Here is a 47,000-nt window from a genome sequence, read left to right as displayed (position 1 = left end):
GTAGTTTCCTTCAACCCGAGTTACACCGCTCGTTTGACACACCCCATAGTGTGTCAGCGGTCGTATCAGGTGCTTGTAGTCAGCGAGAAAGCTGTTCGAGCCTTGGTCGATCAGTTCGTCTGGGAGACGAAGCAGGCCCTTAGACGATTGGAGCGACGTACCACACTCGATCTCAACGTCCGCGACGACGAGGTGGCCTTCGCAGCCAACCATCTGATCTGGGAGATGAGGATCGAGGTCGGAGTGACGACCAGGGATGACCTCGACGAGTTCGAGGCACGCGAGCGGTACTAGAAGCTCCGACTGTCTGCCGTGTCCTCTGTATCCTGCTCAACGCGATACAGAAGACACCTTGTCAGTCTGATATGGACTCTTCAAAACTGAAGTGCACCAGCCACTTCAGCGAAAGAAGGTCCTTCGATGAACGCGAACACGGCGCGGGCGTTCACCGCGGCAGGCATGCTCCTCGCCGCCACGGCAGTCGGCATGATCGAGACCAACAGCCCCACTGCATCCGCGATCACTCCGCAGCGCTGCGGCTTCTATGCGCTCAACCCCGCGCAGGGCGAGAAGACTGGCGGCTACATCCACTGTGGCGGCAGTTTCATCCTCATCAAGTACCACTGGAGCACAGGCAGCACCGGCACGTCATGTATCGAGCCCTGGGGCAGCCGCCCCTTCTTCAGGGACGGCCCGCACAGGATCGTCAACGCCTACTACGTCACCACACCACCGAACCTCACCGGTCCGCCCGGAGACCAGAGGTGCTCAGTCAGCCAGCCAAGGGCATAAGCCCGTGCCAGCGCCGCAGGCTTAGCCCTGGCTTAAGCCTGCGGCGCTGGCACCTCTGCTGGTGATTGCGCCGACGCAACACACCTGCTCCTCGCTGATACGGCATCGACGGGCAGCAAGACGTTCAAACCTGTCGGTTCGGCGGCCCCTTTCGTGGTTGCTGTTGTGTGTGCTAGGGACGGATTCTCGTGCTCCTCACCGCTGATCCCTCCGCTCCAACCTGTCGGAGAAGATCTTCGAGCGTGATCAGCCCGCCTGCTGCCCTCACGCAGGGAATCGAGAGGGCTGACAACCTTGCCCATAGCAGGCGGTCGTGGTTCTCCGGCTCGTGCTCGCCTTCGACACAACGACGGTGATCTGACACCGCCCGCGCGAGGATGATCACGGTGTCGAGCAACGCCTTACGTTCCAGCGCCAACGCCGTGTCCCGCTCCTGGGAGCGCAGTTTCTTCAACGCCGGCTCCAGCTGGACCCGCCGCCGGTTGCACCGCTGACGGATCATGTTGGCTTGCGCGGTCAGAGTCGTCTGCCCCTCCTCCAGCAGTAGCGCCTGTCTCTTACTGATCTCCTTACTTCGCAACTTGCCCCGGACGCTCAGGGCCGCGGACTTGCCGAGCGCCAGTTGCTCCAATGCCTCGCAGTCGACCTGGCGCAGGATCCGATCCGTCTGCAGGACGTAGGGCTCTGCGGTCAGCAGGCTCCAGACTGTTTCGTTGTCGTCCTCTGCGAACAGCTGATCAACGATCAGGACGCGGGCTGCGCCGTCGTCATCGGGATCGTGCGCGACCGGAAGCTTCATGCCGATGTTCCTTGTTCTTCGGCTCGCTTCTGTGCGCTCCTGTACAGCCTCAACGCCTCCCGCGCTCCAGCCACACCGTCGGCGTTGAGCTGGTACCGACAACCCGCGTGAAAGTCCAGAGCGGCAGTATCGCCTTCGTCAGCCCAGCTGAGGTCCAGCCAGTTGCAAGATCGGATCGCGCGCAGCCGCGACGACGCAGAAGCAATACTGATCCCCATCGCCTCGGCCAGCTCCCGGACCGTGTGCGGTTCCTTCCACCGCAACAGCTCCCGCATCAAGTCGGCGCGCCGCCCATCCATCGTGATGGGAGTCGGTGCTTCTCCCCATTCCGCAGCCGTGCCCAAGGCGGTCAGGCGAAGGCACTTCACCGGCCTGCGCGCCTTACGTGCCGCGCCCGTTCTCCACGACACCGACAACCAACCGGCAACCGTGAACACATCGGTCACGTTATGCACCGTGGATCCCGGCAGACCCGTCGCCGCCATCACCTCCGACACCGACAGTCCGGTCTTCGGGTTCTCCTGGAACACCTTCAGCACCTGTGCCCGGACGTCCGTCCGCTGCGGCGGCCCACTCAGCCTGATCAACATGTCGAGTCCCTTCCATCCGGGGTTTCCAAGGCCGCACAGACAGCGTTTCCGTTTCACAGCAAATCCAGCAGCGAGTACGCCCTCGAGTGACTCCGCAGCAGCGGCGGCCCCTGTCGACCTCGCGACCACCTCGCCAGAAACAGCAGCAGCATGAGCACCTCCAGGCGCAGAAGCGACCGACGAGCCACACCTTCGCTCCCGGAGCGATCGCACGGCCCTGCCGCCCACGTACCCTCTGAAATCCGCTCGGTGCGCTGTGGTGGTGCTGACAGGCACCGTGTCTGCCCCCAGGGCGATGGCTGGCGGTCCCCACCGGCGCGCGCAGCGTTGGAAGTGACCAGGGACCGAGGCGAACGCCCTGCGCATCCGCCAGACCCCCATGGCCGTGTGAATCCGCTCGGCGTCAGCATCAGTGACGCGACCCGGCCTCACTCGCACGCCTCCGCTCCGAGACGCGCGGCTCTGCGGCACAGATAGTCGAGAAACTCTCGACCAGTGACAGCTGCACGTCGCATCGCCCGGAAGTGACAGTTGAAGAAGTCGATCGACACCTGATCACGCAGAACGACGTGTCCCTTCTGCGGAACTTCGGCTACCGCACGAGCCATGTCGATGACGCGGTACGAGATCGGTTCGGCCGGAACGTCCGCGCTGAGCGGAATCATCCCGATGGAAGTCTTCACCTTGACCAGATCAGCCAGGTGCTGGAGCTGCTCCCACTCCATCTGCGCCGGCAGGCCCGCGAGTCGCAAGATCGTCGATTCGCACAGCAGGAACACGTACTCGTGCTGCGGATGCCCGAGCCGGACCTGCCGTTCAACGAGCTCGTCCAGGCTGGCGCGTTGCTGCGCAACCGACAGCGCTCGCACCACGTGCCGATGAACAGCGTGCGTACGCAGGAGATCCGGCAGGCTCTGTGACGCCATCACGAAGACCTGGGCCGCCCTCGCCTCCATGTTCAGGGTCCGCTGCCAGCTTCTGCTGTGAGCTGGCGCGACGACGACCGTGGCCGTCGAACCGACTCTGTGCAGGTCATCGGCGAGCCGGAGGATCTCACCGCGGATGTCCGGATCGACGTATCCGATCGCGTTCAGGAAGGTCTCGATCTGCTCCCGTTTCGGAAGCACCGTCCCGTTCATCACCTTCGACCAGTAGGACTGGCCACGTCCAGCAGCCTCGCCCGCAGCTGTCACACTCAACTGCTTCTCGGCTTGCAGACGTTTCAGAAGGACCGTCAGTCTGCGCCGCGTCACCTCAGCATTCGACCCAGCACCAACCATCAGACAATACTCCAATTACTCAATTTCCCTGCAACACCACAGAAACAGTCGACCAGACTGGGACTGCTAGCCGATCTCTCGTTCTCCGACGGGCCGGAGGCCATCGCTCCGCGCGCACAGATCGTCCAGTGTGGGAAGGCTCTGTCAGGTCTTGTCCGTCCACTGTGGCCTTTCCGGCCGGTGAATCAATGCCGGTGGCAGTGATGGAAACGCCGCAGGGTGCGCGTGGCGCAGGCCGGCCACCAACCTGAGACTCATGTGATGTTCTCCCCTGGCATGAGCAGGTTAGTTGCAGTTGACCGCTCGGCGGCGCGCATCGCTTCCCCGAACCAGGACGCATGGCGGTCGAGCTTGCGTGCCGCCGCCGTCACGAGAACGGCCATCACCTCGAACGCGCCAGCTCCGCACATGACCGCAGCGGCTCGCCCGATGGCGCTCGCATCCCTTGCTGCGTAAGCGGATACCACGGCGGAGGCGACTTTCACGTTCTCGTGCCACGCAGTGCGATCGTCGTCGTCTACGTCCTCAGGGACCGTGAACGTGACCGGGAACTCGATCGGGCACACCAGCTGATCACGGGGAACACCATCAAGCAGTATCGCGGCCAGGACGCTCGCTGCGGCCACGACAGCTTGCTCTCCATGTGTGGCAATGATGTGGAGTGAGTCCTCGACCAGTTCAGGCTCGGCCCGCAGCTGATGACCCACGGCGCACACGGCCCAGCGGCGGCCGACGTCGGCTCCGGCATCGCGGCGCAGCCGAAGCTCATCGTGAACAATCTGCTCCGCACCGCACGGCACGTACGCACTGCCAGCAGCGTCATCAGAGGTCATCGGTTTCTCTTCGTTCGTTTTTGAGGGGTCACCGCGGGTCGCGGTTTCGCATGCGACGCGGGTTCACGATCGGTGACGCAGCCACGCCGGGTTGCCCCGACGGCGACTTCCAGGACCGGGCTTGTCGCAATGTGAAGCAGCGCGGCTCGCGTAGGTAACAGGACGGCGGGGTCTGCTGCTTGCAGCTCGCGCATTGTCCAGGCGAACACGGAACGGTAGGAGTGGCCCATGATCACTCTCTTCGGCCGCGTGCCGCTGATGTCGGATGGACACGTTGAGTTTCATAGGCCGGCCGTGCCCGCCGTCACGGTGTCGACGGCCAGGGCATCGAGGTCGAGGGTGAGCTCGGAGAGCTTGGCGCGCAGGCCGGGCGAGTCCGCTTCGCTCAGGGCCGCCCGTGCCGCAGGCATGACGTGGAGGTCCAACCAGTAGCTGTTCCGCTCACGCGTCTCCGGATCGCTGGATTCCGACGTGCCGGTCTCCTTGCACATTACTTCCGCGTGGTGCAGGCGGTTCAGGCCGGTGCGGGCGACCGCTGTCGAACACCGCGCGGCCTGCGCCATCTGGCGGACGCGCCACCGCCGGGTAGGCCGCGACAGCGCGACCCCCAGCACAACGTAGTCGCTGGTCATCAACCGTGCGTCAGTCTTCATCGGTAGAAATCCTTTCCGCCGCAACGGCATCCGCGTCGAGTGACGAGTCACTGGGGCGCGGGTGACTCGGCGGCAACGTTGCGTTCACCGCCGCCAGCTCGGCGGCCAGCGAGCGGCAACTCGGGCAGCCATCGAGGTGTTGCTCGACTCTTCTGCGGCTGTGGCACACCGCTTTACGTGTCCAGCGGCTCAGCCTGTCCACGATGCTCGTGCACCTAGGCGCACACCGAGTCCTGTCCACATGGGCCGCCAGGTACGCGATCCGGAGCTCATCCCAGGCCCGGTGCGCGCGGGCCGAGACCGCGTTCGCACGGATCCTCAGCAGTGGCGCAGCGCGTGCCGGGGACATGGCCAGAACCTCCGTGTACCACAGGACTTGTTGTGCCGTAGGCGATAGGCGCTCGTAGGCCCGCACCGCCAGCGCCTGATCCAGCCTTGCCTGCAGTGCTGAGTCCTGAAGGGACATCTGTCCGGTGAGGTCGTCGATGTCGGCTGGCGGATCCTCCATCGGCTGCTCCCGTTGCTCCTGTCGTGACCGGGTGTATGCGAGGCGCGTGATGGTCGTCAGCAAGTACGCGCGGACCGACTGGGTCGGACCACCGCCCGCGAGCAGGATCTCCAGCAACCGGGTGAAGCCGTCGGAGACCAGCGCGTCAGCTTCTGCACGGCCGCGCGCGAGCGTACGGGCGCGACGAGTCGCCGCCCCGATGTGCCGTTCGTAGAGCGGACCGAACGCGGCCACGGTCCCAGCGCGCACCCGTGCGGCCAACTCGGCGTCGTCGTGGTGCGTGTAGTCCGCAGTGACAGTCAGCATCGTCGCCCCCATCCCGACACACCCATCGTCTGAGGTACTGCCCCCTGATCAGCCACGGGTAGACGGTCCCGATGTGGGTAGCCGGCAGGCCGAGCGACACGGCGATCTCGGAGAGCCTCGCACCGGCCGCGTGCTGATCGGCTACAAACAACGCCCGCTCGTCTCGATAAACGCGATAGGTCAGCCACCACGAGATCAACACCCGCCCACGCCCACCACAGCCGAGGCAGGCATCGGCTTCTGCCGACTGCCGCCACGAGGGCGCATCTGAACCCCGGCCTCGGCTAGCCACCGGTGGACCGTGCCGTACGGACGACCAACGCTCTCAGCGATGACGCGGATGCTCTCGCCCGACCGGTAGCGCTTGGCGAACTCCTCGACGAGCTTTTCCCGCTCAGGCAGCGTCAACGTGCGCGGCTTGTGGCTGACCGGTGTGGGAACGGTCATCGTGATGTCCTCTCTGGACAGATGGGTTCGATATGAAGAGGGAGGGAATCGGTACTTGGTCCCGAAAGACGTGACCTCCACCAGCAGCGTCATGGCGCGAGTCCGATGATCAGCTTCCACACGAAGGAGAACCGGCTGTCGATCTTGATTCGGGCGATCAGCTCCTGCGCCGTGCTCGGCACCAGCACTTCGCGCAACAGGCCACGCACGTCCCAGTAGATGCGTGGCGACAACCGCCCTGCGGCAAGACCTTGCAAAAGGGCGGCATAGCGCCATATCTCGCGTTGTGCCTGCCGGTCATGCCGAGCCGATAGCCGGAGCGTGATCTCCCGGGCGGTGCGGTCGTCGCCAGCATCGTGGGCCAGCGTCATCCGCAAACACTCGCCGACACCGTGCAGAAACAAGCTGGCCATGCCATCGTCCAGGCCGGCAGCGAGCACGAGTTCGTCGTACACCTCGGTGTGCAGCGGATGCAGAGCATTCCTCAGCCGGTCCGACTGCACGATCAGGCCGCTGTCCGGGGAGAGCAGCCTCACCCACCAGTACTGCGGGACCAGCCGGTCCGCCTTGAAACACAACGTTCTGCACTCGTCAGGCTCATTGAGCTCCCGCCAAGCGAACAGCCCGCACTTGCCGCACCTGGTGATCCTCACTGTGCGCCCCCTACCTCGGGCATCACGGCACTAGCGCACGTCGAGCTCGGATTCGTCTCGGCAGCCGGGGCGTACTTGGCTTGTAGTGCCAGCACGTCCCAGCATTTCGGGCACCACCGCTGCAGCGGCACGTCGCGCGGGTCACGCGCCCGGCCACGGGTCACAAGCCGGTCGCAGTGCGCCCACCACAGGCCTCCTCGCAGCGGCGCCTGCTCGCGCTGGACTCGGTGGATCTGCTGATCGACTTCGCTCCATCCCTGCAAGGCAGGTCGTCCGCCGTCCGGCAGTTCTGGAAGCACGGTCGTCACTTCCGCGGAAGCCATGATCAGCGCTGAGGGTTCGCGCATCGGCTCGATGGGAGTAGTAGGCACGCCGTCCGCATCTACGCTGGACGGCCTCCCGGCGCGCTCAACAACTGCGGAAGCCGTCGTGAAAGACCGGATGAACGCCCGCCCCACTCCTTGCGGTGCCACGCCGGGCGCCACCGCAAGCAGGTAGGGCGTGAACAGCGGGTGATCTCCACGTTCACGGTCATCCCAGGCCCGCGCCGTCCACCTCACGTCGACCTCGATCCGCGGCGGGGCCGTCACGACTCGCGCTCCACAAGCCGCAACCGCCGCGCTCGCAAGGTGATCATTTCGATGTCGAAGCGACCCGAGGCCTGAGTACCAGTGAGATCGAATCCGTCAGGAAGCGCGCAACCAACCAGGTCATAGGTCGCGATGAGCAGTGCGTCGCCGCTGCGCGCGGGAACTGTCGAGAGCATCCACGACACAGAGGTGGGCTCGTAGCCTGGCCGCATCAGCCGCACAGGGAACGACGACGAGACCCATCGCCCGTCGTACGGCAGGACCCTGCCGCAGGTCACCCCTATAGGGACGCCAAAGCCGGAGATCGACACGGTCAGCAGGGTGCCGGGCATCGGACGGCCACCTCGACCGAAGGCATGCTCACGCCAATAGGCATCCGGCGTCTTCAACCACTCCGGCCCGGCCGACGCTTGAAGATCCGCCTTGAGGTTTGAGGCGGGTCGCACCTTCCGCTGAGGGGCGAACGAAGCCCCGAGGTCGCCGATTTCCTCCTGCAGCGTCGAGGTCTTGAGCAGCGCGCTCATAGCGCACCGCCAGCAGGCAGCCGGCACCGGAGGTCATTCGCGCGGACCTTCGCATGCGCCTTGACAAGCTCCCCATATGTCATCGTGAGCGCGCCACCTGCCGGATGTGTACCCGCTGCGCCACATCGGAGACGTCGGCGGAGGCAGATTCGGCACAACAAGTTCGTCGATCCACGGTGTCTCGCCGTGGCCCCCAGAGCACCGCATGCCCCGCACCATTGGCCGAGACCCATCGGAACGGCTCAAGAAGCGCGAGCCCGGTCAGCATGACGACCACCGCTCTGAGGGGTGCATGTTGCTCAACATCCACATGTCCACAGCCCGTGCGTAAAAGTTGTTCGCACGCCTTCTTTCGATACGCCGCAACCACTTCCGTGTGCGGCACTTGCGCCTCCAACCGACGGCTATCGCGCCTGCTGCCAGCACAACGACGACACCCATCGCGGCCAGCACAGTCAGCACACCTGCGTCCACTGCGCACCTCCAACGGCTGAGACCTGACCCGCCTCACCGCTTGACCTGTGGGGCGGTAAGGCGAGCCGGTCACCGGCGAACCGGCCACATGAATATAACACAGTCATATGACTAGCACCACGTGTCGATCGGGTGAACCGCTTGCCGCCCCTGCTCCAACGACGTGCACACTTGATCGGCCAAGCCAGATACAAGGGAGCACGATGGCCGACGAGCTCACACCCCTTCAGCGCCAAAGCCTTGAAGGCATAGCGGCTGTACTGCGCAAATGGCGTGACGAAGCCGGCCTGAACCAGAAGGTCGCGGCGGACAAGGCTGGGCACGGCTACAGCCAGAGCATGCTCAGCAGGCTTGAACATGCTGACCGCGAGATCACGCCGCGCCACATCCGCGACCTCGGACAGGTATATGGAGTCGACGAGCACGAGATCGACGTGTTGGTCCGGCAGCTCGAAAGGCCTGACGGTGACAGCATCCTCGTCACCCACGGTGACACAGTGCCCGGCTTCGCCAGCGACTATTTCGCCGACGAACAACGCGCCTCAGAGCTGGACGTCTACCACGGCAAGTACGTCTTCGGCCTGCACCAGGTGGCGAGCTACGTCCGCAGTTCGCGCGCCGAAGTCGACCCTGACTTGACCGAGGCTGATCTCGACCGATCAGAGGCACTTCGCTTGGACCGGCAGAAGTCCCTCTCGCGGGACAAACCGCTCAGGCTGAACGTGATCTACGACGAGGACGTCCTGCGGCGCAATATCGGTGGTGCCGCAGTCATGAGGGAGCAGATTGATCGGCTCATCGAAGAGTCGCATAGGCACCGCATCGAGATCGTTCCGCTCTCTGCCGGCGCCTACCCCTCAATGGGACAAGACTTTACGATCGTGCGGTTCGATGCGCTGCCTGGCAAGACCTACGCGTACACCGAGCACGGTCAGTCAGCGACCTACCACATTCGTGCACGACGAGCGTTCTACGAGAAGCGCTTCCTGCAGATCCGCCAGCGGGCGCTCTCGCCGGAGAAGTCGCGCGACCTGCTCGTTACGCTGAGAACTGACCTGTGGAGCAGTAACGAGAGGGGTTGAGGCATGCATGACCTCACCCGCGCCAGATGGCGCAAGTCCAGCTACAGCAGTGGTGATACCAACGGCCAGTGCATCGAACTCACGTCTCACGGCGCAGCCCGCGACAGCAAGAACCCAACAGTTGTGATCAAGCTTGACCTGCCGCAGTTCATCGCGGCCGTGAAGGCAGGCACGTTCGGCGCCTAAACTAGCGGCAGCTGTCCCAGGCGATTGGCCGCAAGGGACCGCTGCCGTTCTACCGCCGTTCGAGGTTACCGACAGTGACGCTGAGCTCCTGGATCATGGTGTGTCGACGCTTCGTGAAAACTGACCCCCAGCGGCCCTAGAACCCGAGGCCCCATGCGGGGTCAGGGTTCAAGAAGCGTTGACATGGTGTCCAGCACAAGACGGCTGTCGCGCCGACCACGCGGACCTTTGCTGCGTGATCCGTTTGTCGCTCGACCCATTCCGGAACCGGGCGAGCAGTGCGCCTAGCACCAGCTGACCACCAGTGGATGATGCGGGCATGGCAGGAGGAACCGTTCGCCCTCCAGAGCGGTGTCAATGATGCAGGTCGGTCGAAACTCGAGCGGGGCGATGCGATCTCGCCGCTAAACCGCTCGTGACCAGCGATTGTGTGATGAGACGGCCGCTGCTGCCAGCAAGCCTCGTGACCGGCATAGCAGTTGGCAGCGGCGTACTCGAGCACCAAACCGTCCCTGCCCCCGGCCTCGTCGCAGCCAAGAGCCGCACAGATCAGGGTTGGCCGGCAATTCGTGGTCACATACCCGCGGAACATGACCGCTTTGATGGCGCTAGCCAATTAACGCCGTCACCATTGCACAAGGATGGCTTCCTGTTACGTGCCGAGCAGGTGTCGGCGATCTCGCCACGCCAGACGCAGCAGCGTCAAGGAGCTGGCCGATAGCCGGGGCTCGAGTCGGTCGATCGCTTCGCCGGTGAACGGCATATCGGTTCGACCACCCTCGCCGACCACGCGTCCTTCGTCGTTGGTTGCCACTAGGCCGGTAAACAACCGGTCGAAGACCTCGTCGTCCACGACAGCAACGGTGCGTTGGCTCGCACCCAGGGTGAGGGCGTCCATGACAAGGCCGTAGTGCCAGAGCCGAAATCGGCCGTCGGCGCGAGCCTGGTCGAGGGAGCGGAACGGCTCCTGCTGGGCATAGTCGATGGAGCTGGCGCCAGCCCCGTCGTGTTCGGGATTGCCGAGAAACTCCTCCGAGTACTCCCGCATGATGTTGCGCCACAAGGAGAAATCGTTGTGCAGGTCGACTGCCGCGAGCGACGAGGGCTGGAACTCCCCTGAGGGCATCAGGGTGCACATGCCGCCGCCGTCGGCCACGGCGCGGCCGTCGCGCTGGTGCATCATGAATCGGTGCCCACCGCGCTGATCCTTGCGGATGGTCAGGGTGCTGATGCCGGGCGACATAACCAGCCGGTTGGGGTTGAACGGGTCGCTGATCGCCGAACGCAGGGGCAGCGCACTCCAGTCGGGAACTGCGCCACCTGATGCCAACCAAGCGGCCTTGAACTCGTGGGCGAGGCATTCCTTGATGTCGAACACTTCGAAGAACGTGGTGGTCCCGAAAGTCAGCGCCAGCCCGCCGCGCTGAGACACCTCCAGCAGGCGGTAGCTGAGTCGGTTTTCCAGTAGGCGCGGTCGTACGAGGTCCCGCACGGCCCGGCTGTAGTCGGCGTAGCGCTCGCCGCGGGCGGTTAGCGGCAACACGTGATCCACCGGCTCGAGCCTCGGCACCGGGTTCTGGGCATCGGAGAAGGTCAGGCGAACAGAATCCAGTTCCGCGGGTCTGTCCAGCAGCCAATCGGGGCCGGTCAGCACATGCCCGCCGGGTGCTCGCTGGCTGGCCGGATACAGCCACGCGGCCAGCTCCGCCAGCTCACGCCCGCGCGCCCCAGGAGCGCGGCGCACCCGAAGCCACTCCTCCTGACTCCGCCGGACATGCTCGGCGATCTCCGGGCTGAACAGGTCGGGCACGTCCCCTGCACCAGTGGACGGCGATGCGTCACCGGATAGAAGCGCGGCGAGCTCGTCGGTGGATACCTCCAGTGCTTGTGCGATCTTCGGGCGCATCCATGGTTGAGGATCCTGTGTCCCTCGTTCCCACCGGCCAACCGTGGACAGTTCGACCCCGATCTCCCGCGCGAACGACTCCTGGGTGAAGCCCAGCGCTTCACGCCTACCCGCCAGCCGCTCCCGTCGGGCCGCCATCCCGCCACGCCCACGTCGGCTTGTCACCATGGCGGCGCGCTGTCCATACAGCTCTGAGGCCACACGCCGGAGGACTCCATTCCAGCTGCGGCTCTGAAGACCTCCTGAGCACAGTCCATCAGCTCCCCCCGCGCGATGAATGCGGCCCGCCAATCTCCCACGATCATCACCTCGGCTCGTCGGTCGGTTGCCACGATAGCCAGTCACCGGTCGACCTTGATCACCTGCTCGGCGACCAGCACCTGTTCGGAGTACCACCTAGCCGGAAATATTTCCGCAGTTCAGAGCAGGTGCCGCCTCACCGTCGCCTCATCGCCGCCGTGTTCACGCCCTGGCGGAGATTGATCAGGACGACTTGACTGAGGCTCACTGCCGCGCTGGCTTGCGCGGAGATCGCCGCCGCCACGCTTCGCCGGCAACAGGGAGGACTCGCTGACACGAAACGACGCAAGCACGCCACGTAGCAGCGAGCTCTAACAAGATCGAGAGAGGGAGAGGAGAAACCGATGACCGCAGCAACGATCGAACACCCCGGCGTCGCCGCCAAGTCGCTCGAACTGCCGAGCACCGTGGCCGAGATGTTCGAGGGTGGCATCGACTGGAAGGTGCCGTCGCACACGGAGCAGTACTCGATGAAGAAAACCGCGGGTGACAAGGACACCCACACCGAGGAAGACGTGTTCGAGTAACGAAGTGCACTGGCACAGCTGCCGGAAGGTGATGCGGGCGCGACCACGTGCCCGCACCACCTGGGCACTTAGGAGTAGTCGATGCTGAAGTTCACCCTGGATTCCGGCGCGCCGGCTGAAGCTTGGCGGTGGGATGGGGCGCGATGGCACAACGGCCTCAGCTGGGTTGAGCCATACACACATGCCGTGCTGGAACAGACAGCGATCACCCATGGCGGAGCACTGCTCATCGTCACTCGTGAACGGCGGCGAGCCCCCCAAGAAGCCCTCTTCGTTGCGCCGCAGCGGATCCAGGAGGTCAGCCACTCAACCTACGAGCGTGTGCGGAAGGAATCCCTGGAGTGGCCGCTGGAGTTCCTCGTCCTCGAGTGCCACACCAACGGTGACGTGGAGGTCAAGGCAGGTTGTCTCGGAACGGCTCCGGTCTACCTTCTTGAGGATGGGCGCGCGCTTCACGGGTCATGGGATCTGCTTGACCTTCGCCACCTCACAAGTGCATCAGCACTCGTACCAAGAGAGGTCGCACGCCGCCTCACCCGGCACTACCGCTACACGACCGAGACAGCATGGCATGGGCTTCAGAGACTGACTGAACGCGCCACAGCGAGTTTCGGGCATCACGGCTTGACCATCAGCCACCCGGACGTCGCCTTACACTCACGCCCCCGCAGCCTTGCCTCCGGCGCCGATGTCCTCGGTGGCTACGAAACCATCCTGGAACACGTGGTCTCGCAGCGGCACTTCAACCCCGGCACAACGGCCATTGAACTCTCAGGAGGCATGGACAGCGCCAACGTCGCTATGGCGCTCGGCAAGCTATACCCTTGCGAACTCACAAGCTGCGCGCTGCTGCTGGGCGGTACGCCCGGCCCTCAACAGATCCGCCGCCGACGCCCACTCGTCGAACGATGCGGCTTCGACGACATCCTCGTATCGATCCTCGACTTCCTACCCCTCGCCCCTCACGGGCCGCGGCTAACACACCAGGTCAGCCCGTATGAGGAGCCGTACGTCGAGGGCTACTTCCAGATGCTGGCCGACCTCGCCGAGCGCGGCATCGATACGGTCTTCACCGGTATCGGTGGTGATGAAATGGTGTCTCTGACCGTCGATGAGAAGCCTCCATCGAACCTGCAGGAGATCCCGCATCATCCGAGTTGGATCAGCGAGCAAGCCATCAATGACCTGCGTGAGGTGGACGCTGGTGTGCTTCCGGCCGCAGTGGTCAGCGAAATGACCCTGATCGCTCACGCCTGCATCGCGCCGGGTTACCTTCGCGCTGGCATCTGGCCGATCTCGCCTCTGGCTTCGCCGGAGCTAATCCTCTTCGGTGAGTGGTTGCCCGTGGAGTGGCGCCGGAACAAGCACCTACACCGGGCTCGCCTTTCATCGCTCGGCTTCTCCGACGAGATCGCCAATCCGCCGATTCGTGAGGATTTCGCTCACGTGATCCAACAGGGGATGCGGCAGAACGGCCTGCCGCTGATCGAGCGCTACCTCAACGACTCGTTGCTGGTCGATACCGGATACGTGGCCCCAGATGGCCTGCGGGCCTGCTACGGCGAGGCTCTGACGGCCGACCCGATGGACACCGCAATCTACGAGTTCATCAACTGGGAGATCGGCCTGCGCACGTTCGACGCAGCTTGACCCCGCCGGGCCGGCGGACGGGCTCATGCTCCGTTCTGCCGCCAGTTCTCCTCGTCAGGTTCCACCATGTCGCTCAGGTCTGGCGGTGGAGGAAGCCGCGCGATCCATTCTGCGACCAGGTCGGCAACTTCGCCGACCTGGTTGTCGGCGATCCCGGTGTTCACCGTGAAGAAGGCGATGAGGCCTTGACCTGCCGTGTCGTGCCTGTCGCAGTTCGCGCACAGGCCGACCCTGCGTCGACCGCGGACCTCGACACCGTCCTCTCGCCGGAACGAGTGCGGTACATCGAGGAGCGCTAGCAGAGGACGGCCGCACCGATGGCACAGTGCGCCCTCTGACCGCGTCACCTCGATGTCCATCGTCACCGCTGAACGGTCACGCCGCGGATCGCCTTCAGCTCGCCCCAGAAGGACGGGCTCGGCTGCACTCGGTAGTCCTCCACCAGCAGCAGTTCCTTGGTCTTGTCGCGTCTCTGCACTTCCAGGTGGACCGCAACGTGGCCTTGGTGCGCCTTGAACGCCATCTTCAGATCCTCGACGAGCTCAGGCGTCAAGGTTTTGGTCGCTAGCCCGAGAACGACAGGCGGATCAGCATCGGGATTGAGTTCAGCATCGCTGATGTCGAGCACCACGACGCCGTCACCGAAGATCGCCATCTTGTCTTCACGCCAGTTGACCCGACCCTTAACGCAGACTGCGGAGTCGAGTTCCAGATCGTCCTTCAAGACCTCGTAGGACTTGGGGAAGAACAAGACTTCGATCGACGCGTCCAGGTCCTCGATGACCGTGATGGCCCAGGGCAGGCCGTTCTTGTTCACCCGGCGCTCGATAGACGTGATCATGCCCGAGACGATCAGCTCGCCTTCCCTCGGCGGATCGTCCAGCACCACGGCGATCGGCCGGGGTGCGAACTTGCGCAAGATCCGCTCCGCCCCATCAAGCGGATGCGACGACACGTACAGGCCCAGCATCTCCTTCTCAAGGCTGAGCATCTGCTTGCGCGGGTACTCGTCGGCACTGAGCTTGAGGTGAGCAAGCGGGGACGCGCTGTCGTCCGGCTCATCGGCGCTGTCGGCCCCGAACAGGTCGAACTGGCCTTCGGCTTCTTTGCGCTTGATGGGGACGACCGCGTCAACAGCGTCCTCGTGTACCTGGATCAACGACAGCCGGGTGTGTCCGAACGCGTCGAATGCGCCAGCTTTGATCAGCGATTCGATCACTCGCTTGTTGCATACGACGAGCTCGGACTTGTCGATGAAGTCCGTGAAGGAGGTGTAGGTGCCCTTCTCCTTACGGGTCTTGATGATCGACTCGACGACGTTCGCTCCGACGTTGCGGATCGCACCGAGGCCGAAGCGGATGTCGGTGCCGACCGCGCTGAAGCGGAGTGCCGATTCGTTGACGTCTGGCGGGAGGACCTTGATGCCGAGGCGACGGCACTCCGCGAGGTAGACGGCGGACTTGTCTTTGTTGTCACCGACCGACGTCAGCAATGCGGCCATGTACTCGGCGCGGAAGTTCGCCTTCAGGTAGGCGGTCCAGTACGAGATCAGACCGTAGGCGGCGGCATGTGACTTGTTGAACGCGTAACCAGCGAACGGGAGGATCGTGTCCCAGAGGGCTTGGATCGCCTCGTCGGAGAAGCCCCGCGGATCGTTGCGCATACCCGCCTGGAAGCCCTCGAACTCCTTCGCGAGGACTTCAGCCTTCTTCTTACCCATCGCCTTGCGCAGCACGTCTGCGCGGCCCATCGAGTAGCCGGCGACCTCCTGCGCGATGAACATGATCTGCTCTTGGTAGACGATCAGACCGTGCGTCTCGCCCAGGATCTCCTTGAGCGGTTCTTCAAGCTGGGGATGGATCGGCTTGACTTCCTGGCGGCCGTTCTTGCGGTCGGCGTAGTCGTTGTGCGCGTTCACACCCATCGGGCCAGGCCGGTACAGCGCGCCGACCGCGACGATGTCCTCGAACGTGGTCGGCTGCATCCGGCGCAGCAGGTCACGCATGGGGCCGCCGTCCAGCTGGAACACACCGAGCGTGTCACCTCGGCCGAGCAGGGCGTAAGTCTCCGGGTCGTCCAGGGTGAGTTTGTCGAAGTCCGGGACCGCGTCCTTACCGCGGTTGGTCTCGATGTTCTCGATCGCATCACCCATCACGGTGAGGTTGCGCAACCCGAGGAAGTCCATCTTCAGCAGGCCGATGTTCTCGCACGACGGGTAGTCCCAGCCGGTGATGAACGAGCCGTCGTCCCGGTACCACAGCGGGATGGAGTCGGTGAGCGGGTCACTCGACATGATCACGGCGCAAGCGTGCACGCCGGCGTTCCGGATCAGGCCTTCCAGACCGAGCGCGGTATCGAAGATCTCTTTGACCAGCGGGTCGGTATCCAGCAGCGTGCGGACCTCGGCGGCCTCGCCGTAGCGCGGATGCCCCTTGTCGACGATGCCCTTGAGCGGGATGTCCTTCGCCATGATCGGCGGCGGCAGCGCCTTTGAGATCTTGTCTGCAATAGCGAAGCCCGGCTGGCCGTGGTGCACACGCGCCGAGTCCTTCAACGCCGCCTTGGTCTTAATGGTGCCGAACGTGATGACCTGCGCCACTCGATCATGGCCGTACTTCTCGGCCGCGTAGCGGATCATCTCGCCGCGACGGCGGTCGTCGAAGTCGATGTCGATGTCAGGCATGGCGGTGCGCTCGGGGTTAAGGAACCGCTCGAACAGCAGGCCATGAGGGATGGGGTCGATGTTCGTGATGCCGAGCGCCCATGACACGCACGCACCAGCGGCCGAACCACGACCGGGGCCCACTCGGATCCCGACGCTACGGGCATAGCTGATGAGGTCGGCGACGATCAGGAAGTAGGCGGGGAAGCCTTTGTCGATGATGACCTGGGCCTCGAAGTCACAGCGCTTGATGTACTCGTCCGGGACCTCTCGGCCCTCGAACCGCCATTCGAGACCGCGCCGGATCTCCTTGCGGAACCACGACGCCTGGTCTTCGCCCTCCGGGACGCTGAACGCCGGGATTCGATCGCGGGCGGCCCAGATGTCCTCGTAAGACTCAACCTTCTCCGCGACAAGCAACGTGTTGTCACATGCCTCCGGCAGATCCTTCCAGATCTGCCGCATGTCCTCGGCGGACTTGAGGTAATAGCCGTCGCCATCGAACTTGAACCGGTTCGGATCGGTGAGCATCTTGCCGGACTGAACGCACAGCAAGGCCGAGTGCGCGTCGGCCTGATCCTTGGTGACGTAGTGGCTGTCGTTCGTCGCCAGCGGCGGGATACCGAGCTTCTTGCTGATCTCAAGCAGGCCATCGCGGACACGGCGCTCGATCTCCAAGCCGTGGTCCATCAACTCCAGGAAGAAGTTGTCCGCACCAAAGATGTCGCGATAGTCGGAGGCAGCCTGGAACGCCTCATCCCTCTGGCCAAGCCGCAGCCGGGTCTGCACCTCACCAGACGGGCAACCAGTCGTGGCGATGATGCCATCAGCGTGCGCGGCGACGAGCTCACGGTCCATCCGAGGCTTGCGGTAGTACCCCGTCTTACTCGCCTCGGTGTGCAGGCGGAACAGGTTGCGCAGGCCTTCGGCGTTCCTGGCCCACATCGTCATGTGGGTGTACGCACCACCACCGGAGATGTCGTCGCTGCGCTGGCTTGGATCACCCCAGAAGACCGGCTTCTTGTGCAGGCGATTGTGCGGCGCCAGGTAGGCCTCGACGCCGATGATCGGCTTGATCCCGGTCCGTGTCGCCGTCTGGTAGAACTCGTCGGTTCCGTACATGTTGCCGTGGTCGCTCATACCCACCGCGGTCATGCCCAGCCGCTCGGCTTCCTCGAACAACGGGGCCACCTTCGCCGCACCGTCGAGCATCGAATACTCGGTGTGCACGTGCAGGTGGACGAACGACTGCCCAGACAAGGCGGAGACCTCCCAAGATCGTGGTCATCGTGCGCGCTGCCTCAGCACGGACCAGGAGCCCACACTAGTCATCCGGCGCGCACCTAGCCGCATCGAGACGATGATCCCCCCGGCACGGCCTGAACTTTCGCCGACATGCCGTTCGAGGCGACGCAAACGGGGCGTGTGGGATCGTCCACGACCTCGACCGGCAGCAGCACACAGTCGTTGCCGGAGTCCGGCCCCGCTCTGGCGACTGGACGCGGAGTGTCGGCTCGCAGTTCAACAGCGGTTCGACGTGCCAGTCGGTGACCACCCCGCCAGCTGGACGTGCACGAGCTGCGCCAGTCCATCATCAACACGATCCGCCGCCAAATTTCTCGCACGCAGCGCACACACTTCCCCAACGTCGCCAACCGCGAACTGCCGAGCGTGCTTCCCCAGCGCATCTTCAGCGAAACAACGCGAGAGCCAAAGCGCGATAACGCGAGTCGATCCCATAGTGCTTGACTGCGCATACTCCTGACGCTGCAGGCAGGTGCGGCCTATCTGCTGCATCAGATCAGCCGCGCCGCCTCGGCCGGCTTCACCCAGCGACTTCGCCGCAGGGAGCCCGGCGTGCGGCAGGCTCAGCACCTCGGCGACACAGCCCTGCCTGAGCGAATTCGCGCCGACCAGCTGGGGGATCTGCACGGCGTGCTCAAGATGTCCTGTATCGACCGCGAACCGCACCAGCGACACGATGCCCGCACTTCGACGGTGCACCAACGCTGCGGGGAGTCCAATCGTGGAACTCAAGCGCGCCGACGTCTTCCTCACAGTTCAGACGCGGCACGCGGACCATCTCGGAAGAACCCGGATCCTGTCGAATTCAACACTGAGGCCGGGGCTGACCTTCTCGATCGCGCAGCTCGGCTGCAACCCGGCTGTGACAACGGCCAGGCTGGGCCAGCCGACCAAGAAACCGGCTGATCGGAACGCCGATGTCATAGGCCAATAGGGGTCCGCGGCCAGTCACGCAGTGCGGCTTGCACGCCCTCGACGATCGGCACTCACAGAAAGTCCCTGACAGCTAGGTTGACGGATGTGAGCACGAACAACTCCGACGCCGCACCGGTTAACACCCCGGCACCGCTGGCCAAGCTGCTCAGCCACCATGTGGCACTACGCTCCCCGATCCGATGCCAGCCGACCAGATCCCCGCGCTCGTTTTGGACGGTTCCACCGTGCTCACTGGCCTACAAGATCAAGGCGAGATGGCGCCATCAGTCATCTGAGACAAGGATGTCTCGCCAGCCGCGGTAGTTCTGGAGTAGGTGCATGACTGTCGCCCTCAAGCGCTCGAGTCGAAATGGAACCTGTTGAGCGGCGCCCGGCGATTGCTCCACTTCGTGGATCATCGTGAGCAGGGTCAACAGTTCAGGTGCGCACGACTCGTCTTCCCGACGCCCCAGCTCAGTCACGAGGTTCATCTGGGCCGATAGCCCCGTCATCTCGGTCTTGCCGTATAGCTTCCGGCTTAGACGGACAACTTCGCGGTAGTCGTCGATCACCGTATCCGTGTCGACGAAGTGGGACTGTGCCAAGGCGAGGTCGAGCTGGCACTCGATCGTGAAGGGGTCATGCTCACCAAGGGCATCGCGGGCGTCGTCCGTGAGCAACATCAGCTCCGTAATCGACTGCCGTGTCCTGTAGTGGTCCCAGCGCGACAGGGTTATGTGTCGCCGTAGAGCCAGCACCTCGGGGTGGTGTTCTCCCAGATGTCGAAGCCGGACAGCGAGCGCATGCCGGTACAGGTTTTCGGCTCGAACGTAGGCACCGGATAGTTGCGCAAACCGGGCTACCACACATGTCAGTTTCGTGCCCAGCAGCTCAAAGTCGCCCGGATCCGGCAGCGTCGCTCGTTCTCGGTGAATCCAGTCCACAACAGATTCACAGTGCGGGCTTAGGGCCGCCCACAGGGAGAGGGCGGCCGGGTCGCTCGACGACAAGCCGCAGGTGTAGACGTCCAGCGTATTTATCGCCAGCCTCATGTAGAGGGCGAGATCACGCCGGAGATCTGGCTGGTGCCGGTTCGCCTCGCGGATAACCGGATGAAGCAGCCAGCAGTTGGTCGTCACGGCCGAGGACCGCGCATCGCTGACTGACACCTGCTCAACAAGCCCGAAGTTGGTGAGGAATACGAATGCGTGGATTACGTCCATGCCCGTCAAGCCCTTGAACAACGGGGAAAGGTTGAGGATCTCGAAGTTCGCCAGATCGCACGGGATGGCAGCCTGATCGAAGCACGACAACCACCGCAGCAGCGGGCGCGCCCACGGCATACCGAGCTCCTCGAGCAAGTCGAGCGAGAGCTCCCACGTCCGCGACAGGAGCTCCCGCTCTCTCAGGCCACTGCCGATCTCGTGCAGCCGGTCGAGTTCACCGAAGCGCTCATGGAAAACCGACCGGTATTGCTCAAAATCTTCCGGCAACGCGAGACCGGCTTTGGTCGGGAACGTGGGAACCGCGTTGAGGTAGCTGCCCGCCAAGCGGAGGGCGAGCGGCAGATACCCCAGAGCACACGCGAGTTCACGTGCCTGCGCGTCTGTTCCAGACGCTGGCGCAAAGGCCTGCAGCATCTTGACCGCAGCTGCTTCCCCTAGAGCACCGACCTCGCGTACCTCGGTGACTCCGTCCCACACTTTGGCCTTGCCATGGCGACTCGTGATGATCACGGTCCCGGTTGACTGCTGGAGCGCTGCACGCCATTTCGTCAGCAGCCGACGGTCATCAACACCGTCGAGGACGATCACCCACCGACCCGGCGCATCTGCGAGCGCTCTCTTGAGAACATTGGGGGCCGAGCTCTCGCCACGCCAGGCACGAACAACCTCATCAACCCGATAGTGCGGATCGGCGTCATACACCGCTTCACGAAGGCCAGCGGAGAGGCTGCTCTCGGAAGAAGCGTCAATCCACCACACCCGCGTCCGCGGATGCTCCCATTCGAGCCGATCTGCCAATGCAAGAGCTACTGCCGTCTTCCCTCCGCCGGCAGTGCCATGCAACACCACGCTCGAGCCGGTCGCGCGAAGCGTGATCTCCACCAGGAGGTCAACCAGCTCGTCCCGACCATAGATCGGCCCAGTCAACAGCTCCGTCGGTGGGATGGTGGACACCAGGCCTGGCTGCAGGTCAGCATCTGGGACGCCGTGGAAGTGGACGCTGCCGATCGAGCCGGCCTGCGCGATGTTGTGCGCACTGCTTGACTCGACATGGTTGGTGGTGGTGCCAAGCCCGCCATCCTCAGGCGGCTGTCCAGCCCTCACGCGCGCTCTCCGGGATCGGCGGAAGTCAGCACGCTAGCGGATTTTCCATGTCCCAAAAAAGGGGGATACACCCGATTCAGTGTTGGTGATCGGTCGGGGCTAACGGCCTCATACCACTTGGCGCATCGGATCAACCGCTCGTAGACCGACTGTCAACCAATGAACTTCACCTTTGCCGCAGGGTCGACCTCGGTGTCATCTTTTTGGCCAGTAATGAGAGGTAGCGTCGACCGCAGGTCGACATTCCGTTCGCGCCCCCACGATCCTCGCGGTTCAGCCGTCTGACACGGACGCGATCGCACGCAGGGCCAGGCTGCATGACCGGACCGAGAGCCCGGCCGCGCCGATCTCGTGGTCGTCGGCGCCGAACCGCCTGGATCACGCAGACTCGTAGCACACGTACTCGACGGCACTGCCGGCCATTCAGCTGCGACGCGCATGCGCGAATGCGACTTCGATCCTCGGGAAACACGCTGTCCCTTGTGTCGTCCAGGCTGACCCGTCTCGGCGGCTGCCCGCCTTTCCCCCACCCAGCGCCACAGCACGATCGACCACGACGCTATAGAACAGGCTCAACGTCGGCGCCCAGTCAGCGCGATACGAACGAACACCGACGGCGGTCGGAGCTGGCAGCAGATCCCCTACCACGCCGGTCTCTTCGAGAGGTTCACGGACCGCAGCTGCCCGCGGCGTCTCACGAGCCTCAACAGTGCCGCCCGGAGCTACCAAACCACGCACACGATGTTGCACGAGCAACACGTGGCCATAGGCACGGTCGAAGACCCAGATCTCTGCTGCGAGCGGATCCGGCAGTTCCGGTCGAGCATGCAGCCACTCGCGGGCATCATCGAACTCCGATAGCGAGCCATGCGTCGGCGACCGCCGCGTCCCTCGTCAGCTTGTCGATCACCTGATCCACCCTATGCCGATATCTCAACCCAGCCGGATACGGCATCGACAGCTGCCGATGCCACTGCGCGATCGATGATCGTGCTGCCCAACCTGGCCGTGCTTCGCACGCTTAACCTTCCACGTCTTCGGGCGTGATTGCGCTAGCCCTCCGCCGAGCGGGTCAGCGCTCCCGACTACGGGGCCGAGCGGGACCTGGTTCCTTGTTGAGCGCGCGGATGATCTCAGCTCGCTGTTCGGGCTTCGTTCCGCGCAACGCCGCGATCATGATCACCACGCGTGCGGCGACCACGCCAAACAGCGCGAGCGCTCCCGTCGCGCCGATGTTGGACCACATGGTCACCTCCCTGCTGTGCCTTCACCTTGGTAGTTCGCGGTTCTCTCATGGGGCTGCACACAGCCGTCTGTGGATAACTCAAGACCTGTGGACAACTTGGGATCAAGCGTCCGGCTCACGCTGCGGATTCTGTCTAGTCCTGCGGTGCTGCTGATCGAGACCACCCGATGGAGTGAACCGTCACTCGATCGGACCAACTTCGGGGCCAAGACTGCTGATCGAGCCGCGCATCTGTCCAGGCAGAGGGCCCGAATGGACGGCGTCTCTTAGTGACCGGCCATCTTCAACCCAATCTGAGAGATCAGGCGGGACACCCGCCGTCCTTAAGCCACCGACCCGCTCGGCGAGCCGACCAAGCTCATCCATTCAGGTACCAGGTTGTTCAGCTGTTCCCCCACGTGCTTGACGCTGCGCCGAAAGCGCACCGCTCACCCGTCACCCCTTGGCACCACTCGTGCGCGGGTCTGCGCGAGCCGGTTGAAGTCGGTGCCGATCACGATGATGTTGGCGCCAAGAGTGAGTCTGTCGACGATCGCGGCGCGGAGCTGCGGGCCGGTGGGGGGTCTTGGTCCAGTCGCTGAAACTTTCGTTCGAGGCGATCGCGACGGAGTTCTCCTCCTCGCGTTCGGTCAGCACCTGGAACAGCAGCTCAGCGCCGCGGCGGTCAGGTTCCATGTAGCCGAGTGGTCTCAACTTGGCGATTGACGGCATCGAGCGCATGACCGGTCACGGCCATCAGCCGCATCACTTCGACGACCGCTCGACACCACTCTTATGGTCATGGTCAAGTCCCAGCGTCGGCCAGCCGGTTGCCGCTATGCGAGCGGCGACGTCGGTCACCTGTGTGACCGAGGAGGACCAGGCCACAGGCTGGTCGTGCAGGGTCGCGGTGCCAGTCGGCCTGTCAGGGGCTGCGCACACCCGCACGGGCTGGCTTCGAATTCAGTAGCTCAATGGGTAGTTGCGCCATGCGGTTCGGGGCTGGAGGATCAGAGCGGTGTACGAGGGGGAGCGTCTCTTCGCCATCAGTACCTGGATGCGAAATGGCGATAGCCAAGCAGTGTTGAGTCTGGAGGCCGCCCAACATGCGGCATCAATACTCCACGCGTCATGGAATGACGGAAAGTTCGACCATGATGTCCTTCAGTCTGTTGCTCTTCTCTACGTGTACCGTGCGGGCTTCCGCGAGCAGGCGCGATGCGATCTGCTGGCAGCTCAGATCTGCTCCTATCTGGTTGGGCGTGATGATCCTGACGCCGTAGCTCCTCCCATCCGCCCTTTGTTGCTCAAGGTCGCCAGGAATCGTTCTCATATCGAGGTGCTCGACCGCTTGGCATTCGATCTTGTGCTTGATACGGGATGCGATGGAGATCCTGGTGCACGTGAGGCCGCGATCCTCGCCTTGCGGATCGGCGTAACCGAGAACCCCGACCCAGGTCGCCTTGGGTGCCTTGGAGTCGCGCTGACCATGCGCTATCACGATACGCAGGATGCGTCAGCACTCGTTGAGTCGATTGACCTTCTGGGGCGAAGCCTCGCTGCTGAGCACAAGGATCTTGACATTGAAGGCCTCGCCTACTACCTCGCCAACGCCTTGTACCGATGGCACACCGAGGTTGGCGGGATCCCTCCACGGGAGGTGATCGCTGCACATCGCTCTCTGGGGCGCGTGCTGCCGGAGTTGACAGAGCCCAACGCGTGCCGTAACGAGATTCTCGCCTGGTACGAGGAGCTCGCTCGACTGACCAACAATGTGGCCGCGTCTTTGCTCGGACCGGGCCATGACCTGGCTGATTTGGACATGGCACTCGATCTGTTGAACTTGTTGCCGGACAGACCTGAGAGTCGGACGAGCCGATTCATCGCACTGGTCGCGCGGTTCGATCTGGTCGGAGAGGCTGACGATCGTGACGCGGCGATCGCGTTGGGCCGGCGAGTGGTGGCCAACCCGTCGGATCGCCACTCGCGCCCAGCCAACTATCTGGCTTGCCTCGCTCGTTTGTTACGTATGAGGTACCAGGATCGCGTCCAGGGAGACACCTCGACTGATGATCTTGAAGAGGCTGTTGACCTGTACCGGCGGGCGCTCGCTGTGGCGGACAGTCGGGACAGGCCGGAGATCCTCATGGGGCTGGCAGAGGCGATGCGCGAGCCAGGCCAGGGACCAGCACCTGTGGCGACGGCGGGCCGCGCGGTACGTGCTGCTCGGGTGACTGTCCATGACACTGGGCTGAACTGGGCCGTACCGTTCGATCCGGATGTGCTCCCAGGCTGGCAGAACCTCTTCGCGAGGGTCGAAGCCGGGCAGTCGGGCCGCCTTGAGGCGCTGCATGCGCTGGCGACGCGCGCAGGCGATGACAGCACACGCCGCCACGAGCTGGGTTTGGCTTATCTCGTCGCGGGCGCACCGTTCCGGGCGATCAACGTACTCCGACCCCTGGTCGACGATCGCTGGAATGACAGTCCCGCGGTTGTCGCGGACCTGGCCACCGCTCTTGTGGCAGCAGACAACGTCGAGCTGGCCTTGCTGTGCCTTGGCCAGGTCGTTGGGAAGAGTGGCGGTTCCGACCTCCAACGTCGGTTCGAAGCCTGCCAACTCGTCGTCACGCGCCGGAAGCTCGACGAGAAGTTTCATCTGTTGCGTGCGAACGCTTTGGACGAGTGGTCTCAGCGCGGCGGCGTGCCCAGACTGATCCGGAAGCGCGCCGATGCACTGATGGCTCTTGGCCGGTTGACTGGGGATTCGGACCACTTCCGGGAAGCGGCTGAAGCGCTGGCACGCGCGGACCCCGACCCGGAGACCCTCGCTGAGCTCCTGGGGGCCGTGAACGAGGTCGGCACGCCGACGGAGTACGCGGATGTGTTGAATCGGCTGACCGCCGCCGATCCCAGCTCGCCCGCGGTCCTTCTGGAGCGCCAAGCCACGGTCATGGATCGCCGGTTCAATCGTGAGGAACGCATCGCCGAAGCCCGGCACCTCATGGAGCTGGCGTGTAGTGGCCCTGAACCGTTGGCCCAGCGTGCACTGAAAACCCTGCGCCGCCGCCACCAGCGGCACCCTGGCGAGTACCTGCTCGAGCTGGCAACCTCCGAGCTGCGGGTAGGTGATCGGTTGGCCGCCGACGCGCTGGTCGCGGAGCACCCAGACCTGAGCGATGAACAACGATCCGCGTTGGTTCTGGTGTGCGACGAGCTCGGTGATGTCCACCGCGCCCGGCGCTACAGAGAGGTGCCGTCGAGTGGCTGAGCCGAAGGCCGACGCGACCTTTTGGGTGGCTATTCAACTGGCGTTCTTGGAATGCCAAGACGTTGCTGCGGTCGGTGCGATGCTCAGGGAGCTCCCACCGCCCGTCAGAGCGGTACTTCCCGACGCTCTGGAGTGGATGGTCAACGCTGCGGTGGAGGCCGGCAGCCCTGCGGAGGCGGCTTTCCTCCGGTTTGTGGGCGAACTCGCGAGCTCGACAGATTCGAACGTCAGTGGTTTCACGGCGGCGTTGAAGAATGCCGCCGGTCGAGGCGACCTCTTAGGCCAGCGAGACGCACTGCTCGACGGCCGGCCACTGCCTGAAGATGCGATCGACGCGGTGCTCGAATTCGCCGACAGGGCGAATCTCCCCACCTACCGGGGATACTCGCTCGCGACCGCGGCGGGCCTGGTTAGTGAGGTGGACCGGGATCGAATCCACGGAAGGGCGATGTGGGCATGTGCTCTGCGGGATCGTCGCCGGTACCACCGCGCGATCTACCACGCGAGGCGCGCGGTTGGGGAAGCAGCAGCGCATGACACGAAGTTGCGCTATCTCACGCTGCTCACCCTCGGTTCGTGTTTGCAGGCTTCCGGAAACCCCAGAGGTGCCGTCGACGCGTTCCTGATGGCCGAACCCCATGCCGCCGCGGCCGACCGCTTGACGCTATGCCGTGCGCTGGCCATGTCCCTGCGAACGCAGGGACAGCTCCACACGGCGTTGATACGAGCAAATAACGCGCTGGCAGAGGCCGAGACTCAACTGGCAGGACAATCGAATCCAACCCTCGCCAGTCTTCTCAACCTGCGCGGCCTCATTCACGATGACCTCGGCCGCCACGTGGCAGCAGGTGCGGACTACCAGGCGGCTCTTGACATCGAGAGGACGCACCGGTCGGGTCATGCGTTCCGCTACCGTGGCAACCTCGCGGCGTCGCTCCTGAAAAGGGGCCGTATCCGTGTCGGCATCCAGGTTGCCAGGGAGAATGTGCGGATTGCCGCAGCGCAGAGTTGGGTGGTGGACGGAAGTCTCCACAATAACCTTGCCGTGGCTTACCTCACGGATCGCGACTTCGCATCCGCGCAGAGGGAGTACACAGCGGCGCTGGCCGCATATGCACACCGTCCCAGCGGCACGGGGGCTGAGGCGATTTCACTGATCGGGCTTGGCGACATCGCGCGCGATACGGCTGATCACGAGGCGGCCCGAACCTACTACCAGGCCGCCTGGATCCATTCAAGTGAGGCGTCCAACGGCGAACTGGCGACCATGTGTGCGGCGCGGCAATCCGAGATATCCGCTGAACCTGACTCGGAAATCGTCGAATGGCTCGAAGAAGATTTCACCGCTGCAGGACGGACCGGTCATTGGTACCGGCGCGCGACGGCCGGGCAGACGTTGGCAAACCTCTGCGCCAGGGGTGGCCGAAGGAGTGACGCTGGACGACTGTACAAGCTGTTGATCGCCGAGGCCGAAGAGCGAGGGAATTCAAGTTTCGGAACCCAGCTACGCCTCGGCTACGCGAGAATATTGGCCGACCAGCCTGAGATGACGAATGAGCGATGGGCGACAGTGTGGGGGTGTCGTGAAGATTTCCTTCGTCAAATGGGTGCCACCGATGATCCGCATCAGCGGGCCGAGCTAGCGGGCGACGCCCTTGCGGTATATGAAGAGCTGATCGAGATGTTGCTAGATCACGATGTGCCTCTTCCAGACCAGCGGAGCCGCAAGGAGCTCGCGTTCGACTTGCATGAGGAGGCGAAAGCAAGGGATCTTCTGGCTGAGCTGTCGGACGGACCGCTGCCTGCTCCTGCCGGGGTGCAGAGTAGGCTCGTGGAGCTCGAACACAGGTGCCTCATCGCCCGGCGACATCTCAGGCACACTTTCGCAGTCGGGCAGCGGGTTTCTCCCGAAAAAGTGGAGATGGGCGCCAAGATCGCCGCCCATCTCTTGGCGATTCACGACCAGATGGGCGCACCCGAATATGTTCGACTCCGCGCAGGAGAACCGAGCGGGTTGACCGACATCCAGCGGCTCGTCGCCAGGAATTCTCCGGCCGAAGGAATGATCCTGGTATCGTACTTCGTCGGAGTGCGCTCGACGTTCTGCTTTGTGTTGACGTCCGAGGATCTGACCCTGCAGATCCATCGCGTGCCGATCGGCCGAGATGTGATTTCCTCGACTGCCGCAGAGCTGCGCCGGACGTTCAATGGCGATGCCGAGGCATTTCCGCCGATGCCGCCACTACGTGCACGTCGTCCTTTTGCTCGCGCTCTGTCTTTCCTTGATGCGCTGAGGCCGCTGTTTCCCTGGGCCACTGACCTGAGAGGCCTTCGCCTGGCCTGCATCGCCCCCCATGGACCGTTGGACTCACTTCCGATTCAGGCGATGGAAGGACTTGACGGGGTGCCGATCGGGGAACGGATCGCTGTGACACACTGCCCCAGCGTGAGCGTCCTGCCCTATCTGCTCGCCGGTCCTCCCGTGAGCCCGTGGCACGCCCTTGTGGCGGCAGTCGGGGCAACTGAGGACTCGATGATCGAAGAGTTCGAAAGCGAGTCCGCACTGCTGGCCGAGGTCGGTCTGCAGGTCACGGAGTTGACGGGAACCTCGGCTACGCCGGAGTCTGTGCTCCATGCCCTGTCCGGGCCTGAAATCGTGCACTTCACCTGTCACGGCATCTCAGACGCGAACGACCCACTCGAATCGGCGCTACTGCTCTCCGATGGCCGAACCCGGCCAAGCAGGTATGCGGCGGGAGCTGGCGAAGCCGGCTTCATCCTGCGTGCACGAGATATCGCGGAGTCGCCGAACGTGCCACCCGTGGCCATTATGAGGGCGTGCTCAGCTTCCTGGTCCATGCCGGAGCACCCCGGTGCCGGTACCGCTGGCCTGACCCGTGCGCTCCTCTACACAGGTACACGCACGGTCGTCGGTCCCGGATGGAACATCGACCGAGCCAGCTCCCGGGAGTTGGTGGCGCTCCTGTACCAGAATTGGCTTGAGGGCGCCCCTTTGTGGCAAGCATTGTGGAAAGCGCAACGCGCGCTCGTTGCGGATGACAGCCGACCATGGTTGCGGCACCCGTACCACTGGGCGAGTCTGATGATCCTCGGAGACTGGAGATAGCGTGCTTGATATTTCAGACCGCACAGTAGTGCTTGCGTTGCAAGAAATCACTGAGCAGCTATGGCCCAGCGGCGAAGTGGCCGACAGTACGGTCCGCGATGCAGTCGAGGCCGGGGAAGTAGTGGCGGAACTTCTGCGGGTAGGCGGCCGCTCCGGCAACGGCGAGATCGCCGGCGATCCGATGGTCGCTCGTCGAATGCTCGAACTGCTCCTGGGCGATCAAGACACCCGTGCGACCGCAGAAGCGACCCTTGCGGATCCACCTGCGGACGAGCAGCTCAGTGTGGAGACCGCAGTCACCACAGTCGTGGTGCTCGCGGCGGCGATCTCGTGGTTGCAGACCAAAGTGGACATCAAGATCCATCGAAAGAACGGCAAGATCGAAGCGTCCTTCACACTTCAGAAGAACGCTGCGGCCGGCAACAGCCTCGAGCGGCTCGCCACCCTGCTGTACGAAATCTTCAACGGTCGTTCGTAGCCCGGCCAGCAGCGGCGCAGTCTCGTTCAACGAGCCGACGACGCTCATGCTGTTGGCGCGCCCGGTGATCATCAAGGCGCTCACCGCGTTCGTGGCGTGCTTGACGGGCGTCATCGTGGCGCTTGTGGCGGGCATCCTGACGAGACGCTCCCAACGTCTGAGCGTCGCCGTCGCGGCTGGGGGTGGAGCTTTCGCCGCAACGGTTTTGCTCTGCCTCGCGCCGTTCAGCTATGTCCTTACTTAGTCGTGAACGACGAGCGGAAGTTGGTGGGATGCCCGGATGCTGTCGGGCCTCCCGCCAACTTCAAGGCGGTGATGGTTGTGATGCCGCATCCCAAGGCCCTTGGTGGGCGCCTACTTCGGTGTCTGATGGGTCGCTGACCTCCGCCAGGTCATGGGAAACTGGAGTAGGACGACGTTCGGCAGGGCCGCTCCGCCTGGCCGTCTCCTGGTTGGGGAGCCGGCAGCGGAAAGATGTCCGGCATGCGACGCAAGCCTTCCGCCAGGGTCGCCAGCGAGGGAGTGACTCACACCCAGCTGGCCATCCAGGACGAGCTGGGTTGGTTGTTCCGCGAGCAGCCGACTGAGGACTACGGCATCGACGCGCATGCTGAGGTTGTCGACGGCGAGGACGTGCAAGGGCGGCTGCTGGCGCTGCAGATCAAGGGCGGGATGGGCTGGTTCCGGGAGACGGCGCGAAGGGGCTGGTGGTTCCGGCCGGATGCTGAGCATGTGGCCTACTGGCTCAACCACTCCCTACCTGTGGCCGTGGTGCTGTACCACCCGGAGACCAAGCACTGCCACTGGCAGCTGGTGAACCGCCAGACGCTCCAAGAAACGTCCACGGGAGGCTGGAAGCTGCTTGTACCCGAAGCCCACGTGCTGGACGCAAGCGCGGCGAACAGGCTTCGCGTGGCCGCCGAGGGTGACCCGTACGTCCTGCGGCTTCGCCAGCTGCAGCTGGCGAAGCCGTGGATGGAGCTGCTGGCCAGTGGCAAGCGACTGATGGTGGATATAGAGGAGTGGATCAACAAGACGTCCGGACGCGGCTCCATCTCGCTGGGCGTGGACAACGCAGACGGTCAGAAGCCTGAGAAGCTGGCCAGTTGGGGCGTGGTTCTTGGCCTCGCGAGCTACGCCGAGGTGGTTCCGCAGCTGTTCGCATGGGCGGACGTGCAGGTGCACGAGGAGACCTATGAGAAGGCGGAGTCCAACGCGTACGACACATACGTAGCTATGCGGCGGGCACTGGCGTCTGGCCGATGGCCGGATCGTCAAGCGACCCTGAGCAGGCAGCGTTCGCGCCATGCGCGGCGGCCCGCCTGGTCAGGCAAAGCGGCGCAACCACGCGGCCGATGATCGTCCTTCGCACGCGGCCCTGGTGCCGTCTCTAATCGTCGATGTTCTGGTCCTGCAAAGTCTCCAACGCGAAGTAGCACCACGCCATCGCGGCCCGCACGGTCAAACGCGCGTGACGGGACTCGACGGAGGTGTGCGCCCGGACGGAGCCGTGGCCGTCGCCGAAGTCGTTGCGCAGGGTGCCGACGAAACTGGACAGCTCCTTGAGCAGTCGCATCGCCTAAGCCTCGGGCGAGTTTCCGGCAGGATTCGAACCTGCAACCTCGGATGCGAAGACTCGCTCGCTTTTCCTTCAGCACGGAGGGGCCCGCCGCGGCCACATGCCGACGGGCGCACAGGTGTCCAGCGGTGCCAACGCCGAGCTAGCCATGCGCGCCACGCCCTTTGCACTTCAGCGACGTGCCTACCTGTCACCCCGCCGCTCTGGCCAGACGTCGCACGTCCAATCGACGCCCAATCACGGCGGTCAACGCCCGGATTGACCGCCCCAGTTGCCCGGTGCGCCAAGAACTAGCGCACGGTGGGCGCGCGGCACTGACCGCCGACCCAGACGTGGTCTGCGACGATCCCAAAGGCCCCGAGCAACCATCACCCAGACGGGCGGCATGGTCTTGGAGCAGATCCGTGACCCTATTTCGCGAGATTCAGGCCCGTGCTCCAGTTTTGCTCCAGTTAGGGGTGCCACTGTCCACATGGGACAAAAGCACAAGATCGCCCGCCGACCTCATACCTGCAGGTCAACGGGCGATTTGCACAGCCAATTCAATTGTGGAGCTGAGGGGACTCGAACCCCTGACCCTCACACTGCCAGTGTGATGCGCTACCAGCTGCGCCACAGCCCCTTGAAGGTCCACGTTCCCGGCCGGTTTCCCTGCCGTTCTCGTGTGGCAATACCGTACATCAAGACGCCACCGAGATAAAAATCGGGGGTATCCAAACCGCATAAAGGCTGGTAGGACCGGGTGATGACCGCCGCAGCGCCGTTCGACCCGAAGATCGAGTGCATGGACCCCGAGGCCCGCCGCGAGCTGCAGGAACAACGCCTGCAGGGCCTCGTCGACAGGCTTCTCGGCACCGACAACCTCCAGGGTGCGAGGCTCAAAGATCATGGAGTGACGCGCGGCACAGATGTCAGGCTCGACGAGATCCACTTGCTGCCCACGATCAGCAAGCAGGACCTGTGGGACCACTACCCGTTCGGGCTGCGGATCGCGCCGGAGGAAGACGTCGTCTGCGTGCACGGGTCGTCGGGCACGGGTGGCCGGCCGACGCTCATTCCGTACACCGCCAACGACATCGAGATCTGGGCCGAGGTCATGGCCAGGGCGCTGAAGGGTGCGGGAGCCACCAACACGTCGACCATCCACAACGCTTACGGCTACGGGCTTTTCACGGGCGGGCTCGGGGTGCACCACGGTGGGCTGAAACTCCAAGCCACCGTCATCCCGATGTCCGGCGGCATGACGGAGCGGCAGGTCCGGCTCATCGACGACCTGAAGCCCGACATCCTTTGCTGCACGCCGTCGTACGCACTGAGGCTCGCGGACGACCTCAAAGAAACAAGCCTCAAGGTCGGCATCTTCGGCGCCGAGCCGTGGACCGAGGAGATGCGGCAGGAGATCCAGCAGCGGCTCGACATCAGGGCGCTGGACATCTACGGACTGTCCGAAGTGATCGGTCCGGGCGTGGCGTGTGAATCCCTTGACTCGGAAGGGCTTCTGAACATCGCGGAGGACCACTTCTACCCGGAGGTCGAGGACGGTGAGCTCATCTTCACCACGCTCACCAAGACCGGCATGCCGCTCCTCCGGTACCGCACGGGTGACGTGGCGACGCTCCACGCACCCAAAGGCCAACGAACACTGACCACGATGAGCAAGCTCAAGGGCCGCAAGGACGACATGCTCATCATCCGCGGCGTCAACGTGTTCCCGACGGAGATCGAAGCGGTTGTCCTGCAGCACGCCGGCCCGCACTACCTCATCATCGAGGACCGCAGGACCAGCACTGCGCAGCTGCACGTCGCCGTTGAGTCCACTCAGGACATCAAGAACGCGATGAGCAACAACCTCAAGGAACGCCTGGGCATCACGTGCCAGGTCCACGTCCTCGAACCGGGCAAGCTGCCGCGCACAGAGGTGGGGAAAGCACAACGCCTGGCCCGGTGGACCCAGGGCCAGGCGCCGATCGACGGGCTCACTTAGCCAGGTCGGAGAGCCAGTTCTTGTTGTCGAGGTCGACGAGCTTCCCGCCGGAGGCGACGCTGGGCGTGCCGCGGAAGCGGCCCGTCTCCGGGTCGCGCAGGGCGGGGTCGTTGCTGGTCTTGGACATCAGCTCGTCCAGCTGCGACTTGTAGGTCTGGTTCTGCACGCAGGACTCGAACCCAGCAGCAGTCACACCGACTGCCTTGCCCAGGTTGATGAGCTGGGTCTTGGTGTAGCCGGCCTCGCCTTCCTCGGGCTGCGAGTTGAACAGGGCCGCGTGGAACGCGTTGAACTTGCCGTCGTCGGCCACGCACAGCGCGGCGTTGGCCGACTCGGTCGAGTAGCCCTCGGGCTTCGACATGCGGTTCAGCATCGGGAGGATGTGGTAGCGGACCTTCACCTTGCCGTCCTCGACGGCCTTCTTGATGTCCGTGCCGTAGGTCTTCTCGAACGTGCCGCAGATCGGGCAGAGGAAGTCCTCGTACACGTCGACGGTGACCGTGGCGGTGTCCTTGCCCACCAGCACGGTGTTGCCGTCGCGGACCGCGGGGGCCGAGATCGTGTGGTCGGCCGGGGCCTGCGGGATGGCGGCATCCGGGGACGGCTTGGACTGCATGCTGTCGTAGACGACGTAGCCGATCACGGCGACCGCGAGCAGCACCACGACGATGACGCCTGCGATCACCTTGGTCCGGTCGGAACCGCCGGACGTCCGGGCCTGAACCACCGCACGCGCGGCCTGCTTCTTCTTCCGCGCACTGCGCTCTGCACCACCCACGGCGACGAGGGTAGCGAGCCAAACTAAAAAGAAGCTGAGTACGCAATCACGCTTCTGGGTGGCGTGGCCGGCCGCCCACCCGCTCGCCGGTCGGGACCTCGGCGCTTTCGTCGAGGCAGCCGCACTCCGGTGCGACAGCGGCAGCCGTGTGCTCCTCCTCATGTGTGGGCAGGGTCTCGGGGGCGACGAACCAGAAGCCCACGGACAGCAGCAGTGCGGCGCCGGTGATGGCGAACGACGCTTCGAAACCGAAAGAGTCGGCCAGCAGGCCGGCACACATCGGGCCGATGATCGCGCCGAGGTCGGTGACCATCTGGAACCCGGCCAGCACCGGACCGCCCTTGCCGCGTGCGCCGATGACGTCCGCGACCACGGCGTTCTGCGGCGGGTTCAGGAGCCCGGCGCCCGCACCCGCGACAAGAGAGGCGGCCATGAACGTCCACACGTCACCGGTGAAGCCCATCCACACCGTCGCCAGGCCGCTGATCAGCAGACCGGCGATGGCGACCGGCTTGCGGCCGCGGGTGTCGGCGATCTTGCCGGACAGGAACAGCATCGCGGCGTTGCCGGCGGCGAACACCGACATCGAGATGCCCGCCACGGCCGCGCTGTGCTTCAGCGCCTCGATGACGAACACCGGGACCAGCGAGATCCGCACGCCGAACACGGCCCACCCGTTGGCGAACCCGGACGCGAGCGCCGCACGGTATGCCGGGTGCCGCACGGCCTGACGCATCGACATGGGCGTCTCGGTGTTGTTGCGGTCCAGCGCCGCCAACGTCGAACGGCGCAGGAAGAACCAGACGACGAACGCCGCGAGGCACAGCAACAGGCCGTACGACACGAACGGCACCCACAGCCCGAGCGGCACCAGGCCAGCGCCGACGATCGGACCCGCGATGTTGCCGACCAGGAAGCCCGCCGCCCACATCCCCGACGCCCGCCCGCGCATCGGCGCCGGCGTGATGCGGATCAACAGGCCCAGCGCGGCCACGGTGAACATCGTCGACCCGATGCCGGCGAGCGAACGCCACAGCAGCATCTCGGTGTAGCTCTGCGCGAACCCGCACATCGCGGTGCCGAACGCCACGATCAGGATGCCGACGATGTAGATGTGCGGTTCGCCGAACCGGTTGACGAGCTTGCCGCTCATCGGCGCGAACGCCAGCCGGACGAACGCGAAAACGCTGATCAGAGCCGCGATGGCGGTGTGACCGACACCGAACGACGCCGCGAACACCGGCAGCACGGGAGCGACGATCCCGAACCCGATGGCGATGATGAAGCTCGCCGCGACCAGAACCCAGACCTCGACCGGCAACCGCTCGCGCACAAAGCCTCCCTTAGCCCTGCTAAGGATATGTCACGCGGCAACTAAATAACTCATTCGAGTAGCTCATCAACTCTGCGTACATATGCCGTCACCGGGTACGCCGCGACGAACCCGCACGCCTCGGCGAACCGCTCCCCCGGACCCTCGTCCACCTGCGAAGCGATCAACGCCGCACCGCTCGAACGCAGAGCCGCAGCAGCAGACACCACCAACGACCGTCCAACACCACGTCGCCGCCGCGCCGGACGCACCACGCACTGCTCGACCAAGCCCACGCCACGCTCGGCGAACCCCGACACGAACCCGCCGATCCGGTCGCCGTCGTCCACCACCATCAACAAACACCGCGGGTCGTCCAATCGATGCCCGAGCCACCGAGCCAGCCGCGCCCGATTTCCGACCAGCTCGTCGGACAACAGGTCGACGATGCCCGGCAGATCCGCATCCTCAGCCCGCCGGACGTCCTCCGAAACAACAGCAGACCCGCGATGAACCACGGTCAACAGCTCCTCGACCGCGTACCAGCCGGAGTCGTCGGCGATCCCCTCGATCTCGTCCACGGTCGTCGGCGACGCGTACACGACCGCCTCCGCACGCCCCACGTCCGCGAACGTCTGCTCCAGCTGCAGCAACGTCGACGCGACCTCCACCGACGTCCCGTCCAGCGCGCACCCGAAGTTCCCGGAAGGCAGCGGGTTCTCGCGGTTGATCACCACGGCCGCGCACCCGACCCGGCCGATCTTGCCGTACCGGACCGCGCCGGACGCGAGCCGCGCGCCCTCGACCAAGATCGCCAGAGATCGCGACTGGTACGGGTCCAGCAGCTCCGGATCGTCCGGATCGCGCAACGGGTCAACCAACTCGACGGCCCTTCCACGAAGCACCTGGACGCAGTGCGCAGTCCAGCAGGAACACCCCGATCGTCGCCCACGACAACGGCGCCAGCACGGCCGAGATCTCCGGCTGACCGACCCGCCGCACGAACTCGCGGTGCGCCACGGCCTGAGAGAACCACGCCAGCCAGGACCACGGCGACCGCCACCGAAGCACGGGGATCAGCCCGTACGCGAGGTGCAGCAGGCCCGCGACCACCAACAACGGACGTCCCCACGGCCCGAACATCTCCCGCATCGACGGCTGGATGCTCTTGCGCAACGACCGCCAGCACGAGCCGAAAGTGTCGATCCCCGAGGTCGTGAGCAGCCCCTGCGCGTCCACGAACCGCGTGACCCCGCCGGAGTCCCTGATCAACGTGGCCAGTCCGACGTCGTCCGCGTGGGTGTGGGCCAGCGCGGGCCACCCACCCGCGGCGAGGAAGACCGACCGCCTCACCAGGATGCAGTGCCCCACGGCCAGCGCCGTCGCCCCACGACCGTCCGGCGGCGAGCCCTCGAACACCAGCGTGTTGAACGCGGGCAGCAGGAACCACCAGGCCGCCCCGGTGCCCCGCCCGGACGACGACACGAGATCCGCACCCAGCTCGCCTGCCGTGGCCACCAACCGCCCGACCAGGTCAGGCGTGCAGGTCACGTCCGCGTCGAGGAACAGCAACCACTCTTCATCCCGAGCCGCCTCCACGCCCAGATGCATCGCCGCAACCTTGCCCGCCCACCTGGGCGCGGGCCCCTCAGACGAGATCACTTCAGCCCCACCAGCACGTGCAACGACGGCCGTCTCGTCCGAAGAAGCGTCATCCACCACCACAACGCGCACCCCGGGCTGACCGACCAACCCGGACAGCAACGACGGCAGCGTCAGCGCCTCGTTCCGCGCCGGCACGACAGCCAGCACGGACGCGGTCTTCGACGAAGACGACACCTCCGCCACGTGCTGCCACTGCGCCACGGTTCGAGCGGACCTCAACACGGACAGTGCCCCAGACACCACGCCAAGAATCCCCATGGCTCCACCCTGACACACTCAACAACGTGCACCTGCCCGATCTCCCCGTGAAGTCCGTTCTCCCCGAACTCCTCAAGACCCTTGAGGACAACGGGTCGGCCGTACTGGTCGCGCCACCGGGCACGGGCAAGACCACGCTCGTCCCGCTCGCGCTCCCCGGCAAGGTCGTCGTCGCCGAACCGAGAAGGATCGCCGCCCGAGCCGCCGCCGCACGCATGGCGAGCCTCCTGGGCGAACCCGTGGGCCACACCGTCGGCTATTCGGTGCGAGGCGACCGCAAGACGAGCAAGCACACCCGGATCGAGGTCGTGACCAGCGGACTCCTCGTCCGCAGACTCCAGCACGACCAGGAGCTCAAGGGCGTCGGCACCGTCCTGCTCGACGAGTGCCACGAACGCCACCTCGACGCAGACCTCCTCCTCACGCTCCTGCTGGACTCCAAAGCAGGTCTGCGCCCGGACCTCAAACTCCTCGCAACGTCAGCAACCGTTGCCGCACAACGACTCTCCGACCTGCTCAACGCACCGGTACTGCACACCGAGTCCCGCATGTACCCGACGGAGATCACGTACGTCCCGCCGACACGCAACGAGCACATCGAGACCACGGTCGCCAGAGCCATCAACAAAGCTCTGTCCGAAGTGGACGGCGACGTGCTCGCGTTCCTGCCCGGCGTCAGAGAGATCAACCGGACCGCGAGCCTGCTCCGCGCCGAAACGGTCATCCTGCACGGCCAGCTCAACGCCCAGACCCAGGACGCCGCGCTGAAACGCGGCGACAACCAACGCGTCGTGCTCGCGACCAGCATCGCCGAGTCCAGCCTCACCGTCCCCGGCGTGCGAGCGGTCGTCGACGCAGGCCTGGCCCGAGTCCCCAGAGTCGACCACCGACGAGGACTCGCCGGTCTCACCACGATCCGCGTCTCCCAGGCCGTGGCAGAGCAACGCGCAGGACGAGCCGGCCGAGAAGCCCCGGGAAGGGTCTACCGCTGCTGGCCGGAGCACGAGCACTCCACGCTCCCCCGCTACCCGGAACCGGAGATCAAGACAGCCGACCTCACCAGGCTCGCGCTGGAACTGGCGGTGTGGGGCACCCCGGACGGCACCGGCCTGAACTGGTGGGACGCCCCACCGGAGGGCGCGCTCAAAGCCGCCCAGGAAACCCTCAACGCGATCGGCGCCGACGACCCCGAACGTCGTGACCGCATCGCGAGCGTCGGCCTGCACCCACGACTGGGCCGCGCACTCATCGACGGCAGCGCACTCGCGGGCAACCGCACCGCCGCCGAAGTCGTGGCACTGCTGGACGACAGCTCCCACCCGTCCACCACCGACCTGGCGACCGCGTTGAAGGCCCCCGGCAAGTGGCGCAAGGAAGCCAAGAAGCTCGAAAAGCTCGGTACCAACCCGGACGGCAACGGCGACCCGGCGCTCGTCGTCGCGCTCGCCTACCCGGAACGGCTGGCGAAACGCCGGTCCAAGAACAGCAACGTCTACCTGATGGCCAACGGCACAGCTGTCGAGCACGACAACTCGCACGCCAAGTGGCTGGCGGTCGCGATCGCAGACCGCGAACCGGGCAGCAAGCACGGCCGCATCCGCCTCGCCGCTCCCGCCGACGAGGAACTCGCCGTCGAAGCCGCCCAAGCCCTCGTGCACACGGAAGACGACATCCGCTGGAACGGCGACGTGATCGCGAACAGCGTCCGCAAGCTGGGCGCGATCACCCTCGACGAACGCCCGCTCAACGACCTCGCCAAGTCCCAGCAGGCACTCCGCCTCGGCCTCGAACAGGAAGGCCTCGGCCTGCTCAAGTGGACCGACGCCGCCAAACGCTTGCGCGAACGCATGGCGTTCCTGCACCGGACCCGCGACTGGCCGAGCGTCGACGACGAGAGCCTGATCCGCGCGATCGACCTGGGCAAGGCGAAGAAACGCTCCGACCTGGCCAAAATCGACACGACGACGCTGCTGCGGAACATGCTGCCGTGGCCTGAGGCAGCGGAGTTCGACAAGCTCGCCCCGGAGCGCATCGGCCAGGGCAAGGTCGACTACACGCAGGACCAGCCCGCCCTGCACGTCCGCATCCAGGACGCCATGAAGTGGGCCGACACGCCGCAGATCGCGGGAGTTCCGGTGGTCGTTCACCTGCTCTCGCCCGCAGGCCGCCCGACCGCCGTGACCAGCGATCTCAGGTCCTTCTGGCGCAACGGCTACCTGCGGGTGCGCAGCGAGCTGAAGGGCAGATACCCGAAGCATCACTGGCCCGAACGGCCCTACAGCAAGGGCACATGAGGGGTTTTCAGGTATCGCGGCGCCGTTTTCTGGGAATGACGGCACTGGCCATGACGGCGACCGGCACCGCAAAGGCCGACACGAACGAAGCCGTCGTCATCGGCACCGGCTACGGAGCCGCCGTCGCCGCGCTGCGACTCGGCCAAAAGGGCATCAAGACCACGATGCTGGAGATGGGTCAGCTCTGGAATCAGCCGGCCCACGACGGCAAGGTCTTCTGCTCCATGCTCAACCCGGACCGCCGCGCGATGTGGTTCAAGGACTGCACCGAGGCACCGCTGGAAACCCTGCTCGGCCTGCCGCTCGTGAACCGCCCGATCGAGCGCTACGCCGGCGTCCTCGACAAGGTCCACTTCCAGGAGATGTCCGTCTACCTCGGTCGCGGTGTCGGCGGCGGCAGCCTGGTCAACGGCGGCATGGCCGTCACCCCGAAGCGCGAGTACTTCGAGGAGGTGCTGCCACAGGTCGACGCCGACGAGATGTACGGGACGTTCTTCCCGCTGGCCAACAAGACGCTGAGGGTCAACACGATCCGCAGTGCCTTCCTGGAATCCACGAGCTGGTACCAGTACGCCCGCACGGCACGCCGCCAGGCCGCGAACGCCGGCTACGGCACCCAGGTCATCCCGAACGTCTACGACTTCGCCCACATGGAAGGCGAAGCCCGTGGCACCAAACCGAAGTCCGCGCTGGCCGGCGAGGTCATCTACGGCAACAACCACGGCAAGATGAGCCTGGACAAGACCTATCTCGCCGACGCGCTGCAGACCGGCAACGTCACCATCAAGACGCTGCACCACGTCAAACGCATCCAGAAACGACCGAACGGCTACCTGCTCACCGTCGAGCACCGCGACCCGTTCGGAGAACTCCTGGCCACCAAGGAGATCGGCTGCCGCCACCTGTTCCTCGGCGCCGGCAGCCTCGGCACCACCGAGCTACTGCTGCGCGCCCGAGAGAACGGCGAACTGCCGAACCTCAGCGAGGAGATCGGCCGCGGCTGGGGCCCGAACGGCAACGTGATGACCGCCCGCACGATGCTCGGCGGCTTCCAGCAGTCCGGCATGCCCGTGCTCGCCATCGACGCGTGGCAGGACCACGAGGTGTTCGCCGAGATCGCGCCGGTTCCCGCGGGCATCGAGACCCTCGCCTCGCTCTACCTCGCCATCACGAAGAACCCCGAGCGCGGCACGTTCCACTACGACCGCCGAACCGACGGCATCACCCTCGACTGGCGACGCGAACAGATGAAACCGTCGATCCGCGCGGTCAAGGGCGTCTTCGACGAGATCAACCGAACAAACCTCACTACATATCGCCCCGACCTCTTCGGAATCGGGAAAGTTTTCACCGACGACTTCACCTATCACCCGCTGGGCGGCTGTCTGCTCGGCCGGGCAACGGACGAATACGGCCGGGTCAGGGGCTATGACAACCTCTACGTCACGGACAGCTCGCTGATCCCGGGCTCGATCGGCGCCAACCCGTTCGTCACGATCACAGCGCTGGCGGAACGGAACTTGAGTCGAATCACCGCCACCAATTTGAACCATTAGGAATCGAACAACGTTAATCTCAGCTATGGCGCACATCGCGATCTTCCTCATGCCCGAGCGCGGACACGTCCTCCCGGCGCTCGGGATGATCGCCGAGCTCGTGCGCCGCGGCCATCGCGTGAGCTGCCCGGTCCCGGCCCCGTTCGCCGAGGCCGTGACCGAGTGCGGCGCGACCGCGATCCCTTGCGGGACAACGCTTCCCGCCGAGCTGCCGGAGTCGCTCTTCGAGGCCGCGCAGCTGGCACTCGTCGAGGCGGAGTCGACATTGCCGCTGCTCGAAGCCGTGTTCCGGCAGGACCTGCCGGACATCGTGCTGTGGGACATCGCGGCCTGGGCCGGCGGCGTGATCGCGCGCAGGACGGGCGCTCCGAGCCTGTTGCTGGAGAGCCTGCTGACCAGCAACTCGCACTGGTCGCTCGGCGCCGCGGTCGTGCCCGCGCGCACTTTCGACCTGGAGGCGATCCGGTTCTTCACCAGGGTCCAGGAGTTCGTCGGCTGCGCGCTGCCGGAGTTCGTCGCGGGCACGCGGCGCCGGATCGCCTTGTTCGCCAGGGAGTTCCAGCCCGAGGGCGACACGTTCGACGAGCGGTTCGCCTTCACCGGTCCGTGCCTGACCGAGCGAGCGTTCCAGGGCACGTGGACGCCTCCGAACGACACACCTGTCGTGCTCGCCACGATCGACGCGCAGACGTGCGCAGACGCGGCCCACGGCATGCCGTGGCACCTGGTCGCGAAGGGCAAGGTCTCGAACCCCTCGCCGAACGTCGAGGCTCACGACGACGTTCCGCAGCTCAAGGTGCTGGAGCACGCGAGCGTGTTCATCACGCACGGCGGCCTCGGCGGCGTGATGGAGGCCCTCCACCACGGTGTTCCCATGATCGTCGTGCCGCGCATGACCGACCAGCGCCTCAACGGCCAGCGCGTCGAGGAGCTCGGTCTGGGCGTGCTGCTCGACAGCGTGACCGAGGAGAGCGTGCGCTCGTTGGTGGGTCAGCTGATGTCGGATTCCGCGATTTCCGCGCGGGTGAAGGACATGCAGCGCATGATTCACCGGGCGGGCGGCAGCACGTTCGCCGCGGACGTGGTCGAGGAGGAACTGGCGCGGTGAGACGGATCTGGGACGACGCGGTCCGCACGCTCGGCGGCGCACCCGACTCGGGTGACCTGATGGAGCGCTATGCCGAGCCGCACCGGAGGTATCACAACACCTTCCACGTGGCCGCCGTCGTCCGCGACTCCGCGGCGCTGGCCGACGCGTTCTCGTTCACGACGGCGGAGCGCGCGATCCTCACGCTGGCCGCCTGTGCGCACGACGTGATCTACGACAGCAAACCCGGCGAGGACGAACGCGCGTCCGCCGCCTGGGCACGCGAACGCCTGACGGGCCTGGAAGAAGCACACATCGCCCGCGTGGAGTCGTTGGTGCTGGCCACGATCACGCACTCGTCCGACGACCCGCTCGCGCACGTGCTGCTCGACGCCGACCTCGCCATCCTCGGCGCGGAACCGGCGCACTACGACCGCTACAGCCAGGCCGTGCGCCAGGAGTACGCGCAGTACGACGACGACCAGTGGCGTGCGGGCCGCACCCACGTGCTGAAGACGCTGCTCGACCGCGAGGACCTGTACGTGACGGAACCCGCGCGGGAGCTGTGGGACGCCTCCGCGCGGGTCAACCTCGCCCGCGAGCTTCAGTCCTTGGCGTAGAGGACCTTCACCGCGGTCGTGAAACGCTTCAGCGTCTCCGGGATCGGGTCGATCCCGATGCCCGGCCCGGTCGGCACGTGCATGAACCCGTCCTTGAGCTCGAACGGCTCGGTGACGTCCTCCGCGAAGTACCGGCACGACGCGGACACGTCGCCCGGCAGCACGAACCCGGGCAGAGCGGCCAGCGCGAGGTTCGGCCCGCGCCCGATGCCGGTCTCGAGCATTCCGCCACACCACACCGGAATCCCGTGCGCCACCGCGACGTCGTGGATCCGCCGCGCCTCCAGGTAGCCGCCGACCCGCGCGGGCTTGATGTTGATCACCCGGCACGCGTCCAGCGCGATCGCCGTCGCCGCGTCCTTCGCCGAGGTGATCGACTCGTCCAGGCAGATCGGCGTGCGGATCCGCTGGGCGAGCAGCGCGTGCCCGCGGATGTCGTCCTCTTCCAGCGGCTGTTCCATCAGCAGCAGGTCGAACTCGTCGAGCCGGCGCAGGTGCTCGGCGTCGGCCAGCGTGTACGCCGTGTTCGCGTCCACCTGCAGCAGGACGTCCCCGAACCGCTCGCGCACGGCCCGCACCGGTTCGACGTCCCAGCCCGGTTCGATCTTGAGCTTGATCCGGGCGTATCCCTCGGCCAGGTAGCCCTCGACGTCGGCCAGCAGCTCGGCGATCGAGTTCTTGATCCCCACCGAGACACCGGCCGGTACGCGATCTGCCGTGGCACCCAGGTAGGTCCCGATCGACATCCCGTACGACCGCAGCTCGGCGTCCAGGATCGCGGTCTCCAGTGTGGCCTTGGCGAGCTTGTGGCCCTTGACCGCCTCGGTCCGGTGTGCGACCTCCGCGGCCGTCACCTCGGGCATCACCCGCGGCACGAGGTGCTGGTCCAGCACCAGCTCCGCGGCACCGACGAACTCCGAGCAGTACAACGGTTCCGGGTCGGCCGCGAACTCCGACCAGCCCTCAGCCGCGTCCGTCACGACCCGCAGCAGGAACGTGTCCTTGGTCGTCATCGTCCCGAACGACGTGCGGAACGGCGAGACCAGCGGAATCGCGACGTGCAGCAGCTCTACGCGTTCGATCTTCACCGGCGCTCCAACTCGTACCAACCGTCACGCGACATCGACGTCGCCACACAACCTCGGGAGAAGGCGTCGACGAACACGCCGCGCACCGCCCTCCGCCACTCCAGCGCCAGGTCGGCGGACTCCTTGCGCACCTGCACGACGTCACGCGGCACCCGGCACCAGATCCGCTCGCCGTCGGTGCGCGCCAACGGTTCCCCGTCCGGTGCCGTCGCCGTGACCTCACCGGCGGGCACCGACTCGTGCGGTTCACGAGCCCCGGTGAGATCCCACTGCACGGTCAGCCGGTCGCTCTCGTCGCCGTCGTTCACGCCGTCGCGCATGGGCCCGTAGAAGTCCACTGTGTACTCGGTGACGACCGCGCCGAGCTTGACCAGGTTGAACCGGGCGTTGCGCGACACCAGCGGGTCGTAGGTCCACCGCATCGACTTCGCGCCGAGCCCGACCGCCCAGTCCTTCTGCGCGAGCTTCAACGAGTGCCCGACACCGGCCCGCGCCGCCGCGATCATCGAGTACACCGACCCGTCCGGGCAGAAGAGCCCGGTCGTGGCTCCGACGAGCTCGTCGCCGTCGAACGCCCCGATGGTCGCGCCGCCCGCGTGCCGGATGCAGTGCAACGTCTCCGTGGACAGCACGTCCTCGGTCGTCTCCCAGACCTCGGCGTAGTACGCGGCGACGCGGGCGATGCCGGGAACGTCACTGATCACCTGGAACCGCAAGGCGAGCCTTCCTCACGCTGTAACCGAAGTAGATGACGAAGCCGAGGACCATCCAGGCGAGGAACGCGATCCACGTGTCGAGGCCGAGGCTGAACATCATGTAGAGGCAGAACGCCAGCCCCAGCAGCGGCGTGACCGGTGAGAACGGCACCCGGAAGCTGCGCTGCCGGTCCGGCTCGGTGCGCCGCAGGATGATCACCGCGATGTTGACCAGCGCGAACGCGAACAGCGTGCCGATGCTCGTCGCGTCGGCCAGCGCACCCAACGGCACCAGCGCCGCCAGCACCGCGATGAACAGGCCGACGACGATCGTGTTCACGAACGGCACACCGGTCTTCGGGCTGAGCCTCGCGAAGACCGACGGCACCAGTCCGTCCCGCGACATGGCGTACAGGATGCGCGTCTGTCCGTAGAGGACGGTCAACACCACCGAGGTCGTGGCGACGACCGCGCCGATCGACAGCAGGATCGGCCAGATCGAGCCGCTGACGTTGTCGGTCAGCACCCGGCTGAGCGCCGCCTCGGTGCCCTCGAACGTCTGCCACGGCATCGCACCGACCGCCGCCAGCGCGACCGCGCAGTACAGCGCGGTGATGACGACCAGCGAGATGATGATCGCGCGCGGCAGGTCGCGCTGCGGGTTCTTGGCTTCCTCACCGGCCGTCGACGCGGCGTCGAAACCGATGTAGGAGAAGAAGAGCGTCGCCGCACCGGCGCTCATGCCGGCCAGGCCGAGCGGGAACAACGGCTGCAGGTTGCCCGCCTTCAAAGCGGTGAACGCCACCGCGCAGAACATCAGCAGCGCGCCGACCTTCACGTAGACCAGGATCGTGTTCGTGCGCGCGCTGCCCTTGGCGCCGCCGAGCAGCACCAGCATCGAGATCACCACGACCAGCACGGCCGGGATGTTGATGATCCCGCCGTCACCGGGCGGCTGGCTGAACGCGTCCGGAATCCGCAGCCCCGTCACGAGGTGCAGCAGCTCGTTGACGTACTGGCCCCACCCGACCGCGACGGCCGCGACCGACACGCCGTACTCGAGCACGAGACACCAGCCGCAGACCCACGCGACGATCTCGCCGAGCGTGGCGTAGGTGTAGGAGTACGAGGAACCGGACGCCGGGATGAGGCCCGCCAGTTCGGCGTACGACAGCGCGGAGAACAACGCGGTGATGCCCGCGAGCACGAACGACAGCACAATCGCCGGGCCTGCCAGCGGCACCGCCTCGCCCAGCACGACGAAGATGCCGGTGCCGAGGGTGGCACCGATGCTGATCATCGTGAGGTGGCCGACCCCGAGGGTGCGGTGCATCCCGCTGTCCGGATGGGTCAGCTGATCGATCGGCTTGCGCCGCAACACCCGCGCCCCGATGCGCTGTTCGTTGCTCATCCGGACAACCTAACCGGTGAGTCAGTTATTGGCGGCCACCAACCGGGCGGAACGTGCGTCGGTATGTGTCCGGTGGCACACCGACCGTTCGGTGGAAGTGCCGGCGCAACGTCGTGGCGGTCCCCATCCCGGACGCCTCGGCGATCTGGTCCACGCTGTCGTCCGTCATCTCCAGCAGCTCCTGCGCCCGCCGGATCCGCTGGATGTGCAGCCACTGCAGCGGCGTGGTGCCCGTGACCGCCTTGAACAGCCGCGCGAGATGCCGCGAGCTCATGTTCGCCTGCCGCGCCAGGTCCTCCACGGTCAACGTCTGGTCGAGCCGCGTACTCGCCCACCCGAACAACTCGGTCAGCTGATGCCCCTCCTCGGACGGCACCGGCGCCAGCACGAACTGCGCCTGCCCGCCGTCCCGATGCGGCGGCACGACCAGCCGCCGCGCCGCCGTGTTCGCCGTCGCCGTCCCATGATCACCACGAATCAGGTGCAGGCTCAGATCGATCGCCGCCGCTTTCCCCGCGCTGGTCAGCACCTGACCGTTGTCCACGTAGAGCACATCCGGATCCACTTCCACCCGCGGATACCGCTGCGCCAGCACGTCCGTGTGCGCCCAGTGCGTCGTCGCCCTCAGGCCGTCCAGCAACCCGGCCTCCGCCAGCACGAACGCCCCCGTGCACAACGACACGATCCGCGCCCCCTTCTGGTGGGCCGCCCGGACGGCTTGGACGAGCTCCAAGTCGATCGGCTCGTCCACGTCCGCGATGGCCGGCACGATCACCGTGCCGGCACGTTCGAGCTGGTCAAGGGTCATGTCCGGCTCGACCGTGAACCGCCCGACCCTCATGGGCGCGTTGCCGCAGATCTTGACCTCGTAGTCGAGCTGCGGGGCGGTGAAGATCTCGTACGTCGCGGTCAGCTCGAAGTGCAGCATCCCGTCGGTCACAGCGAACACAAGCATGTCCGAAACTGTACGCATCATGTCGTTCCAGACACTAGCCCGTTCTCGCTCGCGACCGTTGAATGGTCCACATGGGACACCAGATCGCAGTCTACGGCGCCTCCGGCCACACCGGACGCTTTGTGTTGGCAGAGCTGGAAAAGCGCGGCTTCGAACCACTCCCGTTCGGCCGCGCCCAGGCAACGGCAGACGACCCGCACGCCCTTGACCGCGCACTGACCGGCGCTGCCGCAGTGATCAACACGGCCGGCCCGTTCGCGGTGACTGCGGGTCCGCTGATCTCCGCCGCCGAACGCGCCGGCATCCCC

44 protein-coding genes and 1 tRNA gene (1 of these 45 only partly in view) are annotated in these 47,000 nt (G+C 65.3%); 17 read left to right on the top strand and 28 right to left on the bottom strand.

The genetic code is table 11. From position 1 onward, the window contains the following. Both LFM09_RS41195 and LFM09_RS41190 read left to right on the top strand, forming a co-directional pair. Positions 1-294, top strand: a 294-nt coding sequence (locus tag LFM09_RS41195) for a hypothetical protein (protein ID WP_414102073.1), incomplete at its 5' end; no start/stop codon positions are given. A gap of 126 nt (positions 295-420) precedes the next feature. Further along, on the top strand, positions 421-792 hold the full coding sequence (locus LFM09_RS41190) for a DUF6355 family natural product biosynthesis protein (RefSeq protein WP_414102072.1): 372 nt from the start codon (positions 421-423) through the stop codon (positions 790-792). 172 nt (positions 793-964) lie between these two features. Here LFM09_RS41190 and LFM09_RS41185 read toward each other — a convergent pair whose 3' ends face one another. The 10 genes from LFM09_RS41185 to LFM09_RS41140 form a co-directional block, all read right to left on the bottom strand. Next, positions 965-1,591, bottom strand: a complete 627-nt coding sequence (locus tag LFM09_RS41185; RefSeq protein WP_414102071.1) for a hypothetical protein — start codon at positions 1,589-1,591, stop codon at positions 965-967. Next, positions 1,588-2,130 carry a helix-turn-helix domain-containing protein gene (locus LFM09_RS41180; protein WP_414102070.1) on the bottom strand — a complete coding sequence of 181 codons (543 nt, stop codon included), beginning with the start codon at positions 2,128-2,130 and terminating at the stop codon, positions 1,588-1,590. The genes LFM09_RS41185 and LFM09_RS41180 overlap by 4 nt, the downstream gene beginning before the upstream one ends. Before the next feature lie 479 nt (positions 2,131-2,609). Further along, a complete protein-coding gene (locus LFM09_RS41175; RefSeq protein WP_414102069.1) occupies positions 2,610-3,461 on the bottom strand; it encodes a Scr1 family TA system antitoxin-like transcriptional regulator in 852 nt (283 codons plus the stop codon). Between the two features lie 254 nt (positions 3,462-3,715). Beyond that, positions 3,716-4,294: a hypothetical protein gene (locus LFM09_RS41170; RefSeq protein WP_414102068.1), complete on the bottom strand. Its 579-nt coding sequence runs from the start codon at positions 4,292-4,294 to the stop codon at positions 3,716-3,718. A 281-nt stretch (positions 4,295-4,575) separates the two neighbouring features. Continuing rightward, the gene (locus tag LFM09_RS41165; protein WP_414102067.1) at positions 4,576-4,947 is read right to left on the bottom strand and encodes a hypothetical protein; all 372 of its coding nucleotides are present in this window, start codon (positions 4,945-4,947) and stop codon (positions 4,576-4,578) included. Then, positions 4,937-5,761, bottom strand: coding sequence for a sigma factor (locus LFM09_RS41160; RefSeq protein ID WP_414102066.1), 825 nt, complete (start codon positions 5,759-5,761; stop codon positions 4,937-4,939). Before LFM09_RS41160 ends, LFM09_RS41165 begins: the two co-directional genes overlap by 11 nt. 195 nt (positions 5,762-5,956) lie before the next feature. Beyond that, a complete protein-coding gene (locus LFM09_RS41155; protein ID WP_414102065.1) occupies positions 5,957-6,208 on the bottom strand; it encodes a helix-turn-helix domain-containing protein in 252 nt (83 codons plus the stop codon). An 89-nt stretch (positions 6,209-6,297) separates the two neighbouring features. Beyond that, on the bottom strand, positions 6,298-6,861 hold the full coding sequence (locus LFM09_RS41150; RefSeq protein WP_414102064.1) for a hypothetical protein: 564 nt from the start codon (positions 6,859-6,861) through the stop codon (positions 6,298-6,300). Beyond that, positions 6,858-7,451: a hypothetical protein gene (locus LFM09_RS41145; RefSeq protein ID WP_414102063.1), complete on the bottom strand. Its 594-nt coding sequence runs from the start codon at positions 7,449-7,451 to the stop codon at positions 6,858-6,860. The genes LFM09_RS41150 and LFM09_RS41145 overlap by 4 nt, the downstream gene beginning before the upstream one ends. Then, positions 7,448-7,975, bottom strand: coding sequence for a hypothetical protein (locus LFM09_RS41140; RefSeq protein ID WP_414102062.1), 528 nt, complete (start codon positions 7,973-7,975; stop codon positions 7,448-7,450). Before LFM09_RS41140 ends, LFM09_RS41145 begins: the two co-directional genes overlap by 4 nt. A gap of 677 nt (positions 7,976-8,652) precedes the next feature. On the opposite strand from LFM09_RS41140, the gene LFM09_RS41135 reads away from it, so the two are divergent. After that, positions 8,653-9,531: a helix-turn-helix domain-containing protein gene (locus LFM09_RS41135; RefSeq protein ID WP_414102061.1), complete on the top strand. Its 879-nt coding sequence runs from the start codon at positions 8,653-8,655 to the stop codon at positions 9,529-9,531. A gap of 3 nt (positions 9,532-9,534) precedes the next feature. Beyond that, a complete protein-coding gene (locus LFM09_RS41130) occupies positions 9,535-9,717 on the top strand; it encodes a DUF397 domain-containing protein (protein ID WP_414102060.1) in 183 nt (60 codons plus the stop codon). A gap of 652 nt (positions 9,718-10,369) precedes the next feature. Here LFM09_RS41130 and LFM09_RS41125 read toward each other — a convergent pair. Beyond that, positions 10,370-11,761, bottom strand: coding sequence for a helix-turn-helix transcriptional regulator (locus LFM09_RS41125; RefSeq protein ID WP_414102059.1), 1,392 nt, complete (start codon positions 11,759-11,761; stop codon positions 10,370-10,372). Positions 11,762-12,267: 506 nt separating this feature from the next. On the opposite strand from LFM09_RS41125, the gene LFM09_RS41120 reads away from it, so the two are divergent. Further along, positions 12,268-12,450, top strand: a complete 183-nt coding sequence (locus LFM09_RS41120) for a hypothetical protein (RefSeq protein WP_414102058.1) — start codon at positions 12,268-12,270, stop codon at positions 12,448-12,450. An 81-nt stretch (positions 12,451-12,531) separates the two neighbouring features. Further along, positions 12,532-14,100, top strand: a complete 1,569-nt coding sequence (locus tag LFM09_RS41115) for an asparagine synthase-related protein (RefSeq protein ID WP_414102057.1) — start codon at positions 12,532-12,534, stop codon at positions 14,098-14,100. A gap of 23 nt (positions 14,101-14,123) precedes the next feature. Here LFM09_RS41115 and LFM09_RS41110 read toward each other — a convergent pair whose 3' ends face one another. The 3 genes from LFM09_RS41110 to LFM09_RS41100 all read right to left on the bottom strand — a co-directional run bounded on the left by LFM09_RS41110 (position 14,124) and on the right by LFM09_RS41100 (position 18,733). Then, positions 14,124-14,459 carry a DUF6300 family protein gene (locus LFM09_RS41110; RefSeq protein ID WP_414102077.1) on the bottom strand — a complete coding sequence of 112 codons (336 nt, stop codon included), beginning with the start codon at positions 14,457-14,459 and terminating at the stop codon, positions 14,124-14,126. Positions 14,460-14,461: 2 nt separating this feature from the next. Then, complete coding sequence (dnaE, locus tag LFM09_RS41105) at positions 14,462-18,022, bottom strand: DNA polymerase III subunit alpha (RefSeq protein ID WP_414102055.1); 3,561 nt, start codon at positions 18,020-18,022, stop codon at positions 14,462-14,464. A gap of 261 nt (positions 18,023-18,283) precedes the next feature. Continuing rightward, positions 18,284-18,733, bottom strand: a complete 450-nt coding sequence (locus LFM09_RS41100; RefSeq protein WP_414102054.1) for a hypothetical protein — start codon at positions 18,731-18,733, stop codon at positions 18,284-18,286. Positions 18,734-18,788: 55 nt separating this feature from the next. Between LFM09_RS41100 and LFM09_RS41095 the strand changes: the two genes are divergently transcribed. After that, on the top strand, positions 18,789-19,001 hold the full coding sequence (locus LFM09_RS41095; RefSeq protein ID WP_414102053.1) for a hypothetical protein: 213 nt from the start codon (positions 18,789-18,791) through the stop codon (positions 18,999-19,001). A 265-nt stretch (positions 19,002-19,266) separates the two neighbouring features. On the opposite strand, the gene LFM09_RS41090 is transcribed toward LFM09_RS41095, so the two are convergent. The 4 genes from LFM09_RS41090 to LFM09_RS41075 all read right to left on the bottom strand — a co-directional run bounded on the left by LFM09_RS41090 (position 19,267) and on the right by LFM09_RS41075 (position 23,233). Beyond that, complete coding sequence (locus LFM09_RS41090; RefSeq protein ID WP_414102052.1) at positions 19,267-21,312, bottom strand: hypothetical protein; 2,046 nt, start codon at positions 21,310-21,312, stop codon at positions 19,267-19,269. 423 nt (positions 21,313-21,735) lie between these two features. After that, positions 21,736-22,062: an NUDIX domain-containing protein gene (locus LFM09_RS41085; protein WP_414102076.1), complete on the bottom strand. Its 327-nt coding sequence runs from the start codon at positions 22,060-22,062 to the stop codon at positions 21,736-21,738. Positions 22,063-22,384: 322 nt separating this feature from the next. Beyond that, positions 22,385-22,558, bottom strand: coding sequence for a hypothetical protein (locus tag LFM09_RS41080; protein WP_414102051.1), 174 nt, complete (start codon positions 22,556-22,558; stop codon positions 22,385-22,387). 435 nt (positions 22,559-22,993) lie between these two features. Beyond that, on the bottom strand, positions 22,994-23,233 hold the full coding sequence (locus LFM09_RS41075; RefSeq protein WP_414102075.1) for a hypothetical protein: 240 nt from the start codon (positions 23,231-23,233) through the stop codon (positions 22,994-22,996). 322 nt (positions 23,234-23,555) lie between these two features. Between LFM09_RS41075 and LFM09_RS41070 the strand changes: the two genes are divergently transcribed. The 4 genes from LFM09_RS41070 to LFM09_RS41055 all read left to right on the top strand — a co-directional run bounded on the left by LFM09_RS41070 (position 23,556) and on the right by LFM09_RS41055 (position 30,769). Next, a complete protein-coding gene (locus LFM09_RS41070) occupies positions 23,556-25,805 on the top strand; it encodes a hypothetical protein (protein WP_414102050.1) in 2,250 nt (749 codons plus the stop codon). Beyond that, on the top strand, positions 25,798-28,932 hold the full coding sequence (locus LFM09_RS41065; RefSeq protein ID WP_414102049.1) for a CHAT domain-containing protein: 3,135 nt from the start codon (positions 25,798-25,800) through the stop codon (positions 28,930-28,932). Before LFM09_RS41070 ends, LFM09_RS41065 begins: the two co-directional genes overlap by 8 nt. Position 28,933: 1 nt before the next feature. Then, positions 28,934-29,410, top strand: a complete 477-nt coding sequence (locus tag LFM09_RS41060; RefSeq protein WP_414102048.1) for a hypothetical protein — start codon at positions 28,934-28,936, stop codon at positions 29,408-29,410. Positions 29,411-29,893: 483 nt separating this feature from the next. Next, positions 29,894-30,769, top strand: a complete 876-nt coding sequence (locus tag LFM09_RS41055) for a DUF4365 domain-containing protein (protein ID WP_414102047.1) — start codon at positions 29,894-29,896, stop codon at positions 30,767-30,769. Positions 30,770-30,800: 31 nt separating this feature from the next. On the opposite strand, the gene LFM09_RS41050 is transcribed toward LFM09_RS41055, so the two are convergent. Together LFM09_RS41050 and LFM09_RS41045 are read right to left on the bottom strand one after the other, a co-directional pair. Next, positions 30,801-30,986: an abortive infection family protein gene (locus LFM09_RS41050; RefSeq protein WP_414102046.1), complete on the bottom strand. Its 186-nt coding sequence runs from the start codon at positions 30,984-30,986 to the stop codon at positions 30,801-30,803. 552 nt (positions 30,987-31,538) lie between these two features. Further along, positions 31,539-31,611: transfer RNA gene (locus LFM09_RS41045), tRNA-Ala, on the bottom strand. 123 nt (positions 31,612-31,734) lie between these two features. On the opposite strand from LFM09_RS41045, the gene LFM09_RS41040 reads away from it, so the two are divergent. Continuing rightward, a complete protein-coding gene (locus LFM09_RS41040) occupies positions 31,735-32,973 on the top strand; it encodes a phenylacetate--CoA ligase family protein (protein ID WP_414102045.1) in 1,239 nt (412 codons plus the stop codon). On the opposite strand, the gene LFM09_RS41035 is transcribed toward LFM09_RS41040, so the two are convergent. From LFM09_RS41035 to LFM09_RS41020, 4 genes are read right to left on the bottom strand one after another with little or no spacing between them, the layout of a single operon-like run. After that, positions 32,966-33,751, bottom strand: coding sequence for a DsbA family protein (locus tag LFM09_RS41035; RefSeq protein ID WP_414102044.1), 786 nt, complete (start codon positions 33,749-33,751; stop codon positions 32,966-32,968). The genes LFM09_RS41040 and LFM09_RS41035 overlap by 8 nt on opposite strands. A 46-nt stretch (positions 33,752-33,797) precedes the next feature. Continuing rightward, complete coding sequence (locus tag LFM09_RS41030; RefSeq protein ID WP_414102043.1) at positions 33,798-35,084, bottom strand: MFS transporter; 1,287 nt, start codon at positions 35,082-35,084, stop codon at positions 33,798-33,800. A gap of 50 nt (positions 35,085-35,134) precedes the next feature. Continuing rightward, positions 35,135-35,944: an N-acetyltransferase family protein gene (locus LFM09_RS41025; RefSeq protein ID WP_414102042.1), complete on the bottom strand. Its 810-nt coding sequence runs from the start codon at positions 35,942-35,944 to the stop codon at positions 35,135-35,137. Then, the gene (locus LFM09_RS41020; protein ID WP_414102041.1) at positions 35,937-36,986 is read right to left on the bottom strand and encodes a glycosyltransferase; all 1,050 of its coding nucleotides are present in this window, start codon (positions 36,984-36,986) and stop codon (positions 35,937-35,939) included. Before LFM09_RS41020 ends, LFM09_RS41025 begins: the two co-directional genes overlap by 8 nt. Positions 36,987-37,012: 26 nt before the next feature. Between LFM09_RS41020 and hrpB the strand changes: the two genes are divergently transcribed. From hrpB to LFM09_RS41000, 4 genes are read left to right on the top strand one after another with little or no spacing between them, the layout of a single operon-like run. Then, positions 37,013-39,280, top strand: coding sequence for an ATP-dependent helicase HrpB (gene hrpB, locus LFM09_RS41015; protein WP_414102040.1), 2,268 nt, complete (start codon positions 37,013-37,015; stop codon positions 39,278-39,280). Positions 39,281-39,315: 35 nt separating this feature from the next. Continuing rightward, complete coding sequence (locus tag LFM09_RS41010) at positions 39,316-40,836, top strand: GMC oxidoreductase (protein WP_414102039.1); 1,521 nt, start codon at positions 39,316-39,318, stop codon at positions 40,834-40,836. A gap of 25 nt (positions 40,837-40,861) precedes the next feature. Beyond that, positions 40,862-41,944, top strand: a complete 1,083-nt coding sequence (locus tag LFM09_RS41005; protein ID WP_414102038.1) for a macrolide family glycosyltransferase — start codon at positions 40,862-40,864, stop codon at positions 41,942-41,944. Next, the gene (locus LFM09_RS41000; RefSeq protein WP_414102037.1) at positions 41,941-42,543 is read left to right on the top strand and encodes a hypothetical protein; all 603 of its coding nucleotides are present in this window, start codon (positions 41,941-41,943) and stop codon (positions 42,541-42,543) included. The genes LFM09_RS41005 and LFM09_RS41000 overlap by 4 nt, the downstream gene beginning before the upstream one ends. On the opposite strand, the gene menC is transcribed toward LFM09_RS41000, so the two are convergent. From menC to LFM09_RS40980, 4 genes are read right to left on the bottom strand one after another with little or no spacing between them, the layout of a single operon-like run. Beyond that, a complete protein-coding gene (gene menC, locus LFM09_RS40995) occupies positions 42,528-43,631 on the bottom strand; it encodes an o-succinylbenzoate synthase (RefSeq protein WP_414102036.1) in 1,104 nt (367 codons plus the stop codon). The two genes, LFM09_RS41000 and menC, sit on opposite strands and share 16 nt — an antisense overlap. Continuing rightward, complete coding sequence (locus tag LFM09_RS40990; protein WP_414102035.1) at positions 43,628-44,347, bottom strand: hypothetical protein; 720 nt, start codon at positions 44,345-44,347, stop codon at positions 43,628-43,630. Before LFM09_RS40990 ends, menC begins: the two co-directional genes overlap by 4 nt. Further along, positions 44,325-45,737: an amino acid permease gene (locus tag LFM09_RS40985; RefSeq protein WP_414102034.1), complete on the bottom strand. Its 1,413-nt coding sequence runs from the start codon at positions 45,735-45,737 to the stop codon at positions 44,325-44,327. The genes LFM09_RS40990 and LFM09_RS40985 overlap by 23 nt, the downstream gene beginning before the upstream one ends. 25 nt (positions 45,738-45,762) lie before the next feature. Next, complete coding sequence (locus LFM09_RS40980) at positions 45,763-46,710, bottom strand: helix-turn-helix domain-containing protein (protein WP_414102074.1); 948 nt, start codon at positions 46,708-46,710, stop codon at positions 45,763-45,765. Positions 46,711-46,763: 53 nt separating this feature from the next. On the opposite strand from LFM09_RS40980, the gene LFM09_RS40975 reads away from it, so the two are divergent. Next, on the top strand, positions 46,764-47,000 hold the 5' portion of the coding sequence (locus LFM09_RS40975) for a saccharopine dehydrogenase (protein ID WP_414102033.1). 681 nt of this gene lie beyond the right edge of the window; only the first 237 of its 918 coding nucleotides appear in the window; it begins with the start codon at positions 46,764-46,766; its stop codon lies off the right edge, out of view.

The organism is Lentzea alba (assembly GCF_047445655.1).
In the GTDB taxonomy this organism is placed as follows: Bacteria; Actinomycetota; Actinomycetes; order Mycobacteriales; family Pseudonocardiaceae; genus Lentzea; species Lentzea alba_A.
This window is presented reverse-complemented; position numbering and strand designations above follow the sequence as displayed.

Bases quoted from the DNA above. Each gene is read 5' to 3' on its own strand.
- LFM09_RS41020 (WP_414102041.1), bottom strand. From the start codon at position 36,986: ATGGGGATTCTTGGCGTGGTGTCTGGGGCACTGTCCGTGTTGAGGTCC.
- LFM09_RS41075 (WP_414102075.1), bottom strand. From the start codon at position 23,233: ATGGAACCTGACCGCCGCGGCGCTGAGCTGCTGTTCCAGGTGCTGACC.
- LFM09_RS41135 (WP_414102061.1), top strand. From the start codon at position 8,653: ATGGCCGACGAGCTCACACCCCTTCAGCGCCAAAGCCTTGAAGGCATA.
- LFM09_RS41130 (WP_414102060.1), top strand. From the start codon at position 9,535: ATGCATGACCTCACCCGCGCCAGATGGCGCAAGTCCAGCTACAGCAGT.
- LFM09_RS41170 (WP_414102068.1), bottom strand. From the start codon at position 4,294: ATGACCTCTGATGACGCTGCTGGCAGTGCGTACGTGCCGTGCGGTGCG.
- LFM09_RS41175 (WP_414102069.1), bottom strand. From the start codon at position 3,461: ATGGTTGGTGCTGGGTCGAATGCTGAGGTGACGCGGCGCAGACTGACG.
- LFM09_RS41160 (WP_414102066.1), bottom strand. From the start codon at position 5,761: ATGCTGACTGTCACTGCGGACTACACGCACCACGACGACGCCGAGTTG.
- LFM09_RS41190 (WP_414102072.1), top strand. From the start codon at position 421: ATGAACGCGAACACGGCGCGGGCGTTCACCGCGGCAGGCATGCTCCTC.
- LFM09_RS41010 (WP_414102039.1), top strand. From the start codon at position 39,316: ATGACGGCACTGGCCATGACGGCGACCGGCACCGCAAAGGCCGACACG.
- LFM09_RS41055 (WP_414102047.1), top strand. From the start codon at position 29,894: ATGCGACGCAAGCCTTCCGCCAGGGTCGCCAGCGAGGGAGTGACTCAC.
- LFM09_RS40985 (WP_414102034.1), bottom strand. From the start codon at position 45,737: ATGAGCAACGAACAGCGCATCGGGGCGCGGGTGTTGCGGCGCAAGCCG.
- LFM09_RS41050 (WP_414102046.1), bottom strand. From the start codon at position 30,986: ATGCGACTGCTCAAGGAGCTGTCCAGTTTCGTCGGCACCCTGCGCAAC.
- LFM09_RS41155 (WP_414102065.1), bottom strand. From the start codon at position 6,208: ATGACCGTTCCCACACCGGTCAGCCACAAGCCGCGCACGTTGACGCTG.
- LFM09_RS41185 (WP_414102071.1), bottom strand. From the start codon at position 1,591: ATGAAGCTTCCGGTCGCGCACGATCCCGATGACGACGGCGCAGCCCGC.
- LFM09_RS40980 (WP_414102074.1), bottom strand. From the start codon at position 46,710: ATGCGTACAGTTTCGGACATGCTTGTGTTCGCTGTGACCGACGGGATG.
- LFM09_RS41125 (WP_414102059.1), bottom strand. From the start codon at position 11,761: ATGGCGGCCCGACGGGAGCGGCTGGCGGGTAGGCGTGAAGCGCTGGGC.
- LFM09_RS41120 (WP_414102058.1), top strand. From the start codon at position 12,268: ATGACCGCAGCAACGATCGAACACCCCGGCGTCGCCGCCAAGTCGCTC.
- LFM09_RS41140 (WP_414102062.1), bottom strand. From the start codon at position 7,975: ATGAGCGCGCTGCTCAAGACCTCGACGCTGCAGGAGGAAATCGGCGAC.
- LFM09_RS41040 (WP_414102045.1), top strand. From the start codon at position 31,735: ATGACCGCCGCAGCGCCGTTCGACCCGAAGATCGAGTGCATGGACCCC.
- LFM09_RS41115 (WP_414102057.1), top strand. From the start codon at position 12,532: ATGCTGAAGTTCACCCTGGATTCCGGCGCGCCGGCTGAAGCTTGGCGG.
- LFM09_RS41165 (WP_414102067.1), bottom strand. From the start codon at position 4,947: ATGAAGACTGACGCACGGTTGATGACCAGCGACTACGTTGTGCTGGGG.
- LFM09_RS41005 (WP_414102038.1), top strand. From the start codon at position 40,862: ATGGCGCACATCGCGATCTTCCTCATGCCCGAGCGCGGACACGTCCTC.
- LFM09_RS41080 (WP_414102051.1), bottom strand. From the start codon at position 22,558: ATGTGGTCCAACATCGGCGCGACGGGAGCGCTCGCGCTGTTTGGCGTG.
- LFM09_RS41110 (WP_414102077.1), bottom strand. From the start codon at position 14,459: ATGGACATCGAGGTGACGCGGTCAGAGGGCGCACTGTGCCATCGGTGC.